General features: G+C 38.0%; 48 protein-coding genes and 1 tRNA gene. 28 read left to right on the top strand and 21 right to left on the bottom strand.

Translation table 11 applies throughout. The features are described 5' to 3' along the window. Both A0F92_RS06855 and A0F92_RS06850 read left to right on the top strand, forming a co-directional pair. A partial coding sequence (locus A0F92_RS06855; protein WP_068243328.1) for a transketolase C-terminal domain-containing protein occupies positions 1 to 1,457 on the top strand: 1,457 nt, incomplete at its 5' end. A 43-nt stretch (positions 1,458 to 1,500) separates the two neighbouring features. Further along, positions 1,501 to 1,574: transfer RNA gene (locus A0F92_RS06850), tRNA-Met, on the top strand. Positions 1,575 to 1,664: 90 nt separating this feature from the next. On the opposite strand, the gene A0F92_RS06845 is transcribed toward A0F92_RS06850, so the two are convergent. The 4 genes from A0F92_RS06845 to A0F92_RS15540 form a co-directional block, all read right to left on the bottom strand. After that, positions 1,665 to 2,612, bottom strand: coding sequence for a T9SS type A sorting domain-containing protein (locus tag A0F92_RS06845; protein ID WP_068243325.1), 948 nt, complete (start codon positions 2,610 to 2,612; stop codon positions 1,665 to 1,667). 245 nt (positions 2,613 to 2,857) lie between these two features. Next, complete coding sequence (locus A0F92_RS06840; RefSeq protein ID WP_167516881.1) at positions 2,858 to 3,484, bottom strand: hypothetical protein; 627 nt, start codon at positions 3,482 to 3,484, stop codon at positions 2,858 to 2,860. A 12-nt stretch (positions 3,485 to 3,496) separates the two neighbouring features. Continuing rightward, positions 3,497 to 4,033, bottom strand: a complete 537-nt coding sequence (locus A0F92_RS06835) for an outer membrane beta-barrel protein (RefSeq protein ID WP_068243319.1) — start codon at positions 4,031 to 4,033, stop codon at positions 3,497 to 3,499. A gap of 503 nt (positions 4,034 to 4,536) precedes the next feature. Continuing rightward, positions 4,537 to 4,797 carry a T9SS type A sorting domain-containing protein gene (locus A0F92_RS15540; protein ID WP_167516880.1) on the bottom strand — a complete coding sequence of 87 codons (261 nt, stop codon included), beginning with the start codon at positions 4,795 to 4,797 and terminating at the stop codon, positions 4,537 to 4,539. On the opposite strand from A0F92_RS15540, the gene A0F92_RS06830 reads away from it, so the two are divergent. Then, positions 4,779 to 5,012 (top strand): hypothetical protein, encoded by a 234-nt coding sequence (locus A0F92_RS06830; RefSeq protein ID WP_253810242.1) that lies wholly within the window; start codon positions 4,779 to 4,781, stop codon positions 5,010 to 5,012. The genes A0F92_RS15540 and A0F92_RS06830 overlap by 19 nt on opposite strands. Next, positions 5,002 to 5,337 carry a type II toxin-antitoxin system PemK/MazF family toxin gene (locus A0F92_RS06825; protein WP_068243316.1) on the top strand — a complete coding sequence of 112 codons (336 nt, stop codon included), beginning with the start codon at positions 5,002 to 5,004 and terminating at the stop codon, positions 5,335 to 5,337. The genes A0F92_RS06830 and A0F92_RS06825 overlap by 11 nt, the downstream gene beginning before the upstream one ends. A 320-nt stretch (positions 5,338 to 5,657) precedes the next feature. Here the strand turns inward: A0F92_RS06825 and A0F92_RS06820 are convergent, their stop codons facing one another. Both A0F92_RS06820 and A0F92_RS06815 read right to left on the bottom strand, forming a co-directional pair. Next, the gene (locus A0F92_RS06820) at positions 5,658 to 6,086 is read right to left on the bottom strand and encodes a hypothetical protein (protein ID WP_068243313.1); all 429 of its coding nucleotides are present in this window, start codon (positions 6,084 to 6,086) and stop codon (positions 5,658 to 5,660) included. Between the two features lie 14 nt (positions 6,087 to 6,100). Continuing rightward, positions 6,101 to 6,643 carry a hypothetical protein gene (locus A0F92_RS06815; protein WP_167516879.1) on the bottom strand — a complete coding sequence of 181 codons (543 nt, stop codon included), beginning with the start codon at positions 6,641 to 6,643 and terminating at the stop codon, positions 6,101 to 6,103. Between the two features lie 1,070 nt (positions 6,644 to 7,713). Between A0F92_RS06815 and glpK the strand changes: the two genes are divergently transcribed. The 15 genes from glpK to A0F92_RS06740 all read left to right on the top strand — a co-directional run bounded on the left by glpK (position 7,714) and on the right by A0F92_RS06740 (position 21,547). Next, positions 7,714 to 9,213 carry a glycerol kinase GlpK gene (gene glpK, locus A0F92_RS06810; RefSeq protein WP_068243307.1) on the top strand — a complete coding sequence of 500 codons (1,500 nt, stop codon included), beginning with the start codon at positions 7,714 to 7,716 and terminating at the stop codon, positions 9,211 to 9,213. Positions 9,214 to 9,248: 35 nt separating this feature from the next. Next, complete coding sequence (locus A0F92_RS06805; RefSeq protein WP_068243304.1) at positions 9,249 to 10,808, top strand: glycerol-3-phosphate dehydrogenase/oxidase; 1,560 nt, start codon at positions 9,249 to 9,251, stop codon at positions 10,806 to 10,808. 70 nt (positions 10,809 to 10,878) lie between these two features. After that, positions 10,879 to 11,586: an MIP/aquaporin family protein gene (locus tag A0F92_RS06800; protein WP_068243300.1), complete on the top strand. Its 708-nt coding sequence runs from the start codon at positions 10,879 to 10,881 to the stop codon at positions 11,584 to 11,586. Between the two features lie 72 nt (positions 11,587 to 11,658). After that, positions 11,659 to 12,258, top strand: coding sequence for a sigma-70 family RNA polymerase sigma factor (locus A0F92_RS06795; protein ID WP_253810240.1), 600 nt, complete (start codon positions 11,659 to 11,661; stop codon positions 12,256 to 12,258). 72 nt (positions 12,259 to 12,330) lie between these two features. Continuing rightward, the gene (locus A0F92_RS06790) at positions 12,331 to 12,600 is read left to right on the top strand and encodes a hypothetical protein (protein ID WP_068243297.1); all 270 of its coding nucleotides are present in this window, start codon (positions 12,331 to 12,333) and stop codon (positions 12,598 to 12,600) included. Between the two features lie 213 nt (positions 12,601 to 12,813). Continuing rightward, complete coding sequence (locus A0F92_RS06785) at positions 12,814 to 13,095, top strand: hypothetical protein (protein WP_068243294.1); 282 nt, start codon at positions 12,814 to 12,816, stop codon at positions 13,093 to 13,095. A gap of 76 nt (positions 13,096 to 13,171) precedes the next feature. Then, positions 13,172 to 14,002 (top strand): HvfB family MNIO-type RiPP peptide maturase, encoded by an 831-nt coding sequence (locus A0F92_RS06780; protein WP_068243290.1) that lies wholly within the window; start codon positions 13,172 to 13,174, stop codon positions 14,000 to 14,002. Next, positions 13,989 to 14,741 (top strand): HvfC family RiPP maturation protein, encoded by a 753-nt coding sequence (locus A0F92_RS06775; protein ID WP_068243287.1) that lies wholly within the window; start codon positions 13,989 to 13,991, stop codon positions 14,739 to 14,741. The genes A0F92_RS06780 and A0F92_RS06775 overlap by 14 nt, the downstream gene beginning before the upstream one ends. Positions 14,742 to 14,864: 123 nt before the next feature. Beyond that, complete coding sequence (locus A0F92_RS06770) at positions 14,865 to 15,335, top strand: HvfX family Cu-binding RiPP maturation protein (RefSeq protein ID WP_167516878.1); 471 nt, start codon at positions 14,865 to 14,867, stop codon at positions 15,333 to 15,335. Positions 15,336 to 15,719: 384 nt separating this feature from the next. Continuing rightward, positions 15,720 to 17,060 (top strand): vanadium-dependent haloperoxidase, encoded by a 1,341-nt coding sequence (locus A0F92_RS06765; protein WP_253810238.1) that lies wholly within the window; start codon positions 15,720 to 15,722, stop codon positions 17,058 to 17,060. Between the two features lie 183 nt (positions 17,061 to 17,243). Further along, entirely contained in the window at positions 17,244 to 17,687 is a 444-nt protein-coding gene (gene dut / locus A0F92_RS06760; protein ID WP_253810236.1) for a dUTP diphosphatase, read from the top strand. 6 nt (positions 17,688 to 17,693) lie between these two features. Then, positions 17,694 to 18,518, top strand: a complete 825-nt coding sequence (locus tag A0F92_RS06755; RefSeq protein WP_068243284.1) for a DUF4292 domain-containing protein — start codon at positions 17,694 to 17,696, stop codon at positions 18,516 to 18,518. A gap of 69 nt (positions 18,519 to 18,587) precedes the next feature. Beyond that, positions 18,588 to 19,961 carry a murein hydrolase activator EnvC family protein gene (locus A0F92_RS06750; protein ID WP_068243281.1) on the top strand — a complete coding sequence of 458 codons (1,374 nt, stop codon included), beginning with the start codon at positions 18,588 to 18,590 and terminating at the stop codon, positions 19,959 to 19,961. 44 nt (positions 19,962 to 20,005) lie between these two features. Further along, on the top strand, positions 20,006 to 20,449 hold the full coding sequence (locus tag A0F92_RS06745; protein ID WP_068243278.1) for a hypothetical protein: 444 nt from the start codon (positions 20,006 to 20,008) through the stop codon (positions 20,447 to 20,449). Between the two features lie 261 nt (positions 20,450 to 20,710). Then, positions 20,711 to 21,547 (top strand): ParA family protein, encoded by an 837-nt coding sequence (locus A0F92_RS06740; RefSeq protein ID WP_167516877.1) that lies wholly within the window; start codon positions 20,711 to 20,713, stop codon positions 21,545 to 21,547. A 15-nt stretch (positions 21,548 to 21,562) separates the two neighbouring features. Here A0F92_RS06740 and A0F92_RS06735 read toward each other — a convergent pair whose 3' ends face one another. From A0F92_RS06735 to A0F92_RS06725, 3 genes are all read right to left on the bottom strand, one after another. Then, positions 21,563 to 22,759 (bottom strand): pyridoxal phosphate-dependent aminotransferase, encoded by a 1,197-nt coding sequence (locus A0F92_RS06735; protein WP_068243273.1) that lies wholly within the window; start codon positions 22,757 to 22,759, stop codon positions 21,563 to 21,565. A 79-nt stretch (positions 22,760 to 22,838) separates the two neighbouring features. Continuing rightward, positions 22,839 to 23,216 carry a DUF1573 domain-containing protein gene (locus A0F92_RS06730; RefSeq protein WP_068243270.1) on the bottom strand — a complete coding sequence of 126 codons (378 nt, stop codon included), beginning with the start codon at positions 23,214 to 23,216 and terminating at the stop codon, positions 22,839 to 22,841. Positions 23,217 to 23,298: 82 nt separating this feature from the next. After that, entirely contained in the window at positions 23,299 to 23,748 is a 450-nt protein-coding gene (locus A0F92_RS06725; RefSeq protein ID WP_068243267.1) for a DUF1573 domain-containing protein, read from the bottom strand. 530 nt (positions 23,749 to 24,278) lie between these two features. On the opposite strand from A0F92_RS06725, the gene A0F92_RS06720 reads away from it, so the two are divergent. Then, positions 24,279 to 26,666, top strand: a complete 2,388-nt coding sequence (locus A0F92_RS06720; protein WP_068243264.1) for an alpha-ketoacid dehydrogenase subunit alpha/beta — start codon at positions 24,279 to 24,281, stop codon at positions 26,664 to 26,666. A gap of 92 nt (positions 26,667 to 26,758) precedes the next feature. Here A0F92_RS06720 and A0F92_RS06715 read toward each other — a convergent pair whose 3' ends face one another. The 4 genes from A0F92_RS06715 to A0F92_RS06700 all read right to left on the bottom strand — a co-directional run bounded on the left by A0F92_RS06715 (position 26,759) and on the right by A0F92_RS06700 (position 33,138). After that, positions 26,759 to 30,013: a TonB-dependent receptor gene (locus A0F92_RS06715; RefSeq protein ID WP_068243261.1), complete on the bottom strand. Its 3,255-nt coding sequence runs from the start codon at positions 30,011 to 30,013 to the stop codon at positions 26,759 to 26,761. Between the two features lie 208 nt (positions 30,014 to 30,221). Then, entirely contained in the window at positions 30,222 to 30,638 is a 417-nt protein-coding gene (locus tag A0F92_RS06710) for a thiol-disulfide oxidoreductase DCC family protein (protein ID WP_068243257.1), read from the bottom strand. Between the two features lie 67 nt (positions 30,639 to 30,705). After that, positions 30,706 to 31,428, bottom strand: a complete 723-nt coding sequence (locus A0F92_RS06705; protein WP_068243253.1) for a YebC/PmpR family DNA-binding transcriptional regulator — start codon at positions 31,426 to 31,428, stop codon at positions 30,706 to 30,708. Between the two features lie 225 nt (positions 31,429 to 31,653). Further along, positions 31,654 to 33,138, bottom strand: a complete 1,485-nt coding sequence (locus tag A0F92_RS06700) for an APC family permease (protein WP_068243251.1) — start codon at positions 33,136 to 33,138, stop codon at positions 31,654 to 31,656. 308 nt (positions 33,139 to 33,446) lie between these two features. Between A0F92_RS06700 and A0F92_RS06695 the strand changes: the two genes are divergently transcribed. The 4 genes from A0F92_RS06695 (at position 33,447) to A0F92_RS06680 (ending at position 37,849) form a co-directional block, all read left to right on the top strand. Next, complete coding sequence (locus tag A0F92_RS06695) at positions 33,447 to 34,691, top strand: dicarboxylate/amino acid:cation symporter (protein WP_068243248.1); 1,245 nt, start codon at positions 33,447 to 33,449, stop codon at positions 34,689 to 34,691. A 25-nt stretch (positions 34,692 to 34,716) separates the two neighbouring features. Next, positions 34,717 to 35,382, top strand: a complete 666-nt coding sequence (locus A0F92_RS06690; protein WP_068243245.1) for a DedA family protein — start codon at positions 34,717 to 34,719, stop codon at positions 35,380 to 35,382. 111 nt (positions 35,383 to 35,493) lie between these two features. Continuing rightward, positions 35,494 to 36,729: an MFS transporter gene (locus tag A0F92_RS06685; RefSeq protein WP_068243242.1), complete on the top strand. Its 1,236-nt coding sequence runs from the start codon at positions 35,494 to 35,496 to the stop codon at positions 36,727 to 36,729. Between the two features lie 109 nt (positions 36,730 to 36,838). Then, entirely contained in the window at positions 36,839 to 37,849 is a 1,011-nt protein-coding gene (locus A0F92_RS06680) for a glycosyltransferase family 9 protein (RefSeq protein WP_068243239.1), read from the top strand. Between the two features lie 44 nt (positions 37,850 to 37,893). Here the strand turns inward: A0F92_RS06680 and mdh are convergent, their stop codons facing one another. The 8 genes from mdh to A0F92_RS06640 all read right to left on the bottom strand — a co-directional run bounded on the left by mdh (position 37,894) and on the right by A0F92_RS06640 (position 44,591). Beyond that, on the bottom strand, positions 37,894 to 38,823 hold the full coding sequence (gene mdh / locus A0F92_RS06675; protein ID WP_068243236.1) for a malate dehydrogenase: 930 nt from the start codon (positions 38,821 to 38,823) through the stop codon (positions 37,894 to 37,896). A gap of 96 nt (positions 38,824 to 38,919) precedes the next feature. Beyond that, complete coding sequence (locus A0F92_RS06670; protein ID WP_068243234.1) at positions 38,920 to 39,420, bottom strand: TlpA family protein disulfide reductase; 501 nt, start codon at positions 39,418 to 39,420, stop codon at positions 38,920 to 38,922. Positions 39,421 to 39,661: 241 nt separating this feature from the next. Next, on the bottom strand, positions 39,662 to 40,012 hold the full coding sequence (locus A0F92_RS06665) for a hypothetical protein (RefSeq protein WP_167516876.1): 351 nt from the start codon (positions 40,010 to 40,012) through the stop codon (positions 39,662 to 39,664). A 182-nt stretch (positions 40,013 to 40,194) separates the two neighbouring features. Next, a complete protein-coding gene (locus tag A0F92_RS06660; RefSeq protein WP_068243228.1) occupies positions 40,195 to 40,971 on the bottom strand; it encodes an ABC transporter ATP-binding protein in 777 nt (258 codons plus the stop codon). 16 nt (positions 40,972 to 40,987) lie between these two features. Continuing rightward, the gene (lysA, locus tag A0F92_RS06655; protein WP_068243225.1) at positions 40,988 to 42,199 is read right to left on the bottom strand and encodes a diaminopimelate decarboxylase; all 1,212 of its coding nucleotides are present in this window, start codon (positions 42,197 to 42,199) and stop codon (positions 40,988 to 40,990) included. A gap of 48 nt (positions 42,200 to 42,247) precedes the next feature. After that, entirely contained in the window at positions 42,248 to 42,979 is a 732-nt protein-coding gene (scpB, locus tag A0F92_RS06650; RefSeq protein WP_068243222.1) for an SMC-Scp complex subunit ScpB, read from the bottom strand. 41 nt (positions 42,980 to 43,020) lie between these two features. Beyond that, positions 43,021 to 43,899, bottom strand: a complete 879-nt coding sequence (atpG, locus tag A0F92_RS06645; protein ID WP_068243219.1) for an ATP synthase F1 subunit gamma — start codon at positions 43,897 to 43,899, stop codon at positions 43,021 to 43,023. 83 nt (positions 43,900 to 43,982) lie between these two features. After that, the gene (locus A0F92_RS06640; protein ID WP_167516875.1) at positions 43,983 to 44,591 is read right to left on the bottom strand and encodes a DUF6992 family protein; all 609 of its coding nucleotides are present in this window, start codon (positions 44,589 to 44,591) and stop codon (positions 43,983 to 43,985) included. A gap of 252 nt (positions 44,592 to 44,843) precedes the next feature. Here A0F92_RS06640 and secA point away from each other — a divergent pair, with 252 nt between their 5' ends. From secA to A0F92_RS06615, 4 genes are all read left to right on the top strand, one after another. After that, positions 44,844 to 48,137: a preprotein translocase subunit SecA gene (gene secA / locus A0F92_RS06630; RefSeq protein WP_317038890.1), complete on the top strand. Its 3,294-nt coding sequence runs from the start codon at positions 44,844 to 44,846 to the stop codon at positions 48,135 to 48,137. A gap of 86 nt (positions 48,138 to 48,223) precedes the next feature. Then, positions 48,224 to 49,138, top strand: a complete 915-nt coding sequence (deoC, locus tag A0F92_RS06625) for a deoxyribose-phosphate aldolase (protein WP_068243210.1) — start codon at positions 48,224 to 48,226, stop codon at positions 49,136 to 49,138. Positions 49,139 to 49,177: 39 nt separating this feature from the next. Further along, a complete protein-coding gene (locus A0F92_RS06620; RefSeq protein WP_068243207.1) occupies positions 49,178 to 50,647 on the top strand; it encodes an aldehyde dehydrogenase family protein in 1,470 nt (489 codons plus the stop codon). Positions 50,648 to 50,759: 112 nt separating this feature from the next. Further along, on the top strand, positions 50,760 to 51,291 hold a 532-nt coding region (locus A0F92_RS06615; RefSeq protein ID WP_167516874.1), incomplete at its 3' end, for an aldehyde dehydrogenase family protein.

Genomic DNA, 51,291 nt, shown 5'->3' with positions numbered 1-51,291 from the left:
CATTTGAATATGCCGATGGTTTTAAAGGCTTGCATAAACTACAATGTAACGGTGCACACTTTGTGCAAAGTTACCAAACCATGCAACAGGCGTTTGATTATGCCAGAACCGAACGTAAACCGGTGCTGGTGCATGCCACCGTACCTTTATTAGGGCACCACACCAGTGGAGTAAGAAGAGAGTTTTACCGAAGCAAAGAAAACCTGCAACAACACAACGAAAATGATCCTATGCCGCATCTGAGACAAACTTTACTGGAAGCGGGCATTACCGAAACAAATATTCTGGAAATAGAAACTACTGCCCGGCAAATAGCACATGGGGCATTTGAAAAAGCAGTAGCTGCACCCGAACCCAATCCGGCAACAGTAACCGATCATGTATTTGCACCCACTACCATTACCGAAGAAAAAGGCGAAAGATGCCCTAAAGCCGCAGAAAAAGTGTTAATGGTAGATGCGGCCTTACATGCCATTGAAGAAATTTTAGCCGCCCACCCCGAAGCCTTATTGTACGGCCAGGATGTAGGCAGGCGCTTAGGGGGGGTGTTTAGAGAAGCAGCCACTTTAGCCGATAAATTTGGCGATAACCGGGTATTTAATACTGCCATTCAGGAGGCCTATATTGTGGGTTCTACTGCCGGCATGTCGGCTGCCGGTTTAAAACCCATTGTTGAGGTACAGTTTGCCGATTATATTTACCCCGGTTTTAACCAGTTGGTTACCGAAATAGCCAAATCATGCTACCTCAGTAATGGCAAATTCCCCGTACAAATGGTATTGCGCATACCCACCGGTGCTTATGGTGGCGGTGGTCCTTACCACAGTGGTAGTATTGAAAGTACGCTTTTATCTATTAAAGGTATAAAAGTAGTATATCCCTCTAATGCGGCCGATATGAAGGGGTTAATGAAGGCTGCTTTTTACGATCCTAATCCAGTGGTTATGTTAGAGCATAAGGGTTTGTACTGGGGCAAAGTACCTGGTACCGAAGGGGCCAAAATGCCGGAACCGGCGGCCGATTATGTATTACCATTGGGTAAAGCAGCAAGGGTAATGGAGGCAGCACCACAACATATAAAGCAGGGTACATCTATCTGTGTGGTTACTTATGGCATGGGGGTATATTGGGCAAAGCAGGCGGCTCAGGCTTTTCCGGGGCAGGTAGAAATGATTGACCTGCGTACTTTGTTTCCGTTGGATGAGGCAACGATTGATGAAACGGTTATCCGCCATGGAAAAGTGTTGGTGCTTACCGAAGAGCAGCAAAACAATGCCTTTGCTGAAGCATTGGCTTATAGAATAACACATAGTTGTTATCAGTTTTTAGATGCTCCGGTAGAGGTGTTAGGCGCTTTAAATACACCTGCAGTACCTATTCATCTGGCATTAGAGGCCGCCATGTTGCCCTCGGTGGCCGGTATTGAAAAACGAATAGCGAAACTTTTAGCGTACTAAACTTTGCCAAACCATACGATATACTATATTTGCAGCCCGAAATGGCGAGGTAGCTCAGTTGGTTAGAGCGCAGGATTCATAACCCTGAGGTGATGGGTTCAATTCCCATCCTCGCTACTGTTACAAAAAAAGAGGCTAGTGTTACTACATAGCCTCTTTTTTGTTACGTTTATTGATTTTTGTAGTAAATATTTGTTTAAAATACTTCTATTTCAGTACTTGTTGTACTGCTATTTTTTTAGTACCCTCATAAATGGAAACCAGATACATACCGGCCGCCCAATGTGCAGTGGTAATAACCGGGTTAAGTTGATTGGGATGTAGGGAAAGTATACGCCTGCCCTCTAAATTAGTAATAATAATAAAGGTGTTAGATAAGTGAATACTATCGGGCAATTGAATGGTAAGTGAAGTTCTAACAGGATTCGGAAACACCCGTACATTTTTGTGAATAGTAATAGGGTTTTCTACGAGCGCATGGCTATTAACCGGGCCGGTACTTAAATAACCCTTACCGCCGCCACCACTGCCGCAGCTGGAAGCAATAGGCCCAATGGTAAAAGAGGAAGTGGCACTGGCTGCCGATACCCCGCAATTGTTGGTGGCTTGTACGCTTAAATAATCATAATAGGTAAAACCAACATTATTTTGCCCCAATGGTTTTAACAAAAAATAGTTACCGGATGTACCGGGATTATTTTGCACCACCTGACCATAATTAAAATTCCAAATAAACCCCGTGGTATTAGCCGGAACATCGCAATAGGCTTCTACAAATGTGCCGCAGGTATTATCATAATTTAAATTGGTAATAGTGGGTGGGTTAGGTGTTCCAATATAAATGGTTTGTGAAATAGAAGGGTAATTTTGTGCACATACATTATTAACAGCAGCCTGCAGAATAACATCTCCATTGCCGGTTTGACTAAGTGTAGCTGTATTGCCATTAGTAGAAAGGTTGGCAATACCATAAGGAGAAACAGACCAGCTCACCGTTGCATTACAGGGTAAATTATTGATAAAATAATGATTGCTTCCGCTACAAAAACTGGTAACCCCATTAATAGATAAATTGGGTTGTGTGATGGAAACATTGACTGAATTGGTAGTATAATTTGTGCCGTTGAATGAAACTGTGGCATTTATACTACTCAATACACTGCCACAAACCGGTGTAAGTGAGAGGGTGTTGGAAGAAGAGGTAATGTTAGATGGGGCAGCGGTACCATTGTATAACCAGCCATTGTTACCCGTGCCAACATTAAATTGGTAACTTAGGGAAGCCCCTTGTGGAACACCGGTTCCTGTAATAGTAAAGGTAATGGGTTGCGCATTGCCGCAAGGAATGGAAGTGTTGGAAGCAGTTAATTTGAAAGCAGTAGGAGGTGTTTCAGTAATGGTTACACTTTTGATGAAGACCTGATTTGGTGAACTACCCCCCCATATGCTAAAATAAATAAATATTTTGGTGTTTTAGTAGCAGTTGCAGTATAGGTACCTGGTGAATTATAGACCTGGAATGTATCATTAGTTTGGAAGGAATATAAAACAGGATAGCCCAATAAAAATCCCCAATTGGTTTGCGGTACTGCATTACAGGCTGTGGGATTGGAATTAGTAACATTAGGGTCTGGTATTTGATCAGAAAGTGTTGTAAAAACAGTAGGATAGTTATTGTTATTACCCCCATCTATTCCCTTTACATTCATGGAAAATTGATATAAATAACCGGCTTTAAAAGGAAAATGAATGGCATAGGCTGTTCCTAAATTAGTACCGGAATTTGTACTATATTGTGTGCCTAATACCAACTCATTACCATCATAGTTAACACCACCGGATAATGGTAAATGTTTGTATCCATTGATAGATGCCGGTGTAGCAATTGCAAATACATTGCAACTTGATGTATTTAGGTTAGCTGTGTTTACAGTATAATCAATTTTATAATTACTTTGTGCATATAGCTTTGTTGTCTTGTAGGAAAATATTAAAACAACTATCATTAGCATCATTAGGTATTTCATAATATTATTTTTTTAATTGAATAAATAGACGTTGATTCCAATTGTTAAGTGTAATCCATTATTTTGAGCACTATTAAATAAATAAGATATAGTACTCTCTATTCCTATAGCACTATTTATAAAAAAAGTTGGTCCTATAGCAAGACTTATATAACTGTGTTTGCCACTATTTACGATGTTATAAACACCATCAGATCCATAATATCCATAATAATACCCCAATTCCGAGACCAGATTTAAAGGTTGTTCTTTATTTAATAAAAAGTATCTGGCAAATGCTCCAAATAATAAGCTATGATCATTAAGCCCACGTCCACCAAATCTATTTATTTGGTAAGAATATATGGCTTGTACTCCTGTAGATAATTTGTCTGCAACAAAATAGCCAATTCTTGGGTTTGTGTAAATTGTGGTATTTGATGTATTATTATCATTTTGTATTTTACTGAAACTCCCACTACCACCCACCAACCAGGTGCCTTGTTCTAATTGGGCATGTGCGGTTAGGGTGCAACAGAGTAGGAGTAAAAAACTAAGGTAAACTTTCATAAAAAAGATGTTTTGGTGAATAAATGAAATGGTACAAAAGGTAATGAACAGCAGGCAGGGGGGCTGCGGGGTATAGCAGGTATATTGGTATAAATGCAAAACATAACAGTAAAATGTTATGCCTCGAAAATATACTAAAAATTTTATTAAAAAAACGTATTTCTACGTAGTGAAATCACCTATTTTAATCATTCATTCATTTTATTGCTATCGGTTGGAGAAGCCCACCACCGTCATTTTCTTAATGGCAACCGAATGAGGCCGAGCGGTGTCCATGCGCGGGTGGCAGTTGCTGTTTCATCCCTCTTTCATGCTTACTGGCTGTGATTTATTCCGGTTGGTGGGGACACCCACCGGTAGGGGAAAAACAAAACCCTAAAATCCTTTATGGATAACTTAACTTCAACAATTGAACTAAAAAAGGCCACCTCCTTTTTACTTTTTAGACAGCCTTTTTTGTTAAGTTTATTAGTTTTTGTAGTAAATATTTGTTTAATATACTCCTATTTCAGTACTTGTTGTACTGCTATTTTTTTAGTACCCTCATAAATGGAAACCAGATACATACCGGCCGCCCAATTGGCAGTGGTAATAACCGGGTTAAGTTGATTGGGATGTAGAGCAAGTATACGCCTGCCCTCTAAATTAGTAATAATAATAAAGGTGTTAGATAGCTGTAATGTATAAAACCGAACGGTTAAATTTGTAGGATATACTAAAAGTATATACTTTTGCTGAAAAGAAGATGATGAAAACTCTTTCACTCAAACTTGACGACAGTGTTTTTGAAGAAACCGAAAAAGTTGTTGCTGAGTTAAATATTGCGAGAAACCGCTATATAAATGAAGCACTTAACCTTTACAATCAATTCAACAAAAGACAAGCCTTAAAAAAGAAACTTGCCAAGGAAAGTAAACTTGTAGCTCAAAGTTCATTAGAAATTTTAGACGAATTCGAAAAATTAGCTGATGAAATATAAGCAGTATGACATTTGGCTTGCAGACCTGAACCCAACCCTTGGGACAGAACCTGGCAAAACAAGACCCGTAGTAATAGTTCAGACAGATCTTCTTAATGACACACATTTATCCACTATTGTATGCCCAATAACAACGAATGTTAAGCCAGAAGCAAAAATTTTAAGAGTTCACCTCAAAAAATCACAACTGCCAAAGTTGAGTGATGTTTTGATTGACCAACCAAGAGCCATAGACAATAAGCGCTTTATAAAAAGAATGGGCAAGCTGACGAATGAACAGGTAATTCAACTCAAAGAAAATTTGAAAATTATTTTAGATTTATAACAAAGCACCACAATTAACATTGCATTGGCAATGTGGCGAGGCAAAGAATATATTCTCAGCGTTTTGTTCACTGTTCAACTTCGGTATTGGCTAATATTTTCATGTTTCAATGCTAAAGAACGAATAATGCAAGATAACAGAATAAACAATAAGCTTTTGTATCCTTAATCTGCAAATGCAGTGGGCAGAAGGAACACGGAAAACAGCTATATCGTCAATGTGGAACCGCTAAGTAAATAGTATCGGGCAATTGAATGGTAAGTGTGTTTTTAACAGGATTTGTAAATAGCCACACCTATTTGTTAACGAGCATGTTGTTGTCATCCGGTGGGATTGTTATTAGTAGTATTAGGGTCTGGTATTTGATCAGAAAGTGTTGTAAAAACAGTAGGATAGTTATTGTTATTACCCCCATCTATTCCCTTTACATTCATTGAAAATTGATATAAATAACCGGCTTTAAAAGGAAAATGAATGGCATAGGCTGTTCCTAAATTAGTACCGGAATTTGTACTATATTGTGTGCCTAATACCAACTCATTACCATCATAGTTAACACCACCGCTAATCGGATAATGGTAAAAACCTCCAATTTTAGGTGGAGTTGAATTATTTAATGCATTACAAACGCCGGTACTTAAACCACTAACGCTTTGGTATTTAATATTATATGTACCTGTTTGTGCTTTTGCTTTAGATAAAATAAAGCATATAGAAATTGTTAGAAATAAAAATTTTATTTGTTTCATATATTTTAATTTAATTATTTTAATAAATAAACATTAATTCCCAAATTAAATTTGAAACCATGGTTTTGAGAACCATTGTATAAGTAAGAAATTGTACTTTCTATACCAATGGCACTATTAACAAATAATACTGGACCGGCTGCTACCGAAGCATATCCATGTTTTCCACTATTCATGATAGTATAATATCCATCAATGCCCGTATATCCATAGTTGTAACTTAATTCTGTTAGTACATTCAATAAATGTTCATTTTTTAACAAATAGTATCTGGTAAAAACTCCAAAGAATAAACTATGGCTATATATCCCTCCTCCATTATAACTATAATCATTTGATTGATAAGAATACATTGCATGTATTCCTGTTGTAAGTCTGTCCGCTAAAAAATAGCCAATTCTTGGGTTGGCATGGATAGTAGTGAAAATTGTATTATTATCATTTTGTATTTTACTGAAACTCCCACTACCACCCACCAACCAGGTGCCTTGTTCTAATTGGGCATGTGCGGTTAGGGTGCAACAGAGTAGGAGTAAAAAACTAAGGTAAACTTTCATAAAAAAGATGTTTTGGTGAATAAATGAAATGGTACAAAAGGTAATGAACAGCAGGCAGGGGGGGCTGCGGGGTATAGCAGGTATATTGGTATAAATGCAAAACATAACAGTAAAATGTTATGCCATAAAAATATACGGAAAAATTCAATTTAAATAACGTATTTCTACGTAGTGCAATCACTAATGTTTTGAATGTGTTATCTCTGCTTTTGTTAACAACTGTGCTCGTACAATCTGCTTAGTTTCCGCTTCTAATTTTAGTTTAACATCTGAACAAGGCAGGGTGTTTTTCTGCCATTATTGCAGTTTTGCATCGAAAAATAGGTTTTTTTGGGGTAATTGATTCGAGACATGTTCGAGACAGATTCGACTCAACAGCGTTGAAAACCGAAGTTGTATAGAATATGCCTGAATGTCATCTGACATGGGGTATTGCCCTGTTATTTCTTACATTTTACCCGGTTTTTAAAGCCGATACAAAAATGAATCAGGCTGTTTAGGGTAAATGATGCGTATGGCTTGTATTGGCGGGTTCAGGGTTTGGGTGGTAGTGGAAATTGCAATAAGCAATTGCCCTGTTGTAAAAGTTTTTCATCTATAAATACAATCAAAACAAATAAAGTATTGTGGGGGTGTTTTTCCGGGGTTGGTAATTTTAAAGCATTATAATTTTAAATGTGTATGATCGATAAATAAGTGGGATGAATGGCTGAGTATGTTTATTTGCAACGTGTTTAAAAATGCTTGTTTTTTTTATGTTAGGTTAATGTATACGAATGCCTTGTTGCCCAATTGCGATAAAAGGGGTTTAGTTACCACTCCTTTTTAGAAATGGTATTATTAAAAATGGAGGTTTAACACTATAGCCCTTGATACCACTGTTTTCATATTGCAGGATGTATAGTAACCTGAATGCGAGGCATGCTCATTGTGCATCAAAAGGCTTATCGATAATAACCCATCAACGCACAATGTTATGTAATAGGTGCCGTATATAAACATGTAATTTATTTTTATTTTGTATATTATTGTGCATATAATTTATTACCTTCCAACCAAACGATGGCGGTATGGAAAAATTTATTCTGGCTTTTGATGCAGGTACTACCAGCAGCAGGGCCATTATTTTTAATAAAAAGGGCAATATTGTTGCGGTAGCTCAAAAAGAATTTACACAGTATTTTCCCCAACCCGGTTGGGTGGAACATGATGCCAATGAAATTTGGAGCACACAAATGAGTGTGGCCGCCGAAGCTCTAATTAAAGCTAAAATTACCATGCCGCAAATTGCAGCCATTGGTATTACCAACCAACGCGAAACCACCGTGGTATGGGATAAACGTACCGGTGAGCCGGTGTACCATGCCATTGTATGGCAAGACCGCCGCACAGCCACCTACTGCGATGCTTTGCGCAAACAGGGCTTAGCCGATACCATTCAACGAAAAACAGGATTAGTGATGGATGCTTATTTTTCGGCCACCAAGCTAAAATGGATATTAGATGAGGTACCCGGCGCCAGAGCGAATGCAGAAAATGGCCATTTGTGTTTTGGCACCATTGATGCCTGGTTGTTGTGGAAGCTAACCAACGGTAAGGTATTTGCTACCGATGTAAGCAATGCATCACGTACCATGTTGTTCAATATTCATACCCTGCAATGGGATGATGATTTATTGCAACTCATGAATATACCCCCACAAATACTGCCACAAGTAAAAAGCAGCAGTGAAGTATATGGGGTAACACATGCCATTTTAACCCATGCAGCCACACCCGTTGCAGCAATTGCCGGTGATCAGCAGGCGGCCTTATTCGGGCAAATGTGTACCGAACCGGGTATGGTAAAAAACACTTATGGCACCGGCTGTTTTATGCTCATGCAAACCGGCGAAAAAATTGTACTCTCGCAACACAACCTGTTAACCACCATTGCCTGGCAAATTAATGGTAAAACAGCATATGCTTTGGAAGGAAGCGTATTTATGGCCGGCGCTACCGTACAATGGTTGCGTGATGGGTTGGGCCTGATTAGGCATACTGCCGATATTGAAGCATTGGCTGTACAGGTAAAAAACACAGAGGGCGTATATATAGTGCCTGCTTTTGCAGGACTGGGTGCACCGTATTGGAATCAGGAAGCCAGGGGCATGTTAACCGGTTTAACAAGAGGTACCAACCCTGCACATATTGCCCGTGCCGTAATTGAAAGTATTGCCTACCAAACAGTAGATGTGTTAAAAGCAATGGAGGCCGATAGTGGTATTGCCATTCATGAGCTAAGGGTAGATGGCGGCGCTACTGCCAATCAGTTACTCATGCAATTTCAAAGCAATGTGTTAGGATGCAAAGTAGTAAAGCCGGCCATTACTGAAACCACTGCTTTAGGTGCAGCTTATTTGGCCGGACTGGCTGTTGGCTTTTACAGCAGCAGAGCAGAAATAGCAGCATTATGGCAAATGGATAGAACATTTGAACCGCAGGCAACTGCCGCTGAAACCAACCATTTGTTAGAGGGCTGGCACAGAGCTGTAAGGGCTACCATTCATTGGGCCAATAATACGCAATAGCAAAAATTTTTTTAAATATTAAGCGATGGGATGTTATGAAAAGAGAAAAAATGATCCAAAATATCCGTGCTACGCCCCATTGGGATGTGGTAATTATTGGTGGGGGCGCTACCGGCTTAGGTACGGCTGTGGATGCCGCAACCAGAGGCTACAGTACTTTGCTGGTTGAACAATTTGATTTTGCAAAAGGCACTTCCAGCCGCTCTACCAAATTGGTACATGGTGGGGTACGTTATTTGGCACAAGGTAATTTAAGTTTGGTAATGCACGCTTTAAAAGAAAGAGGGCGCTTATTACGCAATGCGCCACATTTGGCACACACCCAGCAATTTATTGTACCGGTATATTCATTTTGGAAAAAATGGCTCTATTTTTTAGGCCTTACATTTTACGATTTTTTATCGATTGGCTGGGGAATTGGCAGAACCCGCTTATTGTCTAAAAAGAAAACCATTGCAGCATTGCCACTTATTAAAACCGGTAATTTAAAAGGAGGGATTCAATACACGGATGGGCAGTTTGATGACAGCAGGTTGTGTATAGATTTGGCAGCAACGGCACACCGTTATGGTGCCACTGTTTTAAATTATGCTGCTGCTGCTTCATTTACAAAAAACGAAAGCGGCCAATTAACAGGAGTCGTAATTCAGGATCATATCAACGGCGAAAAATATACCGTAACTGCCAATGCCATTATTAATGCCACGGGTGTATTTGCCCATTCAGTAATGGAAATAGATGACCCGGAAATGCCCGATTCCATTGCTCCTTCACAGGGTGTACATTTGGTCATTGATATGGAAAAATTTCAATCAACGCAGGCACTGATGGTGCCTAAAACCACCGATGGGCGGGTATTATTTGCCGTTCCCTGGCACCACAAAGTTATAGTGGGTACTACCGATACACCGGTTGAACAAATTAGTACAGAACCCAAACCATTAGAAGAAGAAATTCAGTTTATTATTGACAATTATAATATTTATGCCAGCAATCCCATTTCAATGCGTGATGTTAAAAGCGTGTACGTTGGTTTACGGCCTTTGGTTCGGAAAAAGGGAGCAAGGAAAAATACTTCCATGATATCGAGAGATCATACCATTATGGTATCGGCTTCCGGATTAATTACCATTACCGGCGGTAAATGGACAACCTATCGCCGTATGGCCGCCGATGTAATCAACCATGCCATACAATTGGGTAAATTAACCAAAAAGCCTGCCGTAACTGCTACTTTACCCATTGGTAAATGGGGATGGCCCATCGATTTTTCAACCCACTGGCATCTGTATGGCACCAATGCCCGCCTTATTCAGGATATTATGAAAGAAAATAAGGAATGGGCAAGCCAATTACATCCTGATTATCCCTATACACAGGCTGAAGTAATTTGGTTTGTTCGAAATGAAATGGCACAAACCATAGAGGATGTGTTGGCACGAAGAATACGCTTATTATTATTAGATGCAAAAGCTGCTGTGGAGGGGGCACCAATAGTAGCAGCATTAATGCAGAAGGAACTCAATCACACAAAGGAATGGAAAGAGGCGCAAATATTGAATTTTTCAAATTTGGCAAAACAATATATCTTGTAATGAGTTCTTGCTTTTATTTTTCCCTAAACAAAACAACTTACATTCAAACAAAATAATCCTGCAAATGGTCATGCATCAATTATTAGGCGAATATTTGGGCACTGCTTTATTAATTTTATTGGGTAATGGGGTAGTTGCCAATGTAAATTTAAAACACACGTATGCCCATGGTGGTGGTTGGATAGTAATTACTTTTGGATGGGCAATGGCGGTATTTGTAGGGGTTTTTGTGGCTTCTAAAGCCAGCGGTGGGCATTTAAATCCTGCTTTTACCATTGCATTAGCAGCCATAGGTAAATTTAGTTGGCAATTGGTACCCGGCTATATTGCTGCACAAATTTTAGGTGCCATGACAGGATCGTTGCTGGTATGGCTTACTTTTTATAAACACTATGCTTTACCTAATGATGCGGGTACAATTAAAGCAACTTTCTGCACCGAACCTGCCATTAGAAAATATGGATGGAATTTAATTACTGAAATAATAGGTGCTTTTGTATTGGTGTTCAGTGTATTCAAAATGTCTGCTCCTGCACAAAGCCTCGGTACGTTAGATGCATTACCGGTGGCATTCATAGTACTGGCCATTGGTTTAAGTTTAGGGGGTGTTACAGGCTATGCCATCAATCCGGCCCGCGATTTGGGTCCGCGTATCATGCATGCCCTGTTGCCCATTCCCGGGAAAGGCACTACCGACTGGCAATATAGCTGGGTGCCCATTGTTGGGCCCATTATTGGTGCATTGTTGGCTGCATTTGTTTTTGAACTTATAACTTAAAATTTACTTAAAGCGCCGGATACTAAGTGCACGATATTTTGTGTTATCAAAAAATAAATATATTTTTATTACATGGATAATGTAATGGACCTGCAAAATAAAACCGCAACCATACAATGTTGGGTAGCACAATATACCGATACACTTTTTCAGTGGGCCTGGCACAAAACCTCTGATAAAGCACTGGCCGAAGATTTGGTGCAGGATACTTTTTTATCGGCAGTAGAATCATTCCATACATTTCAGGGCAAAAGTCAACCCAAAACCTGGTTGTTCAGTATTCTTAACATTAAAATTGCCAATCATTTCCGTAAATGTTTTAAAATGCCGGAAGTATCGTGGCAGGATGAATTATTGCAGCGTGGCGATGATTTGATTGAAAGCTTTTTTGATGAAAATGGCCATTGGCGCATGAACGAAATACGGAAAGATAATTGGCAGGATGCCGATTTGCATTTGTTAGATATTCCAGAATTTGCAACAGTGCTGAACAATTGTATGGATAAATTGCCCAAACACTGGTTTTCGGCTTTACATTTAAAATATTTAGAGGCAAAAAGTGGAGAGGAAATTTGTCAGGAATTGCAGATTTCTACTACTAATTTTTGGCAAATAATACACAGGGCTAAATTACAGTTGCGAAAATGTTTAGATGTACATTGGTTTAAATAATCAGTACCTTCTTATAAATAAATAATGTAATCAGTTTTAATTTTTTGAATCATATGCAGTAAAAATAAATTTATGAAGCAGAAGGTAATGCGGTCATTGATGGTTTCCTGTTTAAAAGCAACGGAATTGATTGAAAAAAAATCACTGATGCCCCTGTCATGGACAGAAAAAATAAAATTAAAATTACATTTAAGTCTTTGCGACCTCTGTGTACATTACCAACACCAAAGCAAAGTGATAGATGAATGGCTGCAGGCTGATGAAACGGATACAGATAATAGTACATCTGATAATACTTCATTAAAAGAACGCATTCTCAAAGTCCTTCCTCTCCGCGAATAACAAAAATAATTTTATTACAAGTTGTGCTACCCACCTTCTTTTTTAGACAGGAAACACTTTTTGTTTCATTTTTGACGTAGCGTATATTGCAATTCTGCATTTTTTACTATGCTTTCTGATGGGTAGAAATTTTTTTTCATCATTTTGTCAGTATGTATATAATTCTTCGACTATTGGGTATAAGCATTCATTAAACATTTAAAAAAGTACAAAATGGAAAACAAAAAAAGTATCCTTGCCGGTTCAATTTTAGCCGGAGCATTATTAACAGTAGCCGGAATCAATGCCAATGCATCCAGCCTGATTCGTTACAATCATGTAACTTCTGCAGACGAAGTAATTGCAGGCCTGCATGCAAAAGATGTTAGTAATAACAATTTTGAGTTAAAATGTGGTGCAACAAAAAAATCAGATACCACTAAAACCAAGAAAAAAGGAAAAGATGGTAAATGTGGCGAAGGCAAATGCGGCAGCACCAAAAAATCAGGTAACTAAAATTATGTTTTACAAAAGCAGGTAACGCTATGAATAGGGTTGCCTGCTTTATTGTTTCACACCACAAATAAATGTTATGGTAGGCATAGGTTATAGAAAAGATTTTGCAGCCGATTTTGCTGAAAGCAACACCCTGCATCCTGCATTTATAGAAGTAGCACCTGAAAACTGGATAGGAGTGGGTGGCTATTGGAAAAAACAATTTCAAAAAGCATTGGAAAAATATCCTCTGTTTACGCATGGGTTGTCACTTTCTATTGGTAGCCCGGATCCGTTAGATTTTGTTTTTTTAAAGCAGGTAAAAAAGTTTTTGCAACAAACCAATGCTGTGCTATATTCAGAGCATCTCAGTTATGCCAAATGTGATAATGCACATTTATACGATTTATTGCCCATACCTTTTACCGAAGCAGCAGTGCATCATGTTGCTGAAAATATTAAACAGGTACAGGATTTTCTGGAGAGAAAAATAGCCATTGAAATTGTAAGTTATTACACACCTGTTGCGCCTGAACTAACTGAAATAGATTTTATTAATGCTATTCTGGAAGAAGCGAATTGCGATTTGTTACTCGATGTGAATAATGTGTATGTCAATAGCTTTAATCATCAGTACGATGCTAAAACATTTATTGCACAATTACCTATGCAACGGGTAAAATATATTCACATGGCGGGGCACGAAAAAGTTGCCGATGATTTAATTATAGATACGCATGGAGAAGCTATCATAGATCCTGTGTATGATTTGTTTGCTTTTACCATACAGCAGTTGCAACGCGATGTGCCGGTACTATTGGAACGTGATTTTAATATACCTGAATTGCATGAACTGCAATATGAATTAAATAAACTCAACCAAATTAAACAACAAGCCTTACAACCAGCTATATATGCAACCTTATAATCTTACTCAAAGCTATCAAAGCCAATTAGCCGGGTATTGCAGAACCGGACAATGGAATCATATTCCGGGTGTACATACCGGCCATGTACAACAATATAGAAGGTTGGTATACAATGTAATAGATGATATGTTACGCAATGCCTTTCCCGTTATGAGTGAACTGGTTACTAAACAAGAATGGGATGAAGTAGTGCAGTTTTTTTTCAGTAGCCATTCCTGCCATTCTCCGCAGGTTTGGTATATGCCCAAAGAATTTTATCAGTTTGTTTTGAATAGTCAACACGCATTGCTTCAACAATATCCCTGTCTGGCAGCGCTTATGCAATATGAGTGGATGGAGGTTGAATTGTTTATGATGGAAGACAGAACGGTACCCCATACTACATTGGGTGATGTGGTATTTAGTAAATTAGTATTAAATCCTGAACATACTTTAATGGCATTGCCCTATCCGGTACATCAAAAAAAAGCAACAGCCATAACCAAAGCCGACAAAGGCAATTATTTTATAGCTGGCTACAGAAATACCAATGGCGATGTATTATTTACCGATCTCTCGCCTGCATTGGTGCGTATGATAGAATACCTGTCAGTAACACCACTTTCTGTAAAGCAGTTAATAGAGCAATTAGAAAGTGAATTTCAATTGATATTAACTGAAACTGATAAACAGGCCGTAATACAGTTTTTTGAAACAGCGTATATGCAGCAATTGATTATTGGATTTGCAGATAACTGATTGCTATTAATTTTTTTCCTGCATAAATAGAAAGTAACCCGATACAATGGGAAACCGCTTTACAATAAAGCAAAAACTCCGTTTAAACTTTTCATTCATCAACAACTATTTAATCAAAAAAACATGAAAAATTCAATCAATACCCTGTGCACAAAATATTTGAATGGAGCCACAAAAGCGGGTTCATTTCCTTTGCTGTTGATTCGGTTGGTATTGGCTTATGGTTTTTTGGGTCCTGCCACCATGAAGTGGAACGATATACATGCAGTAGGCGATTGGTTTGGAACCCTGGGTATTCCTGCACCGCATTTCAACGCATATTTAGCCGCTACTACCGAGAGTATTGGTGTAATTTTATTGCTGCTGGGTTTGGGTACGCGTTTTATTGCCATTCCGCTGATCATTGTAATGCTGGTGGCCATTCGCACTGCCCATTGGGGCAATGGGTTTGAAGCAGGAAATAATGGTTTTGAAATTCCATTGTATTATATCATTATGTTACTTACCTTAATTAGTTTTGGTGCGGGTAAGTTTAGTATAGATTACCTACTTGCTAAAAAAACATCTACTAAAAAAATGTCCATCACTTCATGATAAATTTTTAGATAAACAGCTTGTACAATTAACAATAGATATCGGTTCTCAAAATTTAAAATTGGTTTCAAAAGGGTAGTTTAAGTGCATTTTATTACCTTTTTTTTATGATTTTCTGAAATGTACTTATATTTATTGCTCGTTTTGCAGCACACTCATTAAAACATTCTATTTTTTTTAAGATGGTTTGCAGCAAAATGAAAGTTAGATGAACTATGAGGATTATCGCATATATCATGTGATGAATGCTCATGGTTTTTCTTTTTTAAATGGTATTCAAAAAAATAATGGTGAAATGAGTTATAATCATATCATCTTTAATAACAATCGGGATGATAATAGGCGAATTTTATGTTACAATTAAAAAATAATAAATATAAACACATGAAAAAAATAATGAAAACGGTTGCACCTTTTCTAATGGCAATGGTATTCATGGTAGCATGCAAACCTAAAAATGCGTATGAAAAAATTACGCATGACCCCATGTTGTACACCCAAATGCAGCATGAGTTAAATTATGTAATTATCTATGATATTTTTACTCCTCCGGTAGCCTCTCGTGTATTTGCCTACTCCAATTTGGCAGCTTATGAAGTATTGGCAAAGGAAGGAAAACATTTTGAAACGCTGGAAGGAAAAATTAAAGATTTAGATAGTATTCCTGCGCCAACTGCTGAAGAAAAAACTGCTATAGATTATCCCTTTGCTGCAACCCTTGCATTTTTAAAAGTAGGGAAGGAGTTAACTTTTTCGCAAGATAAAATGCAACACATTACCGATTCGTTGTTAGATGTAGTACGCCAGTCGGGCATGCCGGATAAAATGTACACCAGCTCAGTGGCTTATGCAACAACTGTTGCCAATGCCATTATTCGTTGGAGTAAAAAAGATAATTATGCACAAACCCGTGGCGCAAGATTTACTGTTACCAATTTGGAAGGACATTGGGAACCCACTCCACCCGGCTATTTTGATGCAGTAGAACCCAAGTGGATGACTATAAGAACCCTGGTGATGGATTCAGCCGGCCAGATCAAAGCACCCGGGCCCATTCCATTCAGTAAACAACCCGGCAGCCCCTTTTACAAAATGGCACAACAAGTGCAGGAAACCGGCAATCATTTAGATTCTAACCAAAAATGGATTGCCAATTTTTGGGATTGTAACAGCTTTAAATTGCATGTACAGGGTCACCTCATGTTTGCAACCAAAGCCATGACACCTTGTGGACATTGGATGGAAATTGCAGGTACCATTGCCAAAAATAAAAATGCCGATTTCTATAAAACCGTGTACACCTACACCGGTGTTTCATTGGGTATATTCGATGCGTTTATTGCTTCCTGGTATGCAAAATATACTTACGATTTGGTAAGACCCGAAACCTTTATTAATAAGTACATTGATCCCAACTGGAAACCCTATTTACAAACCCCTCCGTTTCCTGAATACAATAGCGCACACTCCACCATATCAAGTGCATCGGCTGCTGTGTTAAAAACCATTTACGGCAATGAAACGCCATTCAGAGATTCCAGTGAAAGAAATTGGGGCTGGCCCGATAGAAGTTTCCCATCATTAGATTCTGCAGCCCGTGAAGTGTCTATGAGTCGGTTTTATGGTGGTATACACTACCTGCCCTCTGTTTGGGATGCTTATGCTCAGGGCAAAGAAATTGGTTTAATTGTAATGAGTAAATTGTTAAAAAATTACAAAGAATAATCCGAATCATTTTTTGGGAATGGCCACTTTTTCAAATTTAGAAAAGAGTGGCCATTTTATTTTGGCTATTACAGCAACAATTATTTGCCCGGGGCTTGCATGTTTGTTTCCTACTCATTAAAACCTGTTTACTTTTAAGCCTATCCTTTCTGCTTTTTTAGCGCAAACTCCTACCTTCGTTGCATGCAAAAAATAGAGGTAACCATTACCAATTCATCACACCACCCATTACCAACTTATGCTACAGTTGGTTCTTCAGGCATGGATTTAAGGGCCTTCATTCCCCAACCCATTACTTTACTCCCACTAGAACGGATATTAATTCCAACCGGTTTACAAATAGCATTGCCGGAAGGATTAGAAGCCCAAGTAAGGCCCAGAAGCGGCTTGGCTATTCAACAGGGTATCACTTGCTTAAATACACCGGGTACCATTGATGCCGATTACAGAGGAGAAATAAAAGTAATTTTAATCAACCTGTCGAACCACCCGGTAACCATTCAGGATGGCGATAGAATTGCACAAATGGTAATTCAGCGAGTGGAACAAATTAGCTGGATACCCACAGAAGTATTATCTGAAACAGAAAGAGGTGTGGGCGGTTTTGGCCATACCGGTAAACAGTAATGTAATATGATGCAAAGAATAATTGTTTTTAGCCTGCTTGCTTTAACGGTTTGGGCCTGCCATCCTGTAAAAAAAGTACAATCTATTGAAAAAGCCATCTCTAAAAAAGATACGGCACAGATAGTGATTGTTACCGAAGCGCCAAAGGTTGACTCAGCTGCCATTGTGAAAGAAATTATGGAAAAAGTAATGAAACATTCCATTGATTTCAACACATTCAATGCTAAAGTAAAAGTAGATTATGAGGGGCCGGAAGAAAGCCAGCATGTGAATGCTTATCTCAGCATGATAAAAGATAGTGTGATTTATGTAAAAATGGCCATCCCACCTTATGGCGTTGTGGCCAATGTATTGGTAACCCCCGATAGTGTTATTCTGATTAGATTAAAAGGCGGCAAATCCATTCAATACCGAAGCATTGCATATTTACAGGAAGTAACACAAATTCCATTTGATTTTTCAACGCTGCAGGATTTAATTGTTGGAAATCCGGTTTTTTTAGATAGCAATGTGGTTTCATATAAATCGGGTAATAAGCAATTGCTGGTTTTAATGGTTGGTAATATGTTTAAACATCTGGTAACATTAGATAATACTGATTTCAGGGTATTACACAGTAAGTTAGATGATGTTGATATTCAACGCAACCGAACCTGCGATATTACTTTTAGCAATTATCAGCCGGTCAATAATTTTTTATTTGCTACCTTTCGGCAAATCTCTGTTGCTGAAAAATCGAAGCTGGATATATTTTTAGATTTTAAAGAGTTTTCATTTAATGAGCCGTTAAAGTATACCTTTTCGGTGCCTAAAAATTATCGGGTGAAATAATATTAAGGTGGCAGGTTCGTTATTCAACCATATTCATTCTATTTTCTATTTAAAAATGAGAATTGTATAATGCGGTTATTATTGTTGTGTTTTTTTGTTTTTTCCTTCTTGCAGTTATCTGCCCAAACACAGGGCACATATCAGCCCCCTACCCGTGAAGCGTTGCAGCAGCAGCAAAAGCAATTGCAGGAAGAAATTGATAATTTGAATGCCGCATTGAATTCTATTCGTAAAAACAAAAAACAATCCATCACCGAAGTAGCAATTTTACAGCGAAAATTAGCTGTTCGGGAACGGCTCATTCATAAAATTAATCAGGAAATTCAACGATTGAATGATGATATTTATGATAAACAATTAGAAATAAACCGTTTAAAGAGGCAATTGGATACACTGAAACAAAACTATGCCAAAAGCATTGTTTTTGCTTATAAGAATAGAAGCAGTTATGAATACTTAAACTTTTTGTTTTCTGCCAGAGATTTTAATGATGCGCTCAAGCGAATGGCATTTTTAAAGAGTTACCGTCAATACCGTGAAGCAGAAGCACAAACCATTTTAAAAACCAGCGAACTTCGTCAGCAGGCCATTGCCGATATGAACAATGCCAAACTGCAACAAACCAAGGTATTGGAGGAACAAAGTACGCAGTTAAAAGTATTGGAACAGGATAAAAAAGAAAAAGACCAGGTTGTAAATCAACTAAAAAATAAAGAAAAAGATTATTTGGCACAATTGCGTAAAACAGAACGGCAACGTCAGGTATTAAACGAAGCGATTAAAGCTGCTATACGGCGTGAGATTGCTGAAGCAGAGCGGAAAGAAAGAGAGCGACTGGCAAAAGCCAAAGCAGATGCTGCAAAGAAAAGTAGTGGGGCTATGGCCAATACCCCTTCAGTAAAAAATAATACGCCTGCTAATAACAATGCGCCAAAAGCGAATGATGAGCCCATTACCGGGGTGGTATCTACCGATAGAAATGAAAACCGCACTTACAGTGTATTTGAAACTACACCGGAAGGAAGGGAAATGTCTATTAATTTCGAAAACAACAGAGGTCGTTTACCCTGGCCTGTTTCCGGGGGTGCTGTTGTTGGGCAATTTGGAACCAATATTGTGCCGGGCACCAAATTAAAAGAAACCAATGATGGGATTTTTATTTCAACGAAAATTGGTGCTCCGGTTCGTTGTGTTGCAGATGGCGAGGTAATATCGGTAATGGATTTAGGCGATTTTCAGGGTGTATTGGTACAACATGGTAAATATTTTACGGTATACAACAAATTGTCTGATGTTAGTGTTAGCAGAGGTCAGTCAGTAAAGGCGGGTACGTTAATTGGCCATGCTGCAGCCGATTTTGATGGAGAGGGCAAAATTGAATTCAGGGTAATGAATGGCAGTAATAAATTTGTAAATCCTGAAACCTGGTTAAAATCCAGATAATTTGGCTTGCATCCGCTTCTATCGGAAAATGAAATAAAGGTGCCATGGCAAAAGCAGCAAATAAAAAATTAGTAGATGTTATTGATAAAATTTTAGATGCCTGCTATCAATACAATCCGGATGCTTTATTTATTTTAAGCTTAATGCACCAGTATGAGGAAAGGGGCAGTTTAAGCAAAAAGCAATTACAGGGCCTGTTTCAAAAAGCAAATGCAGTACCCGATATGCCTGCCAATTGGCTGGGTACTTTAGAAGCCATTATTTTAAAAATGCCCGATCGACATAAAATTGCGAAGGAAAATACAATTGCAGCTGCCATGCAGCATATACACCCCGATGCTGTTTATTTACCCTTGATTACTGCAATACTTCAAAAATATCCGCAACATAAAGGCGCCTTGTTGTTACAAACCAAGTGCAGCTTGCACCAACCCCTTACCAATGAAGAAAGGGCGCAACTAAAACAATGGGAAAAATTATTGAAATAGGAGGTGATTAGATATCAGGTATTTTGATTTGCAACCTTCAATATTTTTTTTCATCTCGCCATCTTATCTTCTGTCATGCAATAAAATATTTTCAGTTTAGGTTTAATGGGTGTTAACCAATATTTTATTCAACAATAACTTCTAAATCCTTGATTTGTGTATTATTTTTTTTAAAAAAATATAATTATCCACATTTATGTGGAAAAGTATTTTTAATTTGTACTCCCTATTCTTTCCTTAACATCCTTTAAAACTCGGAAGGTGAGAACAATTGCTGTGTACAACATTAAAGGAGGGGTTGGTAAAACCACCACTTCAATTAACATGGCCTGCTTAATGGCCAGGATGGGTTTTAGTGTACTTATTTGGGATTTAGATCCTCAGGGCGGCACCAGCTATTTTTTTAAAAGTGAAGGAGCCAATAATAATCGGTACAAACGCCTGTTCGAAAACGATATTTTAATTTATGAAGTGATCCAAACCTGCGATACCAATTATATTGATATCATTAGCAATGACAGTTCGTTTGGTGATGATGCTTTGAGTAAAGGTTCACTATTATCGCGGCTTAATTTCGCAAACAATGCAGTGATTCAATCTGTATTAGATAAAGTAAATGACGACTATGATGTGTGTATTATTGATTGCCCACCAGGTAAATTTTTGTTACACAACAATGTATTTACTGCCGCTGATTTGTTATTAATACCCAATATACCTGCGCCCCTTTCATTACATTGTTTTGAAGTGTTACAAGAAGATTTAAAAAAGTTTATCAGGGCAGATAAGAAAGTATTGAGTTTCTATAACATGGTGCAAATTCGAAAAAATCTGCATCGCCTTTATTTAGAACAAAGTGCAGGAAGCATACCGACGTTGCAGCAATACATTCCTTTTTATTCTGATATTGAAAATATTAGTTTTAGTAAAAAATCTATTTTTCATCAGTTAAAAGAGGCCAAATCCATTCAATTTTATGAGGCTTTGTGGGATGAAGTGTGCGATATATGCAACTGGTCGGCATTTAAAACCAATAAAGGCAGGGTAATTGATTTCCCTGCCATCCATTCTATTGCTGAGGTGGCTATGGCCGACTAATCTGTTTTGTTAGTGTTATACTGTTTTTCCGGGATATTGTGTTAATGCAACTGCCAGGCAGTCCATAGCAGCATTAATATCTGTTTTGTTCAGCACGTATGCCAATCGAACTTCTTTTTTCCCCAGTCCCGGTGTTTGATAAAAACCTCCTGCAGGTGCCAGCATAACGGTATGCCCTTTGTATTCAAAAGATTCTAATAACCACTGACAAAATTTTTCAGCATCATCAACAGGCAACGAAGCAATGGCATAAAATGCGCCACCGGGATTTGGGCAAATAACACCCGGCATGGCTTGTAAACGTTGTACAATTAAATTGCGACGCGATTGATATTCAGCTTTTGTGGTATCAAAATAGTTTTCAGGTAAATCAATTGCAGCTTCTCCGGCAATTTGCGCAAATGAAGGCGGACTTAAACGTGCCTGAGCAAACTTCATTACAGCATCTAACACATCATTATTTTTGGTAACCAATGCACCAATTCTTCCGCCGCAAGCACTATATCGTTTACTAATGGTATCCATTAATACTACATTTTCTTCTATACCCTTTAAATGCATGGCACTAATATGTGTGCCTTCATAACAAAATTCCCGATAGGCCTCGTCTGAAAACAAATACAATTGATGTTTTAAAACCAATGCCTGTAAAGCTTCCATTTCTTCTTTTGTATATAAATATCCGGTAGGGTTATTGGGATTACAAATTAAAATAGCTTTTGTTTTTGATGTAATTTTTTCCTCAAATGCGGCAATCAGGGGTAGGGCAAAACCGTTTTCTATAGTAGCGGTTACCGGAACCACATGAACACCCGCAGCTACCGCAAAGCCATTATAGTTGGCATAAAAAGGTTCGGGTATAATTACTTCATCGCCAGCATCTAAACAAGCCATGAAGGCAAATAAAATAGCTTCACTGCCGCCTGTGGTTACAATAATTTCATCTTTGGTAACGGTAATGGCTTTTCGCTGATAGTATTCTGTTAACTTTTTTCTGTAACTTTCATTTCCTGCACTATGGCTGTAGGCTAATACAGTAAAATCACTGTTTCGTACCGCATCTAAAACGGTTTTGGGGGTTTCAATATCGGGTTGCCCAATATTTAAATGGTGTACCTTTACTCCTTTTTGCTTTGCAACTTCCGCAAAGGGTACTAATTTTCTGATGGGGCTGGCAGGCATTGCCATGCCACGTTTACTGATGGCTAACATGGCGCAAAGATAACGTGTGTTAGTAAACAAAAAAGCCACTTCTTTTGAAATGGCTCTGTATATTTTTTATTAAAATAGTTTATTTAGAATGATTACTGTCTTCCACTATTCCTTCAATGGTTAAAACGATGGGCTCATTCACTCCGGCTAACTTTACATTTACTTTTTTGGTAAATGCGCCGGATAAAGCAGCATTGTAGGTTACTTTAATTTCACCTGATTTGCCTTTTCCAATGGGTGCTTTCGGATATTCAGGAGTGGTACAGCCACATTCTGCAGTAGCTACTTCAATTACAACGGGTTTATTGCCTATGTTTTTAAAATGAAAAACATAAGTGGCAGGTACCCCTTTTTTTATTTTACCAAAATCGTGTTTTACGGTATTAAATTGTACCGGACTTTGTGCAAAACACATGGTTCCTGCCAATAAAAAAACGGCTACTAATAATTGTTTCATAATGGAATAAATTTTATTGTAAATATAAAGTGTTTGGTGTTATTGTTTTTTCAGATGAGGTGAATTGTTTGCCAGATACAGTTTATTGTTGAAAAACGGTGCCTGTTCGTTTGTTTTTGGCACTATCAGCAGGTTGTTTTTCCTGAAAAGTTTCTCCTTTAAAATTCACTTGTTTGCTCAGTTTATAATTGTTAAAAAAAATGCCTGCTGTTTTGTAAAAAGCACCTAAAGTATTGCCATTGAAGCCCAATACAACTGTAACAGACTGGCCGGGTGCAAATTTCCTGCCTCTTTCAAATTGCGGCGTGGTGCAGCCGCAAGACGGGCGAACATCATCAAGGGTTGCAGTATCCTTGCCAATATTGGTAATGGTTAAGGTATATTCTGCAGGCTTGCCAAAGGGTATTTTTCCAAAATCAAAATTATCGTTGCTAAATGAAAACTGTTTGCTGATGTCGGCATTTGTAATTTGTGTATGCCCAGTAAAAGCAATACTAACAATTAAAATAATGAATAGAATGGAATTTTTCATAAATATATGTTTAGTATTGAAAATACAGTTGATATTCTTTGAAGCTGTACAAAACTGGTAAAAGGCATTTTATAATCGTTGTTTTATCATGCGTTTTAATGAATCCTGGTTATTGTAGCATTATTGCTTACAATTTTCATGCAGATTTTAATTAATATGCGTTGTGTAATTGAGCTGTAAAATTATTGATAATAACGATTAAAAAAATTAAGAAACCATGAAATGATGCATAAAAATTTATTGTTAACCTGCCCAATACAGCAAAATATATATTTAAATCCTTCTATACTGGGCATACACCTCAATATTTAAAAAAATCAAGGTATTTTGTCAATTTGGCATATATACCGATTGTTTCCCCAATTTTGATTAACTTAACTTCATCTGCTTTGATTACTAAGAAAAAAGTGGGTTACAGGTGAATACTTGCCATTTACTTGTTTCAGCATTGTGTAAAAGTTCTGAATAATTGACAGTTGATGGGATAACAAAAACTTACGGTTGATAGTTTATTAAATTATTTTTGCTTTATGGAACAAACAATTACTGCAATTGATGCCAATGTACTTTCTTTTGAGGGATTCAGACAACAGGTACTGAATGATTTTAAATTAACTGTGATTAGCAGAGAAGCCAGTTTGTTGGGCCGCAGAGAAGTGTTAACCGGTAAGGCTAAGTTTGGCATTTTTGGAGATGGAAAAGAACTGGCACAAGTAGCTATGGCGCGTTATTTTAAAGAAGGTGATTTTAGAAGTGGTTACTACCGCGACCAGACTTTTATGTTTGCAGCAGGACTGGCAACTTTAGAAGAATTTTTTTCGCAGTTGTTTGCAGATCCCAATATTGAACACGACCCCTTTAGTGCAGGCAGGCAAATGGTTTCGCATTTTGCTACACCCAATGTGGATGAGGCAGGTAACTGGTTAGATTTAGCCAATCGAAAAAATGTTTCATCTGATATAGCACCCACTGCAGGCCAAATGCCCCGTTCTTTAGGTTTGGCATTTGCTTCCAAATGTTTTAGAGAAATTCCGGTTTTACAATCCTACAAACATTTAAGCAAACATGGTAACGAAATTTGTTTTTGTACCATTGGTGATGCTGCTACCTCTGAGGGTTCTTTTTGGGAAACTATCAATGCAGCAGGTGTATTACAGGTGCCTTTAGCTGTTTTTGTTTGGGATGACGGTTATGGCATTTCCGTTCCACGTGATTATCAAACAACCAAAGGTTCCATTTCAACAGCGTTGCAGGGTTTGCAAAAAGATGAGCATACCAATGGTATTCATATTTACAAAGTAAAAGCATGGGATTATGCAGGTATGTGCGAAGTGTTTGAAGCAGCATTACAAAAAGTTCGTGAAACGCATACCCCTGCCTTATTTCATGTAGAAGAAGTAACGCAGCCGCAAGGCCACTCTACCAGCGGCAGCCACGAACGGTATAAAAGTCCGGAACGATTGGCTTGGGAACGGGAGTGGGATTGTATTAAAAAATTCAGGGAATGGATTGTGTTGAGTGAGTTAGCCACCGAAGATGAACTCAATAAAATTACGCAGGAAGCCAAATTGCTCGTGAAGGAAGCCAAAGCAAAGGCCTGGGAAAAATTGATGCAACCCATTAAACTGCAGGTGCAACAAACTGCCGAATTGTTAACTACTATGGTAGTGAATGATATGGATGCATACCGCACCATACAAGAGAAAGTAAAAGAATTACAAACCAATGTAGAACCGCTGCGAAGAGATGTTTTGCATACACTGCATACCGCAATGGAGTTAGCTCCGGCATCGCCGTCAATTGAAATGATTCAGCAATACCACCATTCACTGCTGCAAGAGGCAAAACAATTATACAATACACATTTATACAATGAAGGCCCGGCCAGTGCTTTAAAGGTAGAAGCTGTGAAACCTTTAATTCCTTTTGATGCACCCCTTATTAACGGTTATGAAATTTTAAATAAATATTTTGATGCATTGTTTACACATCAACCTTTAGTCGTTGCATTTGGGGAAGATGTAGGAAATATAGGCGATGTGAATCAGGGCTTTGCCGGTTTGCAGGCCAAACATGGCAGTAGCCGGATTTTTGACACTGGTATTCGTGAATTAACCATTATGGGACAGGCTATTGGTTTGGCATTACGTGGTTTAAGGCCTATTGCAGAAATTCAATACATTGATTATTTACTGTATGGTTTACAAACTTTAAGTGATGATGCAGCAACAACCCATTACCGCACATTCGGACGTCAAAGCTGCCCCGTTATAGTACGTACCCGGGGCCATCGATTAGAAGGTATTTGGCACAGTGGCAGTCCTATGGGAATGATTATTCATGCACTGCGCGGATTTTATGTATGTGTACCCAGAAACATGGTACATGCAGCAGGTATGTACAATACACTGTTGCGTGGTAACGATCCTGGTATTGTGATTGAATGTTTAAACGGATATCGTTTAAAAGAAAAACTACCGGCTAATTTATTAGATTATACTGTTCCATTGGGTATACCCGATGTGATGCGGCATGGAGATGATGTTACCATTGTTTCTTATGGTTCTACCTTACGAATTGTAGAAGAGGCAGCAGAACGTTTGGCTAAATTAGAGATTAGTTGTGAAGTGATAGATGTACAGACCTTATTACCATTTGATATTCATCATTCCATTGTAGCATCTCTTAAAAAAACCAATCGTATCTTATTTGTAGATGAGGATGTACCCGGAGGTGCTGCAGCATATATGTACAATCACGTAATGGAAGAACAGGGTGGATACCGTTGGGTAGATGTTGCCCCCAGAACACTTACTGCAAAAGCACACCGCCCGGCCTATGGCAGCGATGGTGATTATTTCAGCAAGCCTAATACCGAAGATGTGGTGGATATTGTATTGGCAATGATGCGGGAGTAATGTAGTTTTTAATTAATGAATGTATAATTGAAATAAAAAGAGAGGCTATACTTTAGGGGTAGCCTCTCTTTATGGTTATTATAGTGAATCAATTAGAAAATGTATCTGATTCCAAATTGCATTTGCCATCTGGATGGTAAATCAGGACTGGTTGTAAATGTACTTTTTTGAGAGGGATCGAACTGATATATAGATTTACCGGTATTATCGGTTCCTAAATAAGTAATAGGTTGGTAATAACCGGTAGCGCTGGCATATTTTCTCAAACCCCAATTACTACTAATTAAATTGCCAAGATTTATAATGTCCCAACTTAATTGTATGGTTCTTTTTTTATTACCATCTTTTATAATAAAGTCTTGTAAAATACGCATATCAACTTCGCTAAACCAGGGTGTAACGCCGGCATATTTGCCTGTGTATTGTCCACGATGTTTACTTAAATATTTATCCTGTTCTATAAAAGCTTCGAGTGCGGCACCTTGTTGAGCAGCATTTTGAATGTTACCAAAAGCATCAGTTAAGGGTGCAAAATTCATGTTATTGATTTCAGCTTTTGTAGGAACATACATTAAGTCATTGAAACTTGAACCATCCTGATTTACATCTCCACCATATACATAAGAAAAACGATTACCGCTTGACCAGTTGGCAAAAAATGATATGGTTGTTGCATGCTGTTTTTCTTTTCCATATTCAAATTTTTTAATCCCTGCTAATACAAAACGGTGTGTATTACCATATAATGATGGTGAACTTACTGCAATATTAGCATTCCCTATAATGGGGTTCCTATCAAATGCATCCCCTGAAATTTCAGCTGAAATGGAGCTTGCATCATTTGCTGCCAAATAATTATATGAACCAGTGAGAAATAAACCTTTTTTAAATGTATGTTGCATCTGGAAAGTTGCATTAAATGAATTGCCTATTTTTGTATTGGTAAAAACATAGGTGCCTGTGCTTCCTTTATCTGATGGATTATAGATGCTTCTATTATCACCTGTTCCCGAATTTAAATGGCCGGTAGGAGTACCTAATCCATAATCTCTAACCATCATTGCATTTACATCTTTTGTGTATGCCACATCTATTGTGAGAATAGTGCTTGGGGCTACTTTATAATCAACACCTAAGCTTGACCTCCAAATTTGCGGCCATTTGAAATTATTGGCAGTTACATTATAGTATCCTGAAAAGGGATTGCCAATGGCATTACCGAGCCATACAAATGGAAATCTTCCTGTAAAGAAACCTGTACCACCGCGTAGTTGAACAATTTTATCACCATTTATATCCCAATTAAAACCAATTCTTGGCGACAGCAATGCAGTGCCGTTAGGCATACGTGTATTATCAATGGTTTGTCCCGGCCCGTTTTTTACTGGTACACCTTCGGGATTATATAATTTTAAATTATCTGTATTGGCAACAGTTGGCGAACCACTGGTATAGCTTCCGGCAAAAGTGCCATTACTATTCATATTGGGGCTTGTATAACTTGCTTTTGATGGATAGTAAATAGGCTTATCAATCCTTAAACCATAAGTTAATTTAAAGTTTTTTGCTACTTTCCATTCATCTTGTGCATAAGCAGATAGCTGACCTACTGTTAAATAATACCATACCCATTTATCTGCTGCAGCTCTGTTTTTTGCATAAGTTACATCTACATCAAGTGGGTAGGCTCCAAAAATTACATTGCCACCAATTGGAACCTGTGTTTTGAAAGTGTTGATATCTATTGGGCTAAACAACGATGGTCCAAAACCTAACAAATTAAATGAATTACCAAACTTAAATTGTTCGTATGAAGCACCAAATGTTAATGTATGTTTTGCAAGAATTACATTGAAATTATCCGTTAGTTGTAAAGCATCCTGATTTAATACATTGTGAATTGAAAACGGTTCATATCCCGCCACTATATATGGAACGCCATATTTTGTAATATTTAAAACAGGAAAGGGAGTTGAAAATGCATTACGGTGATCTCTGAATAAAGTATAAACTGCCCTGAATTTATTGGCAAAAGTGCTATTGAAATTTGATTTTAATTCTAATCCAAAAGAATGTAATTTATTAACCATTTGATACCCTGAATTTCGGAATTGCAGCGTAATGGCATCAGGACCTCTTCGGTTGATGGCATTGGGATGTGCAGGTTTTTCCTGTGTAGCATCTAAGCCATTGTATGTAAACGATAATGAATGCTGGTCATTAATTACCCAGTCAATTTTAGCCAGCCATTTGTAATTAATTTGCTTTAAATTAAAACCCTGATAAGGGCCTGTAACATAACCAAAGCGATTGAATAAAATTTTGCTTACTGTATCTAAATCAGACTGTAATACCCTTGATGTTGTTAATCCGCCGGCATTAGAAGCATTTTGTGCTACATAGGCGCTGGCCTGATCTTCTCTTTGTTGAGTTTCAAAATTAACAAAGTAGAATAATTTATTTTTTTTAATGGCTCCACCTAATGAAGCACCTCCCTGAAAATCGGTTAAGGAAGGAATATTGAATTTTGTGCCTTCTACTTTATGGCCGGTTAATGTTTGGTTTCTGTAAAATCCATATACTGTACCGCCAAATTTATTGGTTCCACTTTTTGTAACAGTATTAACACCGGCACCGGTAAAGCCGGCTTGTGTAACATCATAAGGGGCAATATTTACTTGTATTTGATCAATTGCATCTAATGATATAGGTTGGGCACCGGTTTGTCCACCCGGAGTGGGTGCATCTAATCCAAACGGATTATTAAAAACCGCACCATCTAATGAATAATTGTTGTATTGTCCGTTTCTTCCAGCAAATGAAGTGCCGTTATAACCTTGTGAAGCAGATGGAGTTAATCTGGTAAAATCATCTGCCGATCTTGATATTGTAGGAAGCTGTCTTAATTGTCTGGAGTTAATATTTGTTGCTGCACCGGTTCTGTTTTCATTAAATATTTTTGAACTTGCTGAAGAAACTACCACATCATTCAATTGATTAATGTTGGTACTTAGTTGTACTGCAACACTTGTATTCTGACCCAGGTCAAGAAAAATATTGCTTTCTGTTTTGGCAGTATAGCCTGTATAGCTTGCTGTTACATTATACGGTCCGCCAACCCTGAGATTGGGTACTTCAAAACTTCCATCCGATTTTGTAATAATTGTTTTATTAATTCCCGCATCAGGATAAGCAATGGTTACAACTGCACCCGATAGTGGTTTACCCTTTTCATCTTTTACAGTACCACTGAGTATTGCCGTGGTAATCTGTGCTGTGAGTGTAGTAGCACTTAAAATAGACAGTGCTAACAACAGCAATGGTTTCAACAATTGTTTTTTAATCATTTTGCAAGGTTTATTGAATAAAATAATGTAAAGTTAAAATTACCATTTTGTTAATTAATTTTAACTAAACTTTACTGCCTATTTCAATAATCTTGTTTTTGCAATAATTATGTGCATTGGGTGTGGAAAATATTATTATTGTTGATGCATAAAAGAAATATTGATAAAATTTTATGTTTAACTATGTTGTATTAGTAGACTAATGCCGCTACTCAATAAATCGATTTCTCCATTTTTCATCGGGTATGAAGCAGATATTTTTTTCCCCAAACCAACGGTAACGGTTTGATGCAATATAGTTGTAAACCTTATCTCTGATGAATTTGGGAATTATCCATCCAATTGCCAACAAGTTCATTGGAAACTTTAACTCAGCGGCAACTTTTAATGCGGCGGTTGATTGGGTGTATATTTTGTTGTTTTGTAAAAGAATAAAACTGCCGAAATGTCCTAAGGGTAAGTTGTATTTCAATAAAATATTTTTCCCGAAATTACTTTGTAAAGAGGCAAATTGAAATTGTTGTTTTGAATCATTGCGCAGTACAAACAATACTGAATGGCTGCATAAATTACAAACACCATCAAAGAGGATAATGGGTTTTAATAAGTTGTGATCATTTTGCATGTTATCACTATTAACAAAAAAAGCAGGGATACGTTGTGTTATTCCTGCTTTTTTTACTTTTTAGCTTTTACCCCATATTGTGAAACACTTTTGTTACATCTTCATCCTGCTCTAATCGTTCAATGAGTTTACTGACTTCTTCGGCCTGGGTATCATTTACCGGAACTGTAGTAGTAGGAATCCATTCTAATTCAGCGCTGATGGGTGTAATGCCTTTGTCTTCTAATGCTTTTTGTAATTTACCAAAATCAACAAAAGCGCATCGCAATACAATAATATTATTGCCTTCTTCATCGGTACTTTCTCCCATTTCTTCCAAACCAAAATCTATCAGTTCTAATTCTAATGATTCAATATCTAAGTTTTCGGGTTTTAATTTGAATACCCCCATTTTCTTAAACTGAAAGCTTACACTGCCACTGTTACCTAATGTTCCGCCACCTTTGTTAAAATGGCTTTTAACATTGGCAACGGTACGCACATGGTTATCGGTAGCCGTTTCAACCAATAAGGCTACACCGTGCGGGCCATAACCTTCGTATAAAATTTCATCGTAATTGGTGGCCTCTTTGCCCATGGCGCGTTTAATGGCTGCTTCCACCCGGTCTTTTGGCATGTTAACACTTTTGGCGTTTTGCATGCAGCGGCGCAAAGCCGGATTGGTAGCAGGATCGGGCCCGCCGGCTTTTACGGCAATTACAATTTCTTTTCCAATGCGGGTAAATTGTTTGGCCATTCTGTCCCACCGGGCAAACATGGTGGCTTTCCTTACTTCAAAAATTCTTCCCATAATAATATTTATATATAATAACTAATTGTTGGCTTGTTTATAGTATGGCAGGTTGTTCATTGAACGTAACAAAGCTCCTTTTTGCAGGAACGTTGAAGTGAGTGACACAACAGGTGATGCCATGCGTACAAACAGCCGGCTACAAAAAAATTGTTGGCAAATTTAGCAGTAAACAGTGGTACAACAAAAAACCCCGACGAATCGGGGTTGAATGGTATAAGGTGTTTACTCTTTTTCAAAATCGGTTGCTTTGGGTAAAATATCTCCGGGTGTATTGAGTTTGCTGTGTTTGCGGCTATAAGCAAAGTATACAATAATACCCAGTGCCATCCAGGCAAACGCAACTTTTAAGGTTTCGGGATCTAAAGCTACTATCATCCCCAAACAAATAACAAATCCCAAAATAGGCACCAATGGCACCAATGGCGTTTTGAAAGGACGATGAATTTGTGGTGATTTTATGCGTAAAATCCAAACCCCCAGGCTTACCAATAAAAAGGCAAATAAGGTACCAAACGAAGTTAAATCGCCGGCTACACTACCCGGAACAAATGCAGCAAAAAGACCAACAAAAATAAATAATATCCAGTTGGCTTTATAAGGAGTTTTGTATTGGGGGTGTAAATCGCCAAAGGCTTTTGGGATTAATCCGTCATTACTCATGGTATAAAAAATACGGCTTTGCCCCATTAACATTACGAGAATAACAGAAGAGAAACCGGCTAAAATTGCTACCGTTACTGCGGTAGCCAGCCAGCTATAGCCTGTCATATAATGTTGAATGGCATAGGCAACGGAAGCTTCTTTTCCGGCTTTTGCAAATTCACTCCAATTGGCCACACCGGTTAACACATGACCAAATAAAATATAGAGAATGGTACATACCACCAATGATCCCAAAATGCCAATAGGCATATCTCTTTTCGGGTTTTTAGCTTCCTGTGCAGCAGTACTCACAGCATCAAAGCCAATAAAGGCAAAAAACACAATGGCAGCACCACCTAAAACGCCACCCCATCCATGTTTAAAATAACCACTATGGCCGGGGGCATCGGCGGGTATCAGGTAAGGGGTATGATTTTCGGGCTTAATAAAATGCCAGCCAATGGCAATAAAGGCAATTACAATGGCAACTTTTATAAATACAATAATCATATTCACAGTGGCAGATTCCTGCATACCACGAATCAATAATAAGGTTAATGCAAGCAATATCACTAAAGCCGGCAAATTGATGATGCCCCGAACACCGTTCATAGAAGTTTCGAAGGGCGAGTGGCACCATTCATATGGAATTTGCCCTCCCAACAAATTATTCAGGTATTCGCTCCAGGCAATAGAAACGGTAGCAGCACCCAATGCATATTCCATAATCAATGCCCAGCCAATAATCCAGGCAATTAATTCACCCATTGTAAGATAAGAATAGGCATAAGCACTACCCGCAATGGGTATCATAGAAGCAAATTCAGCATAACATAAGCCGGCAAAAGCACAGCCAACAGCAGCTACAACAAATGATAATGTAACGCCCGGGCCTGCGGCTTCGGCAGCGGCAGCGGCAGTTCTTACAAATAATCCTGCGCCAATAATGGCACCAATACCTAAGGCTATCAGGTTTCCGGCTCCCAGGGTTCTTTTTAAACCCGATTCACTATCGGAAGCTTGCTTCATAATGCCTTCAATTGATTTTTTTCTAAATAAACTCATGGTACAGTTGATTAGGTTTTACAATTTTAGAATTGGAAAAATAGGAATTTAATTCATTACAGCAGGTAAAACTTTATGAAACAGCCCGGAATAATTGATTTTTTTGAAACAGGCGCATTAAAAATTGTATGCAAATACTGTTCTGTAATACAAGTGTTTCTTTTGCTAAACAATCTGTAGGGGTATTCATTATACGAGCTTTATACCTATATTGCCGCTTTTTATAACCCGTTTTGAAAAGCCTGCAATTATATTGATAAAACAATGCAATATTCTGGCTACATGCGCTACTTAAACAGAAACACCATATGAAGCAAAACAGATTAACCCTCTATATTTTAATAGCGATGCTGCTGGGTGTTGGCGTTGGTTATCTGGTACATGAAAATTCATCCCCAACCTTTATTGCTGCTTTTGCGCCAAAAGCCAATTTATTAACCACCATATTTCTGCGATTGGTGCAAATGATTATTGCCCCGCTTGTATTCAGTACACTTGTAGTGGGTATTGCCAAATTGGGTGATTTAAAAACGGTTGGAAGGGTGGGTGGTAAAGCATTGCTTTGGTTTATCTCAGCATCTTTTACCAGTTTATTATTGGGGCTTTTACTGGTTAATATTTTTAAACCCGGTACCGGTATACATTTAACGACAGCTGATACCGGCGGTGCCAAAGATTTATTGGGTAAAACACAATCTTTTTCTTTAGATACTTTTGTGAGCCATGTTTTTCCTAAAAGTATTATTGAGGCCATGGCTACCAATGAAATTTTACAAATTGTAATTTTTTCTGTTTTCTTTGGTATAGCAACTGCTGTTTTGGGTAATACCGGAAAAATTATTATTAAAGCATTGGATGCGGTAGCGCAGGTAATTTTAAAAATGGTAGGTTATGTAATGGGATTTGCACCATTGGGTGTATTTGGTGCTATTGCCGCGGTTATTGCCACCAATGGGTTAGAAGTGTTTAAGTTTTACAGTTTGTATCTCTTGTATTTTATGTTGGGTATTTTTTTGTTGTGGGCATTGTTATTAATAGTAGGGGCTATGATTTTAAAAAACCGATTGCCTGCTTTGGTACGCAGAATTGTTCAACCACTCATTATTGCTTTTAGTACCACCAGCAGCGAGGCAGTTTTTCCCAAATTAACAGAGGAACTCGAACGCTTTGGTTGTAACAATAAAATTGTTGCATTTATTCTGCCCCTGGGCTATTCCTTCAATTTAGACGGAAGTATGATGTACATGACTTTTGCCAGTTTAGCCATTGCACAGGCCTATGGTATTCATTTAGATATTGGCACCCAACTCACCATGTTAATTGTTTTAATGTTAACCAGTAAAGGTATTGCCGGTGTGCCTCGTGCTTCTTTGGTAGTGGTTACGGCAACTTGTGCCATGTTTAACATTCCACCTGAGGGGATTGCCTTAATATTGCCAATCGATCATTTTTGCGATATGTTTAGAACAGCTACCAATGTGCTGGGTAATGCTTTAGCTACATCTGTAGTAAGTAAATGGGAAGGGGCTTTAGAATTCGAAAAAGCATCATAAAATATATTCATTATAATTAATTAATATGTTACTATTTTTTGAATGGCACCAGCTATTACAACCACAGTTTTATATTGAACACGGCGGCCTTTGGGTACTGCTGTTTATTGTATTTGCCGAAACAGGATTATTTGTGGGATTTTTTTTACCAGGCGATAGTTTATTATTTGTTGCAGGTATTTACAGTAATATGCTAATGGCATCTTTTATCCAATCGAATAGCAGCTTTATTAATTTGGTTTTGTTGATTGTATTGATTTCGCTGGCAGGCATTTTGGGCAATGCGGCTGGTTATTGGTTTGGTAGAAAAGTGGGGCCGGCCATGTATCATTGGAAAGATAATTTTATTTTTAAACAACATTATTTACAACAGGCACACGATTTTTATGAAAAGCATGGCGGCGGTGCCATTATATTTGCCCGATTTATTCCAATTGTAAGAACATTTGCACCTATTGTAGCGGGCATTGTGGCCATGGATCATAAAAAATTTACCTTCTTTAATATTGTAGGATGTGTAGCCTGGGTAATTGCAATGGTGGCAGGAGGGCATTACTTAGACAAATTTTTTATTGAAACTTATCATTTCGATATTAAAAAACATTTAGAAATTATTGTGCTGGCTATTGTTTTGGTAACCACTGCACCAGTATTAATTAAATTGTTTTTGGGTAAACGAAGAAAGCAATAGCTAAAACTTGCTGTTCAGGATATTTTTACAGCTTCTTTTATTCGTTTTGCATCAACCTTTCTCCATTTTATTTATATTCATGCCTTTAAAAATTAGATTGAAACAATCGGTATGAATCAAAAGCAATATGGCATCCTGTCATTACCCGTTATTATAGGCGCATTAGGTTATTTTGTAGATATTTATGATTTGCTCTTATTTAGCATTATACGTGTTCCTTCTTTAAAATCATTGGGCTTAACCGATGCTCAGATTGCAGGCGATGGGTTGTTTATCTTAAACATACAAATGATTGGGCTGTTACTGGGCGGCATATTATGGGGTGTTTTGGGCGATAAAAAAGGAAGACTTAAAGTTTTATTTGCTTCCATCATATTATATTCTATTGGAAATATTGCCAACGGATTTGTACAAACGGTACACCAATATGCATTGGTGCGCTTTATTTCCGGTATTGGTTTGGCCGGTGAATTGGGAGCAGGTATAACATTAGTAAGTGAATTGTTGCCTAAAGAAAAAAGAGGGATAGGCACATCAATGGTTGCAGGCATTGGTTTAACCGGTGCTGTATTTGCATTTTTTATTAAAGAAATGTTTGAATGGCGTACCTGTTATTTTATTGGCGGCGGTTTGGGTCTGTTATTATTGTTATTGCGGGTGGGTGTTTTAGAGTCGGGTATGTTTCAATCACTGCAACATAAAAATGTACGCAAGGGCGATTTTTTTATGTTGTTCTTGAAACGAAAATATTTTCTAAAATACATGAAGGCTATTTTAATAGGATTACCCACCTGGTATGTGATTGGTATACTTATTAGCTTTTCAAAAGAGTTTGGAGCGCACATGCAAATTCAGGGTACTGTAGATCCGGGTAAAGCAGTAATGTATGCGTATGTGGCCATTTCAATTGGAGATGTACTGGTAGGCTTTTTAAGCCAGGCATTACAAAGCAGAAAAAAAGCGGTGTTTATTTTTTATGGTATTACGGCCATTTCAATTGTATGGTTTTTTAATCTGCATGGGCAATCGGTAAATATGCTGTATCTGGTAGCTGCTATTTTAGGTTTCGGAACGGGCTTCTGGGCTATTTTTGTAACCATGGCAGCAGAACAGTTTGGTACCAATATTCGTGCAACTGTAGCAACAACGGTACCCAATATGGTAAGAGGTTCATTGGTATTGGTTTCTTTGCTATTTACAGGATTACAATCATATACCGATTATTTAAAAAGTGCCTGGATAACAGGAATTGTTGTAATGCTTATTGCTGTATTGGCTGCCTGGTATACTGAAGAAACTTTTCATAAAGATTTGAATTATGTAGAAGTGGATGAGGTATTGCCATAGCCGGGCAATTGCCTGATAAAGTATATCTTCCGTCAATACAGTATCGTTACAACTGATGGGCGATTGAAAACAGGTGGCCTGTAACATTATTGATTTCTAAAAACTTTGTATGAAGTTGTTGGTGATTCGTTTTTCTTCAATTGGAGATATTGTATTAACCACGCCGGCTATACGTTGTCTGAAGCAACAACTACCCAATGTTGAAATTCATTTTTTGAGTAAACTTCAGTTTAAAGCGGTTACAGAAGCCAATCCATACATCGATCAATTTCATTATTACAATGGCAATTTATCTGCCCTAATCAAAACTTTGAAAGCTGAGCAGTTTGATTATGTAATTGACTTTCATAAAAACTTTCGTTCTTATAAAATCCGTTGGGCTTTGCGTACCAAAGTATTGGCTTATCGAAAACTGAGTGTACAAAAATTTTTACTAACCCGATTTCACATCAACTTAATGCCGGGTAGGCACATATCACTACGTTGTTTAGATGCTTTAGCACCTTTGGGGGTTACTGATGATGGGGGGGGATTAGATTATTTTATACCATTGCATGCAACACTAAAGCCAGGCGATTTACCGGTATCGCATAGTGCCGGTTATATTGCCATTGTAATTGGGGCATCGTATTTTACTAAGAAGTTGCCTTTGGAAAAACTGCAAGATTTGTGTGCTGCTATCAACTACCCCATTGTATTGGTAGGGGGAAAAGAAGATGCTACGATGGGTGCGGCCATAGCTACTGTTGATGATATTAAAGTTTATAATGCCTGTGGAAAATTCTCTTTACATGAATCTGCCGATATTGTTCGCCATTCCAATCTGGTGATTTCGCATGATACCGGTTTGCAATATATTGCCTGTGCATTTCAAAAAAAAGTATTGGCCATTTGGGGTGGCACTTCGCCAGCGTTGGATGTGGAACCTTATTACGGAACCGGTTACGTAAATGAAGCATTGCATCAATTGTACCATAACTATGTGGTACCAAATTTAACTTGTCAGCCCTGTTCAAATTACGGTACTACAACCTGCCCTAAAATGCATTTTCATTGTATGCAATGGCAGGATGTGGATCAAATAGCAAAGGATGCGTTGGCAATGGTTACAAAAAAATAAGCCCTGCTATTAAAACAGGGCTCATTACGAAGGTATATTGATCATTACAATGTTTTCAGCACATCATTCATGCTTCTAACAGCGGCGGCACTTTTTGCAAATGCTGCTTTTTCATCTTCATTTAATTCAAAATCCAGAATTTTTTCCCAGCCATTTTTTCCAATGATTACGGGTACGCCCATGCAAATATCTTTTTGGCCATATTCGCCATCTAAATAAACACAACTGGTAATTAATTTTTTCTCATCACGTACAATGCTCTCTACCATTGCTGAACAGGCAGCGCCGGGTGCATACCAGGCCGATGTACCAATTAATTTGGTTAATGTAGCACCGCCCACCATCGTATCATTAATAATTTGTTGTTGCTGTTCGGCAGATAAAAATTTGGTAACAGGTATACTGTTCCAGGTTGCTAAACGAATCAATGGAATCATAGTGGTGTCACCGTGTCCGCCCACTACCACTGCATTTAAATCGGCAGGGCTGCAGCCTAAGTGCTGGCTTAACTGATAACGGAAACGGGAGCTGTCTAATGCGCCGCCCATTCCAATTACGCGGTGTTTAGGTAATCCGGTAGCCTGCAATGTTAAATAAGTCATGGTATCCATTGGGTTGGATATGATGATGAAAATTGTATTGGGTGAATATTTTAAGATGTTTTCTGCAACACCTTTTACAATGCCTGCATTTACACCAATCAATTCTTCTCTTGTCATACCGGGTTTACGCGGTAAACCTGAAGTAATTACCACCACATCCGAATGGGCAGTTTTTGAATAATCATTGGTGCTGCCGCTAATGCGGGTATCAAAACCCAGTAAAGCTGCAGTTTGCATCATGTCTTGTGCTTTTCCTTCGGCAATGCCTTCCTTAATGTCTAATAAAACCAGTTCATGGCAAAGTTCTTTTCTGGCAATATTATCGGCACATGTTGCACCAACGGCACCTGCACCTACAACGGTAATTTTCATAAAAACATATTTAATAATTAGTGAATAAATTTATTTTAAAAACCTATGATTATCCAAATGGGATAGCTATTATTTTAAGGTAAGCTTTCAAAATTTTTATTGTAATGCTTCCATTATTTCCTGAGGTGAAGCGCCCTGTCTGAATTCTTTTACAAACTTACCATGCTTATTATATAAGGCAATAAAAGGGGTAAATTCTACTTTATAAAATGCGGGTATAAAATATTGGGGATCTCTTCCTGCAACCACATTTTTATATTTACTCAGGCCATAATCAAAATAAAATTTTTTAATATCATCAAAAGGATGGTAGCTAACCCAAACAAAAAATATGTTAGAAAGACTATCCATTTTTTTGTTGAGTTCTTTTGCCTCATATTGGCAATGACCACAATCGGGGCTGAAGTAAATAATGGCAACCGGAATGTTTTTAGGAAGGAAGCGATTGGTAAACCAGGTACTGTCTGTACTTAAAATTTGAAAGGAAGGGATGGTTGGATTTTTTAAATAAGGCGGTAAACTGTCGTTATTTGTTTGTGCAGTTGTGAGGAAGGGAAGCAAACAAATGATGGCGCAAGCGATGAATATGTGCTTCATTTTTTATAGTGATTTAACTTGTTTTGAAAAGTAACAATCTATATACCGTGAATGCGGCATAAAGATACGAATACGTTTGTTGATGACGGTTTCAAAACGCAAAATTAATTGAGAAAATACCTGCATATTGTTAAAATAGAGGTATTGTTTAGTTGATGGGAAATCCGGCTATAGCATAAAAAAACCTGTCGAAATCAGCTGATTCGAGCAGGTTCTGAACAACGAAAATACGCTTCTGATTTTACCCTTTGTGCTCCATGTTTTGTCTGTGAATTTGTCTGTCGGCACGTTTAATAGGATGTTTTACGCCTTCGGACTGTAACTGCTTCCTGTCATGATTAATATCTTTTTTATCGGAACGGATGTCTTTCCCTAAAGCATTTGCTTTTGCTTTATTTCCGTTTTCTAAAGCTTCGTCCCGTTGCCTTTTGTCTTTTCTCAACTCACGTACATCATGACGCATGTCTTTCATACCTGATTTTACGGCAGGGTTTTGTGTGGTAGTGCTGGTAGTAGCTGTAGCTCCGGTTTGTGCCATTGCTGCAATGGTAAAAAATAAACCGGTGGTTAAAAGGAAAACTGTTTTTTTCATGAGTTTCATTTTTTGTTTTTTTAAATGGTGTGTAATAACAGACCAATAGCGGATGAAGAAGTTTATTCAACCGGTAAAAAAATATTGGAAAAAAATGTTAAGAAACTAAATGCTACTGAAAAACTGGTAGGAATAAAATATAGTTGCACAAGGCAATAAACCAAAACGAACTTATGAGTGTTCTATTTTTTTTGTGCAGCTTCAATCATACGCATTTCTTTGGCATCCTGTAAAAATTCAGATGCAAAAATGAAATTATTCAGTAACTGGTCCTTACTGAAAATAATGTCTTTATTACTACCTTCCCATTGTTTGCGCCCATTGTGCAGGTATATAATATGATCGCCAATTTCCATTACACTATTCATATCATGTGTTACCACTATGGTGGTTGTGTTAAATTCATGTGTAATATCTTTAATGAGTTTATCAATGAGTAAAGAAGTTTGCGGATCTAATCCCGAATTAGGTTCATCGCAAAATAAATATTTTGGATTGAGAACGATGGCCCGGGCTATGCCAACCCGCTTCTTCATACCACCACTTAGTTCAGCCGGAAATTTTTGGTTAGAACCCGATAGATTAACTCGTTCCAGTACTTCATTTACGCGTTTTTGTTTTTCGGCCATGGAAAGTTTACTGAACATATCGAGCGGGAAGCGTACATTTTCTTCCACTGTTTTTGAATCGAAAAGTGCTGAGCCTTGAAACAGCATACCAATTTGTTGTCGAAGATTTTTTTTCTCATGCTTATTCATGGTGAGCATACTTTCGCCACTATATAAAACATCACCCGAATCGGGTGTAAATAACCCCACAATGCATTTAGTTAAAACCGTTTTACCGCTTCCGCTGGTACCAATAATTAAGTTGCACTTACCGGCCTCCATGGTAGCACTAATGTCTTCCAAAATGGTTTTATCACCGAAGGTTTTTTTTATGTGGCTAATTTCAATCATATCATATTATGCTAAGCTATAGAACTTCTATTTGGTTCTTCAATAAATCCTGCCAACTGTCTCTTTTTCTAATTAGATGCGTTTTGCCATTTAATACTAATACTTCGGCGGGCTTAAATCTGCTATTAAAGTTACTGCTCATTTCAAAACCATAAGCGCCGGCATTGTAAAACACTAAAAAATCACCTTCTCTGGTTTCATTTAATAAACGGTTCCATGCAAAAGTATCGGTTTCGCATATATTACCTACAACCGAATAGTGTAAATGTTTGCCATGAGGGTTGCTGATATTTTGAATGCGATGATAGGCATCATAAAACATGGGGCGTATTAAATGATTAAAACCACTGTTTACACTTACAAAAGTGGTAGCAGAAGTAGGTTTTAGCACGTTTACCTGTGTAATGAAATAACCGGCTTCGCTTACCAGATATTTACCCGGTTCAAACCAAACCTCTAACGGTTTGCCATTTGGGTTGGGATGCGCCGAAAATGCTTTTTTTACTTCTTTAGCCAGAAGTTCAATATTAGTGCCTTCTTCGTTTTCTTTGTAAGGAACTTTAAAACCCCCACCCAGATCAATGTATGTTAAGTGGTTAAATTTTGGAATTAAATCAAACAGTACGGTAATACCTTGCACAAATACCGAAACATCTTTTATTTCGCTGCCGGTATGTATGTGCAACCCTTTAATGATAAGGTTGTATTGCTGAATAATGTTTAAAATTTCTGCTATTTGGTCAACCGGTATGCCAAACTTGCTTTTATCGTGTCCGGTAGATATTTTTAAATTGCCTCCTGCCAGAATATTGGGTCGTAGCCGGATACCAACGGGGTAGGTATTGCCGTATTTTTTGCCAAATTTTTCTAAGTTGGAAATGCTGTCAATATTAATGTGCACGCCTTCTTGAACGGATGCCTCAATTTCGTCAAAGGATATACCGTTAGAGGTATATAAAATTCTGTTAGGCGGAATACCTGCATATAATGCCAATTGCACTTCATTGATTGAACTGCAATCCATATTGCAACCCAAATTGCCAATGTATTTTAAGATACTGATATTGGTTAATGCTTTGCAGGCATAAAAAAAACGGGTATTGGTTTCCTGAAATGCATGGATTAGTTGTTGGTACTGTGCTTCAATTTTTTCTGCATGATACACATAAACTGGTGTGCCATAATCATGTGCTATGGCTAATAAAGTTTCGTTACTGAGTGGCTGCATGCTGCGAAGATACAGCTTGAAAAAATAGATTGCGGATGATAGGAATGGTTATTCAGGAGAATTTTCCGGTTCAATCGAATCCTCTTTCGCTTCGTTTTCAGAACTGATACTGTTATCCACTAAAAGTTCACCCTGCGCATTTACAACAATATTGCTGCTGCTGTCATCCTCGTTTAATTGGGTGGCACTCATAAAATCTTCCGGTTTAATAATAGTGGCATCAACAGCCTGCTCAGCCAATACTTCTTTTATTTTAGGTAAATCAGCAGGTGAGTTGATGCCAAAATAATCCATGAAATTTTTAGAAGTGGTGTATAACAATGGTTTACCGGGCAATTCTTCATTTCGGCCACTTATTAATATTAATTCTTTCTCTAATAATTTTTGAACACTGTAATCGCTGTTTACACCGCGAATGGTTTCAATTTCTCCTTTTGTGATAGGTTGTTTATAAGCAATAATGGCTAATGTTTCTAAAGCTGCATTGGAAAGGCGTTTTAAAAATTTATCTCCATTTAGTTGTACAACTGTTTTGTGAAATGCTTTTTTGGTTAGAAATTGCCATCCACCGCCGCTTTCAATTACTTCAAAGGGGTAAAATTCTGATTGGTATTTTTCGGTAATACCTTGAAGCGCCATTTGTACCTGTTCCAGATTAATTCTTTCTTCCATAAAACCAAAAGCATTATTAATCAGCTCTACCATTTCGGAAGCTGTCAGTGGTTTTTCGCTGGCAAAAATCAATGCCTCAATATGTGGTATAATAGCACTTAATTCCACTGTTATGTTGCTTAAGGAGTTACTAAAATAGGTTTTTTTGATTAACCTTGTAAAGCGGCCGCTCCACTCACTATTTCTGTAAGTTCGGTTGTAATGGCTGCCTGTCTGGCTCTGTTGTACGAAATACGCAACGATTTTAATAACTCATTGGCATTGTCGCTGGCTTTGTCCATAGCCGTCATTCTGGCGCCATGTTCGCTTGCATTGGCATCCAATACTGCTTTATATAGTTGGGTGTTTAAAATTTTAGGCATCAGTTCAGTAAGCAAAATTTCTTTCTCCGGTTCAAAAATAAAATCGGCTTTTTGAGCACCGGATTGTTGAATTTTGGGAATAGGTAAAAACTGTTCGGCCACAAAACGTTGTGATGCAGCATTTTTAAATTCACTGTAAATTATTTCAACCGCATCAAAAGTTTTGTTTTCAAAGGCATGCATGGCAGCTTGTGCGGCTTCCTGAACTTTTTCAAAGCTAAGCTGTAAAAAAATATCTTTATAAGTTTCTTCAGTTTTAAAGCCCTGTTTTGACAGGCTTTCATACCCTTTTTTACCAATATTCCAAATAGTGATGTTGCCTTTTTTTAATTGGGTTGCATATTTTTCGGCAATGGTTTGCTTGGCCAATTTTACTACATTGGAATTATAGGCACCACAAAGTCCGCGATCGCTGGTAATTACAATCAGTAGCACCTTTTCAACCGGGCGTTCTTCAGCCAATGCGAGTGAGGCACCGCCTTCCATATTGCTTACAATATTGCTGAGCATTTCCTGTAATTTTCGGGCATAGGGGCGCATTTGTATAATGGCATCCTGTGCCCTGCGTAATTTGGCAGCACTTACCATTTTCATGGCTTTGGTAATTTGCTGGGTGCTTTGTACACTTTTAATTCTGTTACGTACTTCTTTTAACTGACCGGCCATATTTCAACTTTAAATTGGCTGCAAAAGTAGCAGATTGGCATTAAATTCCCATCCTTCCCTAAAAATCTACTTAAAATTTTGGTTTACAGGTGCCAAACCAATCCTAAACCATTATTGGCAGGCTCTAAACAAAGCTTTGAAAGTCTTTTACCGTTTTGGTGATGTTCCAGGTACTGTATTACATCAAATACCAATAAAAAGCTGCCTTGCAATATCATACTGCTGCCAAAACCCTCTGTTTGGTCGTTGTTTTTTCTGAGACCATGCTCTCTTAAATACAAACCTGTTGTAATGTAAGCTGCATCTAATCCTGTATTCAACAGTAAAAATTGTTCTGTTTTTTGCTGCTGTAGCCAATTTTGCTGCGGGGTAATTTTTTTTGTGAGTGCTTTTTGGGCCTGTAAAAATCCAATACCTGCTATGACAGCATTCACGGTATTCCAATATACATTCATTTTAAAAAAAGCCTGTGTATTTCCTGAAGTACTGGCAGCACTGATACTGCTTTGGATGATATTTACCCCTGCCCATGCGCCCAAAATACTCATGTTGTTTTTTATCAGCGTTTGGCGATTTATGTAAATACTATCATATTTCTGTTGCAGTGAACTTTCTGTTAAATTGATTTGTGCCTCAACTGTAATGGCAAAAAAGCTACTTGTTACAATTAAAAACCAAAACTTTTTGTTCATAATATCCAAATTCTTGTGAAATGAATGCAGGAATAGCACTAAAATGATTTCTGAACCCAAAATAAATGGTGAATTCGTTAAGTAATTGATAAAGCAGTATTATTGCGCCTGATAAACATTGAGAACCTTCAAATTGTTTACCTTTGATGCCCCTGTTTATGCCATTTTGGCTTAAATGGTTTTGTAGCACTGATTTTGGATAAAAAATTTTTTTTAATACACCACAAGTTATTTTGAGATATGCTGAAATTAATGTCAAAAATTTTAGGTGGAAATAAGAGCGAAAAAGACGTTCAGAAAATTCTTCCTATTGTTCAAAAAATGAATCAGTTTTATGAACAATATAAAACGCTCAGCAATGATGCTTTGCGCAACAAAACTGCTGAATTTAAAGCAAAAATAAAAGCCCATCTCACTGAAATTGATGATGAAATTGTTCTCTTGCAACAAGAGGCAGATGCGTTGCCACCTACTGAAATTCATGAGAAAGATAAATTATACCATCAGCTCGATAAATTAAAAAAAGAGCGGGATAAACATATTGAAACGGTACTGAATGAAATTTTACCTGAAGCTTTTGCCGTGGTGAAAGAAACAGCACGCAGGTTTAAAGAGAACGAAACATTGGTAGCTACAGCTTCTGATTTGGATCGGGAATTGAGTGTGAAAAAAGATTATATCACTATTCGCAACAATGAAGTAGTATTTAATAATAACTGGATGGCTGCGGGTGGTAAAGTGGTTTGGAATATGCTGCATTATGATGTGCAATTGATTGGTGGTGTGGTATTACATCAGGGAAAAATTGCGGAAATGGCTACCGGTGAAGGTAAAACATTGGTTTCTTCTTTGCCTGCTTACCTGAATGCCCTGGCCGGCGAAGGGGTGCATATTGTAACGGTGAATGATTATCTGGCTCGACGTGACTCTGAATGGAATGGACCCATTTTTGAATTTTTGGGACTGAAAGTAGATTGTATTGATAAACACGATCCCAATACAGAAAACAGGCGCAATGCTTATCTGGCCGATATTGTATACGGAACCAATAATGAATTTGGTTTTGATTATCTGCGCGATAATATGGTTCACTCTCCCGATGAAATGGTACAACGGAAATTCCATTATGCCATAATAGATGAAGTAGATAGTGTATTGATTGATGATGCCAGAACTCCTTTAATTATTTCGGGCCCTATTGGTAAACAAGACAACATTGAACAATTTTTTGAACTGAAACCCCGAATTGAAAAATTAGTAGAAGCACAGAAAAAAGCGGTGAACCAGTTTTTAATTGAGGCCAAGAAAAAAATTGCAGAAGGCAATGACGATCCGAAAGATGGCGGATTATTGCTGTACCGCGCTTTTAGAGGATTGCCTAAAAATAATGCACTCATCAAATATTTAAGTGAACCGGGCATGCGCATGAAACTGCAAAAAGCAGAAAATTATTACATGGCCGATCAATCCAGAGAAATGCATATTGTTGATGCAGAACTCTATTTTTATATTGATGAAAAAAATAATTCGGTTGAATTAACTGATAAGGGTATTAACCTGATTACCAAATCGGGCGAAGACCCACACTTTTTTATATTGCCTGATATTAGTGTAGCACTCGGTGAAATTGAGCAGAACAATACACTCAGTGCCGAAGAAAAAATACACAAAAAAGAAGCCCTGATTAATGAATATGCGCAAAAAGCAGATCGTATTCATACTGTACAACAATTATTGAAAGCATATACCTTATTTGAAAAAGATGATGAATATGTTGTTTTAGACGGGCAGGTAAAAATTGTAGATGAACAAACCGGACGTATTTTGGATGGCAGGCGTTATTCAGATGGTTTGCACCAGGCTATTGAAGCAAAAGAAAATGTGAAGATAGAAGCTACTACACAAACCTATGCTACCGTTACCCTGCAAAATTATTTTAGAATGTACCATAAATTAGCGGGTATGACGGGTACTGCACAAACAGAAGCCGCCGAGTTATGGGATATTTATAAATTAGATGTAGTGGCCATACCCACCAATGTGCCTGTAATTAGAAAAGATAGCAACGATTTGGTGTTTAAAACCAAAAGAGAAAAATTTGGTGCGGTAATTGAAGAAATTTTGAATCTGCAAAAAAATGGCCGTCCGGTTCTGGTAGGTACCACCTCAGTAGAAGTAAGTGAGCTACTCAGCAGGATGTTACGGCAAAAACAAATTCCGCATAATGTATTAAATGCCAAACAACATGCCCGTGAAGCACAAATTATTGCTGAAGCCGGTATGGCAGGCGCTATAACCATTGCTACCAATATGGCCGGTCGGGGTACCGATATCAAATTAGGACCCGGTGTAAAAGAAGCAGGTGGTTTGGCCATTCTGGGTACCGAACGCCATGAATCCAGAAGGGTTGATTTACAACTCCGTGGCCGTGCCGGTCGCCAGGGTGATCCTGGTTCTTCCGTTTTCTTCGTTTCGCTGGAAGACGATTTAATGCGCATGTTTGGCAGTGATAGAATTGCCAAAGTAATGGATTTTGCAGGTTATAAAGAAGGTGAGGTGATTCAGCATAGCATGATTACCAAATCTATTGAACGTGCACAGAAAAAAGTAGAAGAAAACAACTTCGGCATTCGAAAGCGGTTGTTAGAGTATGATGATGTAATGAATAAACAACGTACCGTTATTTATACCAAACGCAGCCATGCTTTGTTTGGCGAACGTTTGGCATTGGATTTAGACAATGCCTTTTATAGTGTAGCCGCCGAAATGATTAACGGATTTAAAGTAGAAGATGATTTTGAAGGATTGCGATTAGCCTGTATTGTACACTTTGGAACCGATACCAATATTACACCGGAAGAACTGAATAAATTATCAGAACAACAGTTAACCGAAAAATTATACAATCAGGCCATTACCAATTACCAAAGCAAGAAAGTAGAACTGGCTACACAAACATTGCCGGTATTTAAAAATATTCGTCAGCAACAAGGCGCCCATATCGAAAATGTAATTGTACCTTTTAGTGATGGCAGAAAACAATTACAGGTATTGGCCAATATGCAAAAAACCCTCGATACCAACGGTACCGAATTGGTGAATGCATTAGAACGTTCTGTTACCCTTGCATTTATTGATGATGCATGGAAAGAACATTTGCGTGCTATGGACGATTTGAAGCAAAGCGTACAAACTGCTGCTTACGAACAAAAAGATCCATTAGTGATTTATAAAATGGAAGCCTTTCATCTCTTTAAACAAATGGATAGTGAAGTGAATAAAGAAATTGTTCAATTCCTTTGCCATGCTACCATTCCTTTGCAGGAAGGTGAAACCGTTCGGGAGGGCCGTCAGCGTAAAACTGATTTAAGTAATATGCGCACCCAAAAAGAATCTTTGGATGGTGCCGTTCGTGAAGATGATTATTACGATCCCACTCCCGTAAAACAAGAGCCGGTTAAAGTCGGTCCAAAAATTGGTCGTAACGATCCCTGTCCTTGCGGAAGTGGCAAAAAATATAAAAACTGCCACGGAAAAGAAGCGTAAACATATATTTTACCGGAATGGGGTTATTAGCATATTCCTGCTTTTAACCCCTTTTTTATTTATTTTTGAAAAATTAAACTTGCTATATGTCTGCTGTAACAGCATTTTTACCCGATTTTAGAAATACCCCGCAAATAGATCATGTGGGCGTGGAAGAAAGAGCCGCCAGGTTCACCAAACGAAGTATTAAAGCCGAAACCAAAGTAAACGGTTTAAAACTGGCTTTGAATATGATTGATTTAACAACCTTAGAAGGAAAAGATACCGACGGAAAAGTAAAACAATTATGCTATAAAGCCATGCATCTGCATGATGCTTATCCCGGCCTGCCAACGGTAGCGGCTATATGTGTGTATCCTTCCATGGTTGCTGTTGCTAAAAAAGCATTAGAAGGTTCTGGCATAAAAGTAGCTTCGGTAGCAACAGCTTTTCCAAGTGGCCAGTCATCGCGTGATGTGAAAATTAGAGATACCAAATTTGCCGTACAACAAGGTGCCGATGAAATTGATATGGTGATTAGTAGAGGAAAATTTCTGCAGGGTGAATACAATTTTGTGTACGATGAAATTGTTGCTGTAAAAGAAGCCTGTGGCACCGCCCGCTTAAAAGTTATTCTGGAAACCGGTGAATTGGTTACATACGATAATGTGCGCCGTGCCAGTGAAATAGCCATGTATGCCGGTGCCGATTTTATTAAAACCTCTACCGGTAAAATTCAACCTGCGGCTACGATGCCGGTTACATTGGTGATGTTAGAAGCTATTCGTGATTTTTATTATAAAACAGGGAAAAAAATTGCCATGAAACCTGCCGGGGGCATTTCTAAAGCCAAAGCCGCATTACATTATTTGGTAATGGTGCAGGAAACATTGGGCAACGATTGGCTGAATAATAAATGGTTTCGTTTTGGCGCTAGCAGTCTGGCAAATGATGTATTGATGCAGTTAGAAAAAGAACGTACCGGCGTTTATCAGGCAGCCAATTATTTTTCAATCGATTAACGTTAATTGTTTATTTGAAAATCTTATCAATCAATTTTTATGGCCCAATCTGCTAAAAATACTTCACCAGCACTTAACTTTAAAACCAGTTATGCACCTGCACCTGAAAGTGTAAGTGCTGCCTCTATAAAAGAGCAGTACCAGCTTTTCATCAATGGTAAATTTGAAAAACCACTCAGTAAAAAATATTTTGCTACCATTAATCCCGCTACCGAACAAAAAATTGCAACCGTAGCCGAAGCCGGTATTGCCGATGTTGATAAAGCCGTGAAAGCAGCAAGGAATGCCTTCAATGGTGTTTGGGGTAAAATGCCTGCTAAAGAACGTGCTAAATATATTTTTCGCATGGCCAGAATGATTCAGGAACGTGCCAGAGAATTTGCCATTATAGAAAGTTTAGATGGCGGAAAACCTATTCGCGAATCACGCGATATTGATGTGCCATTGGCTGCCAATCATTTCTTTTATTATGCAGGATGGGCTGATAAATTAAATTATGCTTCCCCTAACAGAAACCCATTACCGCTAGGTGTGGCCGGACAAATCATTCCATGGAATTTTCCTTTACTGATGGCGGCATGGAAAATTGCTCCTGCATTGGCCTGTGGTAATACGGTTGTTTTAAAACCTGCAGAAACAACACCTTTAACAGCATTAAAACTGGCAGAACTGATTCAGGATTGCGATTTACCTGCCGGTGTAGTAAATATTATTACCGGTGCAGGTGCTACAGGTGCTGCCTTGGTCAATCACCCCGATATTGATAAAATTGCATTTACAGGCTCAACAGAAGTGGGTAAAATTATTCAGCGTGCAACTGCCGCCACGCATAAAAAATTAACCTTAGAGCTGGGCGGCAAAGCTGCCAATATTATTTTTGAAGATGCACCCATTGATCAGGCGGTGGAAGGCATTATCAATGGTATTTATTTTAATCAGGGGCATGTTTGTTGTGCGGGTTCCCGTTTGTTTGTACAGGAATCAGTTTACAAAGAGGTGTTACAAAAATTAAAAGACAGGATTGCTACCTTAATAGTGGGCAATCCCTTAGATAAAAATACCGATATAGGTGCCATTAATTCAAAACAACAATTACAAACCATTCAAAAATACATTGCTATCGGGAAAAAAGAAGGGGCAGAAATGTTTGAAAGTAGTTGCGATTTGCCCGGTAAAGGCTATTTCTGCAGGCCAACTTTATTTACCAACGTTGCACAAAGCAGCCGCATTGCACAGGAAGAAATTTTTGGCCCGGTATTGGCCATTCAAACCTTTAGAACCGATGATGAAGTAATTGAAAAAGCGAATAATACACCCTATGGTTTAAGTGCAGGGGTATGGACCAATAAAGGTTCACGTATTTTTAATATTACCACTCGTTTGCGGGCAGGCGTAGTTTGGGCCAATACCTATAATAAATTCGATCCCGTTTCGCCCTTTGGCGGCTACAAAGAAAGTGGTTTTGGCAGAGAAGGAGGGTTGCATGGTTTAAGCGCTTATCTTAAATAACGGTATATAATTGATGTAGTAAAACCTGATTGGAATGGTTACAAATTATTTGTAGATGGTTTTTTGTAAAATATACCTCTACAACCATTTTTTGAATTTTTAATTTTGAAGTATGACAGAAAGAATTGATGTACTGAAAACATATAAGCTCTATATAGGAGGCCAGTTTCCCAGAACGGAATCAGGCAGGTATTATGCTATTAAAGATGCCAAAGGGAAATTACTTGCCAATATGTGCCAGTCTTCCAGAAAAGATTTTCGTGATGCGGTAGTAGCAGCTCGTGGTGCTTTAAGCAGTTGGTCGGGCAAGTCGGCCTTCAATCGTTCGCAAATACTATACCGTATGGCTGAAATGTTGGAAAACAGAAAAAATCAGTTGGTCGATGAATTATTATTGCAGGGATGTAAAACATTAGATGCTGTTACCGAAGTAAGCACAGCCATTGATCGGTTGGTGTATTATGCCGGCTGGTGCGATAAGTATCAACAGGTGTTTAGTGCGGTGAATCCCGTTGCATCGCCACATTTTAATTTCTCTGTGCCGGAGCCTACCGGTGTAGTAGCCATCATAGCCCCACAACAATCCGCTTTAATAGGGTTGGTATCTGTAATAGCCCCGGTTATTGCAGGCGGCAATGCTTGCG

Source organism: Hydrotalea flava (assembly GCF_001623405.1).
GTDB lineage: Bacteria > Bacteroidota > Bacteroidia > Chitinophagales > Chitinophagaceae > Hydrotalea > Hydrotalea flava.
The sequence above is the reverse complement of the archived record's forward strand: the minus strand, read 5'-3'. Positions and strand labels throughout refer to the sequence as shown.

Bases quoted from the DNA above. Each gene is read 5' to 3' on its own strand.
- A0F92_RS06830 (WP_253810242.1), top strand. From the start codon at position 4,779: ATGATGAAAACTCTTTCACTCAAACTTGACGACAGTGTTTTTGAAGAA.
- A0F92_RS06805 (WP_068243304.1), top strand. From the start codon at position 9,249: ATGAAAAGAGAAAAAATGATCCAAAATATCCGTGCTACGCCCCATTGG.
- mdh (WP_068243236.1), bottom strand. From the start codon at position 38,823: ATGAAAATTACCGTTGTAGGTGCAGGTGCCGTTGGTGCAACATGTGCC.
- A0F92_RS06765 (WP_253810238.1), top strand. From the start codon at position 15,720: ATGAAAAAAATAATGAAAACGGTTGCACCTTTTCTAATGGCAATGGTA.
- A0F92_RS06715 (WP_068243261.1), bottom strand. From the start codon at position 30,013: ATGATTAAAAAACAATTGTTGAAACCATTGCTGTTGTTAGCACTGTCT.
- A0F92_RS06815 (WP_167516879.1), bottom strand. From the start codon at position 6,643: ATGAAAGTTTACCTTAGTTTTTTACTCCTACTCTGTTGCACCCTAACC.
- A0F92_RS06820 (WP_068243313.1), bottom strand. From the start codon at position 6,086: ATGAAACAAATAAAATTTTTATTTCTAACAATTTCTATATGCTTTATT.
- A0F92_RS06825 (WP_068243316.1), top strand. From the start codon at position 5,002: ATGAAATATAAGCAGTATGACATTTGGCTTGCAGACCTGAACCCAACC.
- A0F92_RS06735 (WP_068243273.1), bottom strand. From the start codon at position 22,759: ATGTTAGCCATCAGTAAACGTGGCATGGCAATGCCTGCCAGCCCCATC.
- A0F92_RS06750 (WP_068243281.1), top strand. From the start codon at position 18,588: ATGCGGTTATTATTGTTGTGTTTTTTTGTTTTTTCCTTCTTGCAGTTA.
- A0F92_RS06685 (WP_068243242.1), top strand. From the start codon at position 35,494: ATGAATCAAAAGCAATATGGCATCCTGTCATTACCCGTTATTATAGGC.
- A0F92_RS06840 (WP_167516881.1), bottom strand. From the start codon at position 3,484: ATGAAATACCTAATGATGCTAATGATAGTTGTTTTAATATTTTCCTAC.
- A0F92_RS06640 (WP_167516875.1), bottom strand. From the start codon at position 44,591: ATGAACAAAAAGTTTTGGTTTTTAATTGTAACAAGTAGCTTTTTTGCC.
- A0F92_RS06670 (WP_068243234.1), bottom strand. From the start codon at position 39,420: ATGAAGCACATATTCATCGCTTGCGCCATCATTTGTTTGCTTCCCTTC.
- A0F92_RS06780 (WP_068243290.1), top strand. From the start codon at position 13,172: ATGGTAGGCATAGGTTATAGAAAAGATTTTGCAGCCGATTTTGCTGAA.
- A0F92_RS06835 (WP_068243319.1), bottom strand. From the start codon at position 4,033: ATGAAAGTTTACCTTAGTTTTTTACTCCTACTCTGTTGCACCCTAACC.
- A0F92_RS06800 (WP_068243300.1), top strand. From the start codon at position 10,879: ATGCATCAATTATTAGGCGAATATTTGGGCACTGCTTTATTAATTTTA.
- A0F92_RS06710 (WP_068243257.1), bottom strand. From the start codon at position 30,638: ATGCAAAATGATCACAACTTATTAAAACCCATTATCCTCTTTGATGGT.
- A0F92_RS06680 (WP_068243239.1), top strand. From the start codon at position 36,839: ATGAAGTTGTTGGTGATTCGTTTTTCTTCAATTGGAGATATTGTATTA.
- A0F92_RS06695 (WP_068243248.1), top strand. From the start codon at position 33,447: ATGAAGCAAAACAGATTAACCCTCTATATTTTAATAGCGATGCTGCTG.
- A0F92_RS06745 (WP_068243278.1), top strand. From the start codon at position 20,006: ATGGCAAAAGCAGCAAATAAAAAATTAGTAGATGTTATTGATAAAATT.
- A0F92_RS06755 (WP_068243284.1), top strand. From the start codon at position 17,694: ATGATGCAAAGAATAATTGTTTTTAGCCTGCTTGCTTTAACGGTTTGG.
- A0F92_RS06790 (WP_068243297.1), top strand. From the start codon at position 12,331: ATGAAGCAGAAGGTAATGCGGTCATTGATGGTTTCCTGTTTAAAAGCA.
- A0F92_RS06660 (WP_068243228.1), bottom strand. From the start codon at position 40,971: ATGATTGAAATTAGCCACATAAAAAAAACCTTCGGTGATAAAACCATT.
- glpK (WP_068243307.1), top strand. From the start codon at position 7,714: ATGGAAAAATTTATTCTGGCTTTTGATGCAGGTACTACCAGCAGCAGG.
- A0F92_RS06620 (WP_068243207.1), top strand. From the start codon at position 49,178: ATGGCCCAATCTGCTAAAAATACTTCACCAGCACTTAACTTTAAAACC.
- lysA (WP_068243225.1), bottom strand. From the start codon at position 42,199: ATGCAGCCACTCAGTAACGAAACTTTATTAGCCATAGCACATGATTAT.
- A0F92_RS06775 (WP_068243287.1), top strand. From the start codon at position 13,989: ATGCAACCTTATAATCTTACTCAAAGCTATCAAAGCCAATTAGCCGGG.
- A0F92_RS06720 (WP_068243264.1), top strand. From the start codon at position 24,279: ATGGAACAAACAATTACTGCAATTGATGCCAATGTACTTTCTTTTGAG.
- A0F92_RS06705 (WP_068243253.1), bottom strand. From the start codon at position 31,428: ATGGGAAGAATTTTTGAAGTAAGGAAAGCCACCATGTTTGCCCGGTGG.
- A0F92_RS06665 (WP_167516876.1), bottom strand. From the start codon at position 40,012: ATGAAAAAAACAGTTTTCCTTTTAACCACCGGTTTATTTTTTACCATT.
- atpG (WP_068243219.1), bottom strand. From the start codon at position 43,899: ATGGCCGGTCAGTTAAAAGAAGTACGTAACAGAATTAAAAGTGTACAA.
- A0F92_RS06700 (WP_068243251.1), bottom strand. From the start codon at position 33,138: ATGAGTTTATTTAGAAAAAAATCAATTGAAGGCATTATGAAGCAAGCT.
- A0F92_RS06690 (WP_068243245.1), top strand. From the start codon at position 34,717: ATGTTACTATTTTTTGAATGGCACCAGCTATTACAACCACAGTTTTAT.
- secA (WP_317038890.1), top strand. From the start codon at position 44,844: ATGTCAAAAATTTTAGGTGGAAATAAGAGCGAAAAAGACGTTCAGAAA.
- A0F92_RS06730 (WP_068243270.1), bottom strand. From the start codon at position 23,216: ATGAAACAATTATTAGTAGCCGTTTTTTTATTGGCAGGAACCATGTGT.
- A0F92_RS06795 (WP_253810240.1), top strand. From the start codon at position 11,659: ATGGATAATGTAATGGACCTGCAAAATAAAACCGCAACCATACAATGT.
- deoC (WP_068243210.1), top strand. From the start codon at position 48,224: ATGTCTGCTGTAACAGCATTTTTACCCGATTTTAGAAATACCCCGCAA.
- dut (WP_253810236.1), top strand. From the start codon at position 17,244: ATGCAAAAAATAGAGGTAACCATTACCAATTCATCACACCACCCATTA.
- A0F92_RS06770 (WP_167516878.1), top strand. From the start codon at position 14,865: ATGAAAAATTCAATCAATACCCTGTGCACAAAATATTTGAATGGAGCC.
- A0F92_RS06785 (WP_068243294.1), top strand. From the start codon at position 12,814: ATGGAAAACAAAAAAAGTATCCTTGCCGGTTCAATTTTAGCCGGAGCA.
- A0F92_RS06725 (WP_068243267.1), bottom strand. From the start codon at position 23,748: ATGAAAAATTCCATTCTATTCATTATTTTAATTGTTAGTATTGCTTTT.